Genomic DNA, 56,849 nt, shown 5'->3' on the forward strand with positions numbered 1-56,849 from the left:
CGACTACGCGGTCACCTTCGACTGGTACGACGCCAGCGCGAACACCGCCGGCACCATCGGGATCGTGTCCGGCGCGGTGCTGCTGCTGATCCTGGCAGTCGCGTACTACCACGGCGGGTACGTCGCCGGCCGGCTTGCACGGTCCGCTGGTGCCTTGCACGGGCTTGGCGTCTGGCTGGTCGGTGTTGTCGTCACCGCGATCGCCGCCGCGCTAGCAGCGCTAGCGGGCACGCAGTACGACGTACTGGACCGAATGAAACTGCCGTCGCTGCCGATCGCGGACCAGACACTCACGACCGGCGGCCTGATCGCGGTGGTCGCCGCGGTCCTGATCACGCTGGTCGCGGCAGTGATGGGCGGTATGGCCGGCCGACGGTACCACCGCAGCATCGGCTCCAGCGACGGCTGAACCCGCCCTCGCGAACTGTGCTAGAACAGGCAGTAACCAAAGGGGCCCTCGTGGACCAGTTAACGCTCGGCGTCATCGGTCGTTCCCGCAAGGAGAACGAGCACCGGCTGCCGATCCATCCGCACCACTTCGAGCGAATCGACGAGGATCTGCGCCAGCAGATCTTCCTCGAGACCGGGTACGGCGAGCGGTTCGGGATCTCGGACGAGGACCTGGCGAAATCGGTGGCCGGCGTGGTCGGCCGGGACGAACTGATCGCGGTCGCCGATGTGGTGGTGCTGCCCAAGCCGCAGGCCGAGGATCTCGCCGCGCTCCGGGTCGGGCAGACGCTCTGGGGCTGGCCGCACTGCGTCCAGGACGACGAGATCACCCAGCTCGCGATCGACCGCAGGCTCACGCTGATCGCGTTCGAGGCGATGAACCACTGGACCGCCGACGGCCGCTTCAGCCTGCACGTGTTCCACAAGAACAACGAGCTCGCCGGGTACTGCTCCGTCCTGCAGGCGCTCGAGCTGATCGGCTCCACCGGCGACTACGGGCGCCGGCTGCGTGCGGTGGTGATCGGGTTCGGCGCGACCGCCCGCGGTGCCGTCACCGCGCTGAACGCGCACGGGGTGCACGACGTCGACGTACTGACCGGGCGTGATGTGGCCGCTGTCGCCTCACCGATCCACTCGGCGCGGATGGTCCAGTACGACCAGGACGAAGTCGAGCCAGGTGCCGCGCTCGATCCGCGCCGCAGTCACGCGTTGACCGACGAGGGCCGGGTGCCGCTGGCCGGATTCCTGGCTGAGCACGACATCATCGTGAACTGTGTGCTGCAGGACCCGGACGCGCCGCTGACGTTCCTGATCGAGGAGGATCTCGCGCATTTCGCGCCGGGCAGCCTGATCGTCGACGTCTCCTGCGACCTGGGCATGGGGTTCAGCTGGGCGCGGCCGACCGGGTTCGACGACCCAACGTTCGTGGTCGGGGACAACATCACGTACTACGGCGTCGACCACAGCCCGTCGTACCTGTGGAACTCGGCGACCTGGGAGATCAGCGAGGCACTGCTGCCGTTCATCCGCCCGGTGCTCGAAGGTCCCGCCGCGTGGCATGCCGACGCCACCATCAGCCGGGCGATCGAGATCGAGGCGGGCACCATCCGCAATCCCGGCATCCTCTCGTTCCAGCACCGCTCCCCCGTCCATCCCTACCCGCATCTCTGACCCCACGCTGCGGATCCCGGGAAGACACTGACCGGGTCCGGCGTTGCTCTTGGTGTGCTGGACGTAGCAGTGATCGGAGCGGGGCAGGCGGGGCTGTCGGCTGCGTACCACCTGGTGCGGATGGGTTTCACGCCGTACGACGAGGTCGTCGTACTGGATCGCAACGCGGACCCTGGTGGCGCGTGGCAGCACCGGTGGGACTCGTTGACGATGCACGACGTCCACGGGATCGCGAACCTGCCCGGCGTACCGGTGCCCTCCAGCGCGGGTGCGGAACGAGCCAACGAGTTCGTCCCGGCGTACTTCGCGGACTACGAGAAGCGGTTCGACCTGCCGGTACTGCGGCCTGTTGCAGTGGAGAGCGTCCGCTCGGTGGACGACGGGTTCGAACTGGACACGTCCAGCGGCCTGTACCGCGCGGCCTCGCTTGTGAACGCTACCGGGACATGGGACCGGCCGTTCATCCCGTGGTACCCGGGGATCGAGACGTTCCAGGGGCGGCAGCTGCACACTGCCGACTACCGTGGCGCTGCTGAGCTCGCCGGGCAGCAGGTCCTGGTTGTCGGTGGTGGCGCGTCCGCTGTACAGCTGCTCGCGGAGATCTCTGAGGTTGCGAGCACGACCTGGGTGACGCGGCGGCCGCCGGAGTGGCGTACCGATGAGGACTTCACCCCCGAGTACGGACGTCAGGTCGTGGCACGTGTTGAAGAGCGCGTCCGCGCCGGTCTGCCGCCTCGCAGCGTGGTCAGCGTCACCGGCCTGCACCTGCGGCCACAGGAGCAAGCCGCGTGGGCACGTGGTGTCTACACCCGTCTACCGATGTTCTCGCGCATCACAGCGGACGGTGTCGAGTGGGGCGACGGGAGCAGCCTGCACGTCGACACCATCCTCTGGGCGACCGGCTTCCGCGCCGACCTCGCGCATCTGGCTCCACTGCATCTCCGCGAGCCGTCCGGCGGCATCCGCATGAACGGCACCGCCTCCGTCGCCGACCCCCGCATCCACCTCGTCGGCTACGGCCCCTCAGCCAGCACCATAGGCGCCAACCGAGCCGGCTTCACCGCCGCCCGCGCCCTCCGAGACCTCCTCGGACCGCTGGCCGCCTAGGCGGTCCCTGAGCGAATCACTCGGTTGCGCGATTGCGCGTCGGTTCGGGCAGCGCGACTGTCGAACAGTCGTCCGAACCGTCGTACGACCCGATCGAGGAGGAGCCGGTATGTCGACCAAACCAAGCATCGTTTTCGCCCACGGACTCTGGGCGGACGGCTCGTGCTTCAGCAAGGTGATCGGCCCACTGCAGGCGGAAGGGTACGAGTGCCTCGCATCGCAGCACGGTCTCGATTCCCTGGCCGGTGACGTCGCCGCGGTCCGCCGGACCGTCGCCCGGGCCGCCAATCCGGTGGTGCTGGTCGGCCACTCGTACGGCGGCACGCTGATCACGCATGCCGGCGTCGACGACCGGGTCCGCGGCCTCGTCTACATCGCGGCGCTCGGGGTCGACGAGACCGAGACCTCGCAGAGCGCGCAGGAGAAGTTCGCGACGACCGAGGTCTTCCAGCACATCGAGATCGCCGACGGCCGCATCTGGTTGCTGGAGAGCGGGATCTCGTGCTTCGCCGGCGATCTGCCCGCGGAGGAGCAGCAGCTCGTCTGGGCAACCGCGATGCCACCGGTCGCCGACCTCTTCACGCAGAAGGTCGACGGCATCGCCTGGCAGACGAAACCCAGCTGGTACATCGTCGCCAATCACGACAAGACCGTGAATCCGGACCTGGAGCGCTTCGTCGCCGACCGGATGGGCGCGCACACGTTCGACGTCGACTCGAGCCATGTCCCGATGCTGTCGGAACCGAAGTTCACCCTCGACATCATCCGGCAGGCGGCAGACGCTGTCTGAACCGCCGTCACTGGTCAGGGGTACGTCGCCGCTCCGCCAGGCGGGCGAGTTCGACCCGGGAACGGACCGCCACCTTCTCGAAGATGTGGCGAAGGTGGGTGTTGACGGTGTGATGGGAGATGAACAACTGCTCCGAGATCTGCCGGTTGGTGCGGCCGTCGGCGACCAGGACGGCGACCTGGTGCTCGGTCGGCGTCAGCGCCTCCCAGCCTTCCCGGGGCTCGGTTGCGGACACGATCCGCCTGCGGAGGCCCAACTCCCGCAGGCGGCCGCGGATCCGGACGGCATCACGGTCCGCGCCGATGCCGACGGTGATCTCCAGGGCCTCGTCGAGCGCCGCCACGCCCTCGGCGGTCGCGCCGTCCGCGATCTGGAACCGGCCCAGGTCCTCGAGCGCGGAGGCAAGCGCCAGGGGTCGTTGCGCGGCGCGCAACAAGTGAACCGCCGCAGCGACCTCGGCCGCCGAGCGCTCGACCAGACCCCGCAGGTGATGAGCGCAGGCAGCCAGCGAGTTCACCTGCGGGTTCAGCCGATGACGCTCCTCCGCCACAGCCTGGGCCCGCGCAACGAGCTCGGTGTCTCCGACCGCGAGGCCGATCCGGACCAGCTCTGCGTCGTACGCGATGTCGTGCGGGAACAGCGGAAAGATGAACCCGTCCCCGGGCTTCTGCAACCAGGAACGCGCCTCGTCGGCGCGTCCGCGCGCCATCGCGTGTGAGGCGAGTCCCCAGGCGGCGTGCCGGCGCAGAGCGGGCGCGGTGGACGAGAGCATGCGTTCGCACATGCCTACGGCGTCCCGGGCACCCCATTCGTCCGCGGTATGGATCCTCAGCTGTGTCAGCGTGGAGAGATTGGCGGCGTCGATCAGGCCTCCGACGGTGGTCGCGTCGCCAACGACGATCCGCCCTTCCAACGCGGCCGCCGCGTCGGGCAGCCTGCCGGCCTGCAGATGAACCAGGCCCTTCCAGGATTCGAAGATGTACAGCGCCCAGTTCTGCCGGTCGCGACGCGCCGCCCGGATACCGTCGTCCGCGACCGCACGAGCCTCGTCGAAGCGATCGAGCGCGGCGAGCGGCCAGCCGCGGTAGTAATGCGCCAGCCGATCTCGCACGTCCTCGCTCGTGCCGTCCTCGAAGGCGGCGTCCAGCCGCGACAACGAATCCGTGAAGCGGAACTGCTGGTACTCCAATCCGGCCATGGCGAGCTCGACGGCGAACTTCGCCTCCTTGCTCGCGCTCGCCCGGACGGCGCTCTGGGTCCCCACCGCCAGCTCGACGGCCTCGGCCTTTCGTCCGCCGACGACCAGATTGTGCAGCTCCATGGAACGCAGCCAGGCGCGCAGGTCCTCGGACAAGCGCGGGAGTGCCAAGGCCTGCCGGCTGTTCTCGACGCGGACGTCAGGTGACAACACGAACATGCTGGCGATGCTCTGCCGGACCTGGGCCTCCTGTTCCGGCGGCATCGCCCGCCGCAGCACGGTATCGGCGTACTGCTTGGCCTCGTCGCCCATCCCCGCGGCGAACAGCGAGATCGCGCGCCGGGCGACCAGCGGGCCGCGCTGCGAATGCCGGTCCGGCATCAGCGTCAGGGCTCGTTCGGCCAGCTCGGCCGCAGCCGCCGGATCGGTGGTTCCGAGTGCCTCGGCCGCCTCGGCAAGGGTCGCGATGGCCACGTCGTCGCCGAACATCGCGCTGGCGGCCAACTGGGTCGCGGCCTCGACCGGCAGCGCACCCCGGCGGAGCAGCACATCCGCGCCACGCCGATCGAGGGCCCTTCGTACGGCGAGTGGGACGCTGGACCGCACCGCGTCCCGGACCAGGTCGTGAACGAACGAAAGCCGGTCGTCGCTCTCAGCGAGGATGTCGGCCTCCATCAGGAGGCGGATCGGCGTCAGCAGGTCCGGCACGGACATCCCTGCCAACGCCGCGAGGTCGGCCACGGTGAACCGCCTGCCCAGGGATGCCGCCGTCGTTGCCACCCGCTCGGCCGGCTCGGACAACCGGAGCAACCGCAGCCGCATGTCGTCGCTGGTACGGCTCGGCAACCGGTCCTCGGTCAGGATCGCCCGCCCGGCGACCACCGACACGATGCCCTCGGCCGCCAGCCCGCGAACGAAGTCGACGAGCAGGAACGGGTTCCCGTTGATCGTTTCGGTCTGCTTCATCAGCTGCTCGTCCGGCTCGGCGGTCAGCACATCGGCGACGAGCTCGGCCACCGCATCGCAGTCCAGCGGTCCGAGCTGCAGATGGCCTGCGCCCGCGTCGACCAGCGATGCGATCGCCGTTCGGATCGCAGCGGAACCCTGGCCGGGTCGGAGCGTGAGCACCCAGGCGATGGGCGCCGCCGCCAGCCGCGGTGGCAGGAAGCGCAGCGCTGCGGCCGTCCCGGAGTCGGCCCAATGGAGATCGTCCAGCACGATCAGCAGCGGCCCCGCATCCGACGCCACCGCCAGCAACGACTCGATCTCCTGCAGGAGCCAGAACCGCTGTTCCGGGGCGGCATGCAGGCTGCTCAGGGCCGACCGGTCCAGCAGTGCCGGGTCGTGGTCGAACAACGCCTCCATCAAGGGCGCGAGCTCGACCACCAGCTCCCCCGGGTCAGCCATCCCGCGGCCCATCCGGAAGGACAGATCGGCTGCTCGGGCCCACACCGCCTGAAGCATGCGCGTCTTACCCAGGCCCGGTCCGCCTTCGATCACCGTCACCGAACCTCGGCCGGACTGCGCATCAGCCAGCACGCGTTCCAGCGCCGTCAACTGCTCGTCGCGGCCACGCACCGGCAGGGACGGGACAGCGGTCATCGTCAGCGTTTCCTTCCGCTCTGCTGCCACTACAGAATCACCAAGCCAGGGCCCCGAACAAGCCCGGCGGCGCCCGGTGCTGCCGCGAGTACTCTCAGGAGGACACCTGTGGAGGTATCGATGAGTGAAGAGCCGTTCGACACGGCGGAGGAGTCTCACAAGGACCGTCGCGAGCACGGCGGTATGCCGTTGCACCCGGACGAGGACGAGCTCGCTCGCCGTACGGAGCAGGAACGGGTCGAGGCCGGGGTGGACGACTACGACCCCGACGACGTCCCGCCGGCCACCGACGTACCGGCGACGGACGACCCGATCGACACCGAGGCGTACCGCGAGGAGCAGGCGGAGATCAAGCGCGAGACGGAGGAGAGCGAGCTCTACCCGTTGACGGATCGCCACCCGTTCCCGCCGTCGCACTACGACAAGTCCTGATCAGCGCATGATCAGGGTCAGCAGGTCGGGGCCGAGGGTGGTCAGGGCGTCGTTGTCGAGGCGGTAGGCGACGAAGCGGCCCTGGCGTTCGGCGGTGACGAGGCCGGCTCTCGTCAGCGCTCGGAGGTGGCGGGTGACCTGGGTCGGGTGCAGGCCCCAGAGGGCAGCGATCTCGCCTGCGGTGCGTGGCTCGCTCGCCACGGCGCGGCAGACCTGCAGGCGGTCTGGGGACGCCAGCGCGTCCAGGCGGGCACGGATCTGCTGCGCGGTCGGTACGGCGGCCGCGCGGCCCGTGGCCGGGTAGATGATCGTGATGGGCTCACCCGGGACCTCACCCACGAACAGGTGCGGTGCGATGTAGTTGCTCGGGACAAGTAACAACGAGCGGGTGCTGATGTCGATGCGCTTGCTTTGCACCTTCTGTACGACGACACTGTCCGCGTCCCGCAGGTCGATCGCGCTGTCCAGCGAGCGCAGCATCGTCCCGACACCGTCCCGGACGGCCAGGTCTCGGTCGTGCCGTCCACGGGCAGCGAGCGAGTCCCGTGACTCCTCCCAGAGCGCACCGAACCACTCATGCCAGCAGGCATCCAGTACGTCGAGGAAACGGCGTACGGGCTCAGCAGGTGCGGTCAGGAGCGCCTCGACCAGTGCAGCGACGGAGCGGCCGCGGCTGCGAGCCCAGTGCTGTACGGCGTCGGTGTCGACGGAGCGGCTGCTCAGTGGGCGACCGCGCAACGGCCGGACCAGCTCAGCCGCCACCTCCTCGGGCGGACGCGAGCGGAGTGCAGCCAGCTCGTCGGACCAGGTGGGCAGGCCAGTGGCGGCGCTGGTGGCGAAGAAGCGAGCGCGTACGGCGCGCACAGTCCAGCTCCACTGCACCAGCTCTTCACGAAGCTCGGCGGACACCGGTAGCGCAGCGGCCCAGTCGACGCGGTCGTGATGGGCAGGCTCGGCCAGCACATGAAGTGCACAGCCGAGCTCGATCAGCGGCGAGGCGACGTGACGAATCCGCTCAGGCTCGAGCCGGCCAACGCCTGCTAGAACAGTCGGCACTCAGTCCTTCAGCTTGAACTGGAGGTCGGTGTCCCAGTCGTTCATGTCCGGGACCTCGCGCGGGTCGGAGCGGTAGATCTCCAGGCGGGCGGTCCAGTGCACGCCGTCGGCGTCCCACTCGAGTCCTTGCTCCTCGGCCCAGGCGAGCAGGTCGCGGGTGGCTCCCAGCAGGCCGTCGGGGTGACCGTGGTGAGAGGCGGTCGCGTAGCGTCCGGCCGGCAGTACGCCGGTGACTATCTCGCCCTCACCGGAGTGCAGGTCGTCCACCGGGAACCCGATCTCGAGCACCAGCCCGTTCTCCATGTCGACCACGTCGTACTTGAAGAACGGCGCGTCGTTCGGCGCGATCTCCTTGGCGGCGAGCCAGCCGATCACCTCGCCCATCCGGTCCGCGAACGCACCGATCCCGTCCATCGCGACCTTGCCCCGCAGAGCGACGTACGGCCGCTCCCCAATCTCGACGATCTCCGGCATGACCACAGCCCTCCCGAAACTCGATGTTGGCCACAACCTACCGGACGGCCCCGCGCCCGGCGTCTACTAAGAGCAGGGGGTCAACATGGTGAAACTCAAGGTCCTGGTCGCGGCTCTCGTGCTCGTGCTCGCCGGAGTGTTCGCCGGAGTGTTCGCCGGACTGCCCGCCGCCGGGGAGCCGACGACGCCGATCACCTACAACGCCGGTACGACGGCGACGCGGTTCACCGGATTCGCCTTCGACGCCTGTACGGCGCCGACGCTCGCCCAGATGACCGCGTGGAAGGCCTCGCCGTACAAGGCGATCGGGATCTACTTCGGTGGCGTCAACCGGACCTGTGCCCAGCCACAGCTGACCCCAGCGTGGGTCAATGCCGTCACTGCGATGGGCTACCGGCTCGTCCCGATCTACCTGGGTCTGCAGGCCCCCTGTGGCACCCGGACGTACAAGATGTCGACGACCGCGTCGAACCGCGAGGCGGTGCGGGACGCGGATGACGCGGTCGCGAAGGCCAAGGCACTGGGCCTCCTTCCAGGCAGTGCGCTCTACAACGACATGGAGAACTACGACAACACCAATGCCGTCTGCCGTTCCGCCGTACTGCACTACCTGTCCGCCTGGACGAAGGAGCTGCACCTGCAGCGCTACCTGTCCGGTGTGTACGCCAACCTGGGCTCAGGTGCGCCCGATCTCACTGCGGCGTACAACTCCCCGTCGTACGCGCGGCCGGACGCACTGTGGATCGCACGCTGGGACGGCAGCAGCCTGCTGACCAGGTGGGCTGGTATCCCCGACACGTTCTGGGCGGTCGGCCAGCGCGGCAAGCAGTACCAGGGCGATCACACGGAGACGTACGGCGGAGTGACGCTGAACATCGACAACGATCGCTTCGACGCACCGGTGGCGAGCGTTGCCTACAGGTACACCGTCCGTACGACGGTCCACTCGTACAGCGGTCCGTCGACCGCGTACCCGGTCCGCTCGACCATCGCGGCGAACACCTCGCTCCGCATCGTCTGCCAGACGTTCGGGCCGAAGATCGGTACCACCACGGTGTGGGACAAGCTCATCGACGGCACCTACGTGACCGACTACTACGTGCGGACCCCGAACAAGCCCGGGTACAGCGCACCGCTGCCCGGCTGCAGCTTCCCGTTCCAGACCATGATCGACAACCTCACCCGGCGGCACGGCCCGGGTACGGCGTACACGACATACCCGAGCACTCTGCCGATCGGCTCGCTGGCGTGGGTCACCTGCCAGGCACCTGGTTCGAAGGTCGGTACTACAGCAGTCTGGGACCGGCTGAGCGACGGGAGCTGGGTCACCGACTACTACGTCGCCACTGCGAGCAAAACGACGTACACCGCACCGATCCGGCGCTGCTGACGACTACTTGGACCAGGGTGGCTGGACCGTCGTGCCGTCGGCCATGTAGCCGGTGAAGCCGGCTGTGATGACGACGACGAGCTCCGCCTTGCTCTCACCAAGGTTGGTCAGCGAGATCGGCTCACCCGCAGGGACCACGACGGAGTCGCCGGGGCCGAGCTTGTCGCCGTCCGGGCCGAACTGCACCGAACCGCTGAGCACCGTGAAGATCTCGTCGCGGTCGAGCGTGTGCGGCGCGTCGCCGCCGTGCCCCACGTCGACGGTGAGCCGCCACGCGCACAGCCCGGCCGACCCGAGGCTCGGCGACGCGAACACCGTGAACTCGACGCCCGGCAGCTGGAACTTCGGCGCTTCCACTGCAGGAATCACGTGCATTGCGTTCCCCTATCATTTAGTCAATCTGACTTGACCAAGTCAGCTTGACTATCATGACCGGTATGACACGTTCGGGCAAGCCTGATCTCGGAATCCTCCTACTGCTCGCGGAGCAGGAGTTCGTCCGCGAACTCCGCGAGTACGTCGCCGCCCAGGGGTACGACGACCAGGGCCGGTCGGACGGCTTCGTGTTCCGGACGCTGCACGACGGCCCGACCACGATCACCGGTCTCGCCGAGCGGCTGGATGTCACCAAGCAAGGCGCCAGCCAGATCGTCGACGACATGGAGCGCCGGGGGTACGTCGAACGCCGCGCCGACCCGTCCGACGCGCGCGCCCGCCTCCTGCACCTGACCGAGCGCGGCAAGTCAGCCCTCGCCGCCGCCCGGCGATTCCACCAGACCTACGAGCGCAGGCTCCGCAAACGCCTGGGTGACGACGCGGTCGACACCTTGCGCGACGCCCTCACCGACATGGCCGGCGAGAGTCAGGTCAGCACGCCCCACTTCCGCGCGCTGATGTTCTAGGTTGCGTCCGAAGATCCGAGGGTGATCGCCCACAGATCTTCGGACGCAAGGAATCAGCTGAAGTACTGCGGGAAGAGGTCGTGGGTGGGCCAGGTCTTCACGCCGTTGGCGGCGGTCCACATGGCTGCGTCGATGTCGCCGTACGACTTGCCGCTCGCGTCGTCGCGGCGGTTGAAGAGCGCCGCCCAGCTCAGCCCGCCGGAGGTGCGGACGAGCAGCGTGTACGTGCCGGGCATGCTGCCGGTGTGCCACGTGTTGCGACCGGTGCCGCCGGTGACCGGGCGGACCTGCCAGCCGAGACCGTAGTACCAGCCGTCGGCGTTCACGCCCGTGGACGGCTTCGCCCACACGCGACCGAGTGACGTGCTGTTCAGCACGCTCGACGGCGCGTCGAACATCTTCGCCCAGCGCACCAGGTCCGGCGCGCTCGCGATCCAGCCGCCGTTCGCGTCCTGGATCCGCATGCTGAACGAGCCGTACGGCGCGGGCACGGTCTTGCCGGTCATGTCGAGCACGGTCGGACCGGAGTACTGCGACTCGTACGACGTCTCGCCGCTGTGCTTCGCGATCGAGTAGCCGAGCGCCATCCGCTTGATCTTCAACGGAGCCAGCAGCTTCTGCTTCACGTAGTTCTCGTAGCTCAGGCCGCTGACCTTCTCGATCACCCGGCCGGCGAGCGTGTACCCGAAGTTGGAGTACGCGTACTTCGTGCCCGGGGCGAAGTCGAGCTTCTGACCTGCGACGTACTTGATCACGTCGGCCTGGTGCAGTTCCATCGGCACACCGAGCGTCCGGGAGATCGTGGCGTCCTTCCACTCCGGGTCACCGGAGACGTCCCGGTCCCAGCCGCCGAGATGCTGGAGCACCTTCCACAGCGTGATCTGCGACCAGCGCGGGTCCCGCGTCAGCCCGGTGGCGGGCGTGATGTCGATGATGTTCGCGACGGGGGTGGACAGGCTGAGCTTGCCGTCCTGCGCGAGCTTCACGATCGCGGCCGCGGTGAGCGACTTGGACAGGCTCGCGATCCGGAACAGCGAGGTGGGCTGCACGGTCAGCGCGGTCGACGTACTGTAGCCGCGGGCAAGCACCAGGCGACCCTTGTACGTGACGGCGAGCTGCCCGGCCGTGACGCCACGAGCCTGCATGAACGCCTTCATCTGGCTGTCGAAACCAGCCAGCGCCGACACCGCGGTCCCGGTCGTCTTCCAGGTCGAGGCGGCATCAGCAGGCCGCCCGATCAGATAGCCGGCCCCGGTACCCACCGCAGCGGTGGCCCCAGTAGCAACAGCCAACTTCCCGAGATTCCGGCGCGACAACTCCACGAACGTCTTCTCCTTCGAGGCAGGGGTTTACGACTTGTACTGCGCAGAAGGAAGTCTTTCACCCAGAGAGGTCTACTCGACCGTGGAGGCGTAGGAGATTACGCCGCGGCGGATTTGGTCGACGACGGAGCGGGCTGTTTTGCGGAGCGGGGTGTCGCCGGCGGCGTCGGCGATCTGTTCGGTGAGGTCGATGAGTTGTTTGACCCAGCGGACGAAGTCGCCGGCTGCCAGGTCGGACTCGTACAGGACCTCGGCCAACGACGCGCCGGACGCCCAGCGGAACGCGGGCCAGCAGAAGTTCAGGTCCATCGACCGCAGGAAGTCGACCCGCATGTCCCGCTCCAGCGCGGACAGGTCCCGCCAGATCGACCCCATCCGCTCGATCGCTGCCTGTACGTCGCCACGCGGCAACCGCGGTGACGTCGGCTCGTCCTTCGAGCGCGACTCGTACACCAGCGCAGCCAGGCACGCAGCCAGTTCCGGCACCGTCAGGTCGTCGAAGACTCCTTGCCGCAGGCACTCAGCCGCGACGAGGTCGAGCTCCGTATAAATCCGCGCCAGCCGATCGCCGGCCTCGGTCGTCTTGTCGCCGTCGAGGTAATGCAACGCGTCCAGCACCTGGCAGACCCGGTCGAACTGGCGGGCGATCGTGTTCGTCCGCTGCTCGATCTTCCGCTGCACATCACGGTTCTCCCGGTCGAGCCGGAAGTATCGCTCCGCCCAGCGCGCGTGGTCCTCACGATCCGAGCAGCCGTGACACGGATGCGCACGCAACTGCGCCCGCATCTCCTGCAGCTCCGGATCGTCCGCGTGGCTGACGACATCCTTGCCGCGGGATCGCGACGGCGGTCCGTCCTCGCCGAGCAGGTCGGTCCGCGTCCGCAGTACCTGGGCCAGCTCGCGGCGCTGCTGCGGGTTGCGCGGGTTGAACTTCCGCGGGATCCGCAACGTGCCGATCGCCTCGACCGGCGCCGGGAAGTCGACCATCGACAGCTTCCGCACCTGCCGGTCCAGCGTCAGCACGGTCGGCCGCGGCCCTTCCCGCTCCGACCGCATCCCCGGGTCGAGCACCAGCGCCCAGCCCGCGCTCCGGCCGGCCGGGATCCGGATGATGTCGCCGGTCTTCAGCTTCTCGATCGACTCCTGCGCCTCGACCCGGCGGTCGAGCTTGCGCCGTTTCGAGCCGGACGCCTCGCGGTCACCGATCCGCCGGCGCAACGCGGCGTACTCGAGGAAGTCGCCGAGGTGGCACTCGATCGACTCCTTGTACCCCTCGAGCGCCTCGGTGTTGCGCTGCACCTGCCGCGCCAGCCCGACCACGGCCTGGTCGGACTGGAACTGCGCGAACGACAGCTCGAGCATGTCCCGCGCCCGCATCCGCCCGACCTGACGCACCAGGTTGACGGCCATGTTGTACGACGGGGAGAACGACGACCGCAGCGGATACGTACGGGTCGACGCCAGACCCGCGACCTCCCGCGGGTCGAACCCGGGCTGCCAGAGCACGACCGCATGCCCCTCGACGTCGATCCCGCGCCGCCCGGCGCGCCCGGTGAGCTGCGTGTACTCCCCCGGCGTGATGTCGACGTGCGCCTCACCGTTCCACTTCGACAACTTCTCGAGTACAACGGTGCGCGCCGGCATGTTGATGCCCAGGGCAAGCGTCTCGGTGGCGAACACGACCTTGATCAGGCCGCGCGCGAACAGTTCCTCGACGACCTCCTTGAACGCCGCCAGCATGCCCGCGTGGTGCGCGGCGATGCCCCGGCTGAGCGCCTCGGCGAAGTCGTGGTACCCGAGTACGCCGAGGTCCTCGTCCGGGAGGTCCGCCGTACGCTCGGCCACCACCCGCTTGATCTCGTCGCGCTCCGACGGCTTGGTCAGCCGCAGACCGGACCGCAGGCACTGCACGACCGCGTCCTCGCAGCCCTTGCGGGAGAAGATGAAGAAGATCGCCGGCAGCAGCGCGCCGGCGTCCAGCTCCTCCACCACGTCCGAGCGGTACGGCGTGAAGTGGGACCGGGCCGGCCGCCCCTTCGGCAGATCGCGACGCCGCCGTGGTTTGCGCGAGTCGTCACGGAAGATCCGATTGTCGTCCCGCGCGATCCGGACCAGCTGCGGGTTCACCAGATCCCTGAGGTCGGCCTTGACCTCCTTCGCGGGATTACCGGATTTGGACGCCTTCGCGGGAGCGCCGACCCTCGCGGTCGGCGCTTCACCGGCAAACAGGTCGTGCAGCCGCTTACCCACCATGACGTGCTGGAACAGCGGCACCGGCCGCTTCTCCTCCAGCACGACGACGGTGTTGCCGCGGACGGTCTCCAGCCAGTCGCCGAACTCCTCCGCGTTGCTCACGGTCGCCGACAGCGAGACCACCGACACCGAGTCCGGCAGGTGGATCAGCACCTCTTCCCAGACCGCGCCACGGGCCCTGTCGGCCAGGTAGTGCACCTCATCCATCACGACGTACGACAGGCCGAGCAGCGTCTGCGATCCGGCGTACAGCATGTTCCGCAGCACCTCGGTCGTCATGACGACGATCGGGGCTTCGGAGTTCACCGAGTTGTCACCGGTGAGCAGGCCGACCTTGTCCGCGCCGTACCTGCTCACCAGGTCGCTGTACTTCTGGTTGCTCAGGGCCTTGATCGGGGTGGTGTAGAAGCACTTCTGACCGCGCTCCAGGGCCAGGTGTACGGCGAACTCGCCGACCAGCGTCTTACCCGAGCCGGTGGGCGCCGCGACCAGCACCTGGTGACCGTCCTCGAGGGCGGCGCAGGCGCGCAGCTGGAACTCGTCCAGCGCGAAGTCGTAGAGCGCCCGGAAGTCCTTCACCGCGGGATGCTCCTGGTCCGAGCGGAACGAGGCATATCTCTCGGACGGAGTACTCATGCCATCAATCTATGCGACGCCACCTACAGATTTGTCGCGGAGCCGGTTCTTGATGAAGGTTGCGGCGTGCTCGAGCGCTTCGTCGGCCTCGGGCATGAGGCCGGCAAAGTACTGGTACACGTGCGGCGCACCGGCGACCACGTCGAGGCTGACGTCCACCTCCTGCTCGGCGGCCCGCGCCACGAGACGAAGTGCGTCGTCGAGCAGGACCTCCGCCGAACCGACCTGGACGAGCAGCGGCGACAGGCCCTTCAGGTCCGCGAACACCGGGCTGGCCAGCTCGTTGTGCGGGTCAGCGCCGCCCAGGTAGAGCTCAGCGGACTCAGCCATGTTGGCGCGGCTGAACAGTGGGTCGAAGTCGCTCCGAGCGTCGATGCTCGGCCCGGTCAGCGCCAGGTCGGTCCACGGCGAGAACAGCACCGTCCCGGCAGGCTGCGGCAGCCCTTCCGCACGGGCCGCGATCAGCACCGCCAGCGCGAGCCCACCACCGGCCGAGTCACCGGCAATCACGACGTTCTGACCTGCCAGCTCCCGGTACGCCGCCAACGCGTCGTGGACCCCTGCCGGGAACGGATGCTCGGGCGCCAGCCGGTACTCGAGCGAGACCGCCGGGACGCCACTGCGCCGCGACAACGGCGCGGCCAGGTTCGCACCGGTCCGGGCCGAACCGACGATGTACGCGCCACCGTGCAGGTAGAGGATCACCCCGTCCTGATCCGCACCCTCGACGCGCACATCGAGCGCCGGTACGCCGCCCAGCGTGCGCTCGACGAGCGTGACGTCGTCGCCGAGCGGGCGGTTCGCGAACAGCTCGTCGAAGCCGGCCCGCTGCTGCTCCGGCGTCTGGCCGAGCTTGCCCTTCTGCATCATGCCGCGTGCTGCTTCGCGTTCTTCAGCGCTCATCGCCGTCTCCTGATGATAGATTCCGAGGAATATAGTTCTCTGCAACTACATTCCGGGGAATCTAATTCCGTGACTGATCTCACAGCATTGTTCACAGACCTGGTCCGGTTGGAAACACGGCTCTACAACGTGCTCGACGCCCGGTTGAAGGCTGAGCATGAGCTGCCGCTCGGTCAGTTCGAGTTCCTGCGGTTCATCGCGGCACACGGGACGACGCGGGTCTACGACCTCGCGCGGGAGACGGCGATCACGGTCGGCGCCACCAGCAAGGCCGTCGACCGGCTCGAGTCCGCCGGGCGCGTCCGACGGACGGCGAACCCCTCGGACCGGCGCTCGTCGCTGGTCGAGCTGACCCCCGCGGGCGCCGAGATCCTCGCCACCGCAACCCCGACCGTCGAGGCCGAACTGCAGACCTGGGTCGGCGCCGTCCTCCCCGCGACGGTCCTCGACCAACTCGCCACCAACGTCTCAATGCTCCGCCAGCGCGCCGAACTCGATCCCCGCACGGACCGCCACCACTCATCAACCTCAGGCAACTGACGGGGCTGCCGCTCAACCACGGGCGCCGACCGGCCTCCTGCGCAGGTTGGTGAGTGCCACAGGTCCGCCCCGGACATGACGTAGCCGGGCTCTCGTCCCCTGGTGGTGCGACGAGAGCCCGGCTGCGTGCTTCGGGAGGGTGGCTAGCCGATGTGGTACGGGTCGCCGTACACCTTCCAGTCCAGCGGGGTGTCCAGGTTGAAGTTGCCCTTCTTGAGCCAGACCCGCTGCGCGGTGTCGACCCGGCTGGTGTCGCTGTGCGCCTCCTCCTGCTTCATCGCCCAGACCCGCGCATCCAGGAACGCGTTGAGGTACGTCGTCTCGCTGCCGCCCTGCGCCGGCGGCTTCGCCTTCGTGAGCGCACGCTTGCGGATGCCGCCGAAGCTGGTCGCGTCGTCACCGTCGCCGTGCATGACGATCGCGTCGTAGTAGCAGAACTGCCCGAGAGTGCGCAGCCCGTCGGACTTGCCACGGCTCACCGCCGGGTTGAAGTACACCCGGTCGCGCTCGTCGTTCTGGCACTGCTGGAACGCCGAGTCCTTGGCCGCGGTCTTCCAGTCCCTGGTGTAGTTCGGGTCGAGACCCGCGTGCGAGTCGCTGCCGTCCACCTTGCGCAGAGCCGGCAGGTACTTCTGCAGCACGTTGTTCGGCTTCCGGTCGGCGTACAGCTCGACCAGCTCGAGCATGTCGTGGGTACCCGAGCAGAACCCGATGATGCCCGCGGTGTACCCGCGACCGTCGTCGATGTCCTCGATGTACTTGTACTGCGCCTTCCAGTCCAGCGACGAGTTCTCCGCGCTGCAGACGATCTGCATCGCGATCTCCTTCTTCGCAGGATCGTCGAGGCCGGTCGCCTGCACCGCGGCGTCGGCGTGCGGCGCGTAGCGGGACACGGCGAATCCGGTGGTCGGCACGGCGGCGAGCGACAGGCCGAGCAGCAGCGTGGTCCGGCGGGTGGGGCGGTACTCCATGTGGTCCTCCGAGGGGCGTCCGAGGAATGAACTGTTAGGAAGCTTTCCTATCAGACGGAGGACGGAAATGAGAATACCTCGGACGTTAATGTTTTCGTCTCAGGCGAAGACGGTCAGGGCGCCCGGCGCGATACCGATGTCCACGGGCAGCAGGCCGAGCGGCTCACCGTCGGCGTACGCCGTGATTCCCGGCGACTCGATCCGGACCGAGCTGCCGCGGAGCGTCCGCACCGCCGGATGGCCGATGTGCGTGCCCTTCGAGAGCTTCGGGAACATCTGCAGCAGCGTCAACCGGGACACCGGCTGGATGATCGTGACGTCCAGCTGCCCGTCGTCGAGCTCGGCGCCCGCGCAGATCTGCAGGCCCCCACCGTACGTCGGGCCGGTGCCGACCGCGACCAGCATGGCCTTGGTCTCGATCACCTCGTCGTCGACCGTGACGACGTACTCGAGCGGCTTGAAGGTGCGCAGCTCGGCGAACGTCGCGACCGTGTAGCGCGCGTTGCCCTTCGGCCAGCTCATCGCATTGGCGCGCTTGTTGACGAGCGAGTCGAAACCGCCCGCCACGACAGTGGTGATGAACTCGTCCTTGGCCACCGCGAGGTCGATCGTCCGGGTCCGGCCCGCCACCACGAGGTCGGCCGCCGCGGCCGGATCCTTCAGCGGTACGCCGAGACCGCGGGCGAAGTCGTTGCCGGTACCGGCCGGGATCACGCCGAACGGCATCCCGGAGTTCGCCAGCACCTGGGCGCCGAGGTGGATCGTGCCGTCGCCACCGATCAGCGCGACCGCGTCCGCCCCCGAGGCGACCACCTCGGCGGCGATCTTCCCGACGTCCTCCGCGCAGGTGGTGGTGTGCACGTCGACGGTCAGACCGGCGGCCGCGAGCCGCTCCCGAACCGCCGGCGCGATCCGCGCACCCAGTCCCCGACCGCTGGTGGGGTTGACCACCAGCGCGATCCGCCGACTCACTTAGTCCGCCAGGAGTTCTGCGTTGCGGCGGGCGCGGCGTTTGTCGTTGATCCGGGCGATGATCTCGGCGACGAAGAACAGCAGGCACATCGGGATCGCCAGCAGGCACATCGTGAACGGGTCGCCGGACGGCGTCGCCACCGCGGCGAACACGAAGATCACCAGGATGATGTACGGCCGGAACTTCCCGAGCGCGGCCGACGGCACCACACCGACCATGTTCAGCAGTACGACGACCAGCGGGATCAGGAACGCGATACCGAAGACCAGCATGGTCCGGATCACGAAGTCGAGGTACTTGCTGATCTCGACCAGGTTCTGGATCGAGTCCGGGGTGAAGCCGAGCAGGATGTTGATGCCCTTCGGCAGCGTCCAGTACGCCACCGCGAGACCGGCCGCGAACAGCGGCGCCGCGATCGCGGCGAACAGGTAGGTCCACTTCTTCTCGTTGCGGTGCAGCCCAGGCGCGATGAACGCCCACAGCTGGAACAGCCAGACCGGACCGGACACGACCAGGCCGATCATCGCCGACACCTTGATCCGGAACGTGAGCGGGTCACCGACGCCCTGCAGCGTGAGCTGCGGCTTCAGGTTGCGCGCCTCGGCGTACGGCTTGACCGCGGTCTCGAACGGCTGGGTGAGGAAGTGGAACGCCTGGTTGTAGAAGAACCAGGCCGCGATCGTGCACACCACGATCGCGAGCACACTGATGAGCAGCCGGTTCCGGAGCTCGACGATGTGCTCGCGAAGCGTCATCCGACCCTCTGGGTCCTTCGGGTGGCGGTCCTGCTTCTCCTTCCGCCGCCCGAACTTCACCATCGACACAGGTGGAGGATTCGGCTCAGTTGGCCGTGTGCGTCGGCGGCAGGCCGTCGCCCGGCGCCTGGCCGTTCACCTGGTTCGGCTGTGCCTGCTGGGCCTGCGTCTGCTGCACAGCCTGCTGCGCCGGGGCCTGCGAGGCGTCGTCGGTCAGCTCCGGGTCCTTCTTCTTCGGGCCGACCTCTTCCTCCCAGATCTTCTTCGACTTGCCGAGCTGCTTCACCAGTGCCGGCAGCTTGGCCGATCCGAACAGCAGCACGACGATCGCGAGGATGACGAGCCACTCGGCGCCTTGGGGCATACCGATGAGCGGTGCTGCCATGTCGATCTCCCTTTCACCATCAAACACTGCCAACAGCAACTCGGGACTCGGGCCTGAGTTCGTGGCCGAATACTACGCCGGAGCGTGCACGTCCTCACGGGTCTGTCCAGACCCGGCCTCGGACTGTGCGGCATCCAGCTTGGACTGGGCGGCGACCAACTCACGCGTCAGTGCCTTGACCTGGCCCCACAGTTTCTTCGCGAGCAGGGCGAGGACCAGAAGCCACACCGCCACCACCGCGAGGAACAGCAGGAACCAGTACATACCCAGGAGCCTAGCCGGTTCCGGCCCACCGCCCACGCCCCGCGGTGGGTCTCGGCGGACAACGGTGTCGGAACGTGATGGTAAAACCGAGTGTCCCGCAGGGTCGTACGGCGGGGCTCGGCAGCTGGTTTCACGGTGGGTCAGAGCGGGTGCACGGACGGTTCGGGGCGAGGCTAGGGGTCGTGGATGGTGCGGATCGGGATCGAGGATCGGCGGAGGCGGCTCGGGCGGCGGCATCGCCTCGGAGTGGGCTGCCAGGCGGCCGATCCGGTCGAGGCGGCCGCGGCGATGGTGGCGCTGCACGCGACCGATCCGGCCACGGTTCATCTGAGCGTCGCCGCTCGGGTGCCGGGGAGTGATGTCGCGGGCACGGAGCGTGCGCTGTACGACGATCGTTCGCTGATCCGGATGCTGGGCATGCGGCGCACGGTGTTCGTCGTACCGACACCGTTCGCGCCCGTGATCCAGGCGGCGTGCACGGACGACATCGCCGTGAAGCAGCGGAAGTTGCTCGTCAAGCATCTGGCCGAGGCCGGGATCGCGGACGGCGCGGAGGCCTGCGGGCAGTGGCTGGCTGCCGTCGAGGAGTCGACGGCGACCGCGCTGGCGCTGCGAGGGTCCGCGACGGCGCAGGAGCTGTCTGCTGACGAGCCGCGGTTGCGGACGCGACTCGAGATGTCGGTCGGGAAGGCGTACGCCGCCCAGCCGTACGTGACGAGCCGCGTGTTGTTCCAGCTCGCCGCTGAGGGACGGATCGTGCGGGGGCGCCCGCTGGGGACCTGGTTGAGCGGGCAGCACCAGTGGTCACCTGCTGCGGACTGGCTGCCCGGTGGGCTCGGCGACAAGCCGACTGCGGACGAGGCGCGGGTGACGCTCGCGCGGGCCTGGCTGGCGTCGTTCGGACCAGGTACGACGGTTGATCTGCAGTGGTGGGCCGGGTGGACTCTGGGCCAGACGCGGAAGGCGCTGGCAGCTGTCGAGGCGGTCGAGGTGGAGCTGGACGGTCAGGTCGGGTGGGTGCTCCCCGGCGACGAGGACCCGGAGGTCCCGATCGACCCGTGGGTGGCGTTCCTGCCCGGTCTCGACCCGACGCCTATGGGCTGGAAAGAGCGCGACTGGTTCCTGGGTCCGCACAAGTCGAAGCTCTTCGACAACACCGGCAACATCGGCCCCAGCATCTGGTCCGACGGCCGGATCATCGGCGCGTGGGGCCAACCCGAGTCCGGCGAGGTCAGCTACCAACTCCTGGAAGACGTAGGCGCGGACACCGCTGCTCTCGTGGACGCCGAGGCCGCGCGCTGGACCAGCTGGCTGGCAGGCGTCCGGGTCACGCCCCGCTTCCGCTCCCCGCTGGAGAAGCAGCTCAGCCAGAGTTAGACGTCGTACGCCGAGAGTGCGTCGCGGGCTGTTGCGGCGATCTGCGTGGTCAGGTCTGGCGGGTCCAGGACTGTGGCGGCTCCGCCGAGGCGGAGGACCAGGCGCTGGAGCCAGGCGGTGTCGGCGACGCGGAGTTTGACGATGAGGGAGCCCTCAGGGCCTTCTTCGACGGACTCGTTCGGGTAGTACTCGGCGACCCAACGGGCCGGCGGCGCGAGCCTCAGGGTCGCCAGCAGGTCGTACTCCGACGGCTGGAACATGCCGTTGGACAGGTCCCGCGGCGTGGCCTCCGGCGGCGGCTCGCTCGGGAGGTCGAGGAGCTTGACCGCGGCGATCCGGTCCAGGCGGAAGAGCCGGACGTCCTCGGCCAGGCGGCACCAGGCTTCGAGGTACGTACGCCCGTCCGACACGACGAGCCGCATCGGGTCCACGTCGCGCTCGGTCGTCTCGTCGCGCGAAGGTACGTCGTACGTCAGGTGCAACCGGCGCTTCGTGGCCAGCCCGCGGTTGACGACCTCCGCGATCTCCGGTGCCGCCGGCTCGACGTGTACGTGCGCGGCCGCACCCTCGCTCGCCGCCGCGGCCTCGCCGGCAGCCCGCTCCAGCTTCGCGATCGCGCGGTCGACGGCGTCCCGATCCGGACCGCCCGTCACCTCGCGCAGCGTCCGCAGCGCGGTCAGCAGCGCCAGTGCCTCCGCCGCGGCCAGCCGCAACGGGCGCGCGAGGTAGTCCGCGTTGTTGATGTGGATGACGCCGTCGCCCTCGGCCGCCTCGATGTCGATCTCGATCAGATCGCCCATCTGCGCGCCCGGCAGCCCGCAGAACCACAGCACCTTCAGGTCCGCGATGATCTGCTTGGGCCGTACGCCGAACTCCTTGGCGACATCGTCGACGCGGGCACCGTCGTTCTCCCGCAAGTACGGCACCAGCGCCAGCAACCGCTGCACCTGGTCACGTGCATTACTCATGCGCCGGCCACCGTCCGCAGTCGCCAGAGCACCCCGTCCAGCACGTCGCCTGGTCCCTCGACGACCGCATCAGGTCCGTACGACGCGATCTCCTCGGCCAGCACCGACGAGTCGGCGTACGGGACGTGCAGCAGGTCCCAGCCCACCTCGTACGGCTCGATGGCGTTCGCACGGCGCCGCAGGCTCACACACGAACCGGTCCGCGCCCGCACCTTCGCCTCCGACGTCGGCCGCGGCGGGGCCAGCTCGGTCACCAGCGACCGCAGGTCCGTCCCCTCCGGCACCGTGAACGCGGCCGGCTCCCCCACTGTCTTCACGTCCCCGCCGATCCGCGACATCCGGAACATCCGGGTCGCCTCGCGATCGCGGTCGCGCCCGACGACGTACCAGCGGCCGTGCCAGGAGACGATCCCCCACGGCTCGAGCGTCCGCTTCATCGGCTCGGACGCGCCGCTGCGCAGGTGCTCGAACCGCACCGCCTGCCGCGCCACCACAGCGGCCCACAGCGGGTCGAAGGCCGGCTCGGACGCGCCGACGTGCGGCTCGATCGCGCTGAGCGCCGACTGGTCGGTCTGGATCCCGGCCGCCTTCAGCTTCAGCACCGCCGACGTGGTCGCCTCGGACAGGCCGGCGTGCTGCCAGACCCGGGCGGCAACGCCGAGCACGGCGGCCTCGTCCGGCTCCAGGTGTACTTCGGGCAGCTCGAAGACGTCGCGGCGGATCCGGTAGCCGACGTCGTCGGAGAAGAACTTGTCGATCGTGCCCATCTCGATCGGGATGCCGAGGTCGCGCAGCTCATCCTTGTCGCGCTCGAACATCTTCTCGAAGGCGTCGTCGGTCTGGCCCGCGTACCCCTCGACGACCTCGCGGATCCGCTCCTTGGTCACATAGGTGCGCGCGACCAGGAGGCAGATGACCACGTTGAGCAGTCGCTCACTCTTCCGCGCCGACACCCGACCACCTTACGGCCTCCGGGCGTCCAAAACCTGCCTTTCCGCACCAGAACTTCGAACACCTGCTCGACCCAGTAGGGTCGGGCTGTGATTCGGTGGCGGGACGGTGTGGTGGCGCAGGTCGGGCGGAGCTGGGCCGGTGCGCTGGAACTGACAGTGATGGTCGGCGAGCAGCCTGTGCGCGCGCTGGCCTACCCGGACCTGGTCGGTACGCCGGTGGCGGGCGACCGCGTGCTGCTCAACGTGGGCGCGCTGGACCGCGGTCTCGGCACAGGTGGGTACGCGCTCGTGGTCGCCGTACCGGACCGGCTGCCGGAGGACCCGCCGGAGCGCGGACACCTGGTGAAGGCGCGGTACACCCCGCTGCAGACGATGGTGCTGGGCGCGGACGAGCAGGACTCCCCCGACCACGACGTACTGCGGGACGCAGACGACCTCTTCGGTACGCCGGTAGTCGTCGCGGACCTGCACTCCGCGCTCCCGGCCGTGCTGGCAGGCGTGTACAAGGCACGGCCGACCACACGGGTCGTCTACGTGATGACAGACGGCGGTGCGCTGCCGCTGGCGTTCTCGCGGAGTGTCGCGACCCTGCGCGACGCCGGTTGGCTCAGCGGCACCGTGACGGTCGGCCAGGCGTACGGCGGTGACCGCGAGGCCGTGACTGTCCACACCGGGTTGCTGACCGCAGTACAGGTCCTCTCGGCCGAGCTGGTCGTCATCACGCAGGGCCCGGGCAACCTGGGTACAGGTACTCGCTGGGGGTTCTCCGGCGTGCAGTCAGGTGAGGCGGTCAACGCGATCGGCACACTGGGCGGCCGTGCCGTCGCCTCACTCCGCATCTCGGAGGCGGACCCGCGGCCACGCCACCGCGGCATCTCGCACCACAGCCTCACCGCGTACGGCCGCGTAGCGCTCCAGCCGGCCGATGTCGTCGTACCGGATCTGTCCGGCGATTTCGGCGACGCCGTACGGGATGCTGCCGAGCCGTTGAAGGCACGGCACCGTGTGGTGCGTGTGGGCGTCGACGGGCTGTACGACGCGCTGCAGGCGGCCCCCGTCAAGTTGTCGACCATGGGCCGCTCCCTGGACGAGGACCGCGCCTACTTCGAGGCTGCTGCCGCCGCGGGGCGGCACGCGGCCGGACTGGTGGATGTGCCGTGATCATCACCCCAGCGAGCTTCCCGACGCCGGACTTGATCAAGAAGACCAACAACCCGGCCCAGTGGGATCAGCTGAACAGATTCGCCACGTTCCAGGCCGCGGCCGCCAACAGGTCGCTCGCGTGGCTCAACCAGCGGCTCGACACCGCGACGACGCCGTTCGCGCGGAATGCCGCCTTCATCGAGCTCTACCGGAACCTGGCCGAGTGGCGGTTCCAGCTCGCGCATCAGGCAGGCGGCCGGAGCTCGAACTCGGAGCTGGAGCAGTACCACAGCCCGATCGGCGAACGGTCGATGGTGGACAGCTTCGGCCCGGGGCTCCGCAGTGAGGGCGGCGGCCGGATCAGCGTCGAGACGGGCACCATCGTGCGCGGCAACCAGACTCCGGCGAGCAAGCTGTCGGCGCGGCTCGGAGGCATCATCCACGCCCGCTTCGAGGCGGAGGCGCCGAACGCCGAAGTACTGCAGAACAAGGTCACGGTCCCCAGCGGTCAGGTCATCAACGGGAACCAGCTGCTCCGCGGCGGGACCGCGGCGAGTGCTCGCGGAATCCCCCGGGCGATCGAGGGGTTCTACGTGACCGCGACCGGGGAGGAGAAGGACCGGCACGTGTTGCAGGCGGAGGCCTTCGGCCTGCTCGCGGACCTCGAGGGGCGGCGGGCGGCCGGCGAGACCGATCTGTTCGCGGACCGGAACGCCCGGCTGGCGTTCGTACAGGCGGAGTACTTCCTCTACCAGGGTCCGGAGTACCAGCGCGGCGGCGATGCGACCATCCGGACCCTGCTGGTGACCGCGCACGCCCGGGTCTTCGACGAGGCGCTCCGGCTGCCGCAGGACATCGACGTGATGGCGTACGCCGCGAACCAGGAAGAGTTCTACAAGCACGTCGGCCGGACCCAGTCGATCGTGAGCGGCGGTACGACGCCGGCGCCCGCCGTACAGGAGACCGCGGCCGTCCGGCCGACCGACCGCACGCCGGGGCTGGAACGCTGAGCGGTGGATCCAGGTCCACCTGGAGTGTGGTCGCAGCACTCCTGATCCAGACGCGTTTCGCGGCGACAGTGGTGGTATGAACAGCACCAAGCACCGCGATCTCACGATTCACGACGTCGCTAGGCCCCAGCCGCCGCTGGCCGTCCGGGGAGCGACAGCCCTGTGGTTCACCGCCGTCGGTGCCGGTGTCGCCGAGTCCGTACTCGGAGTTGCCGGCGCGATCGCCGACGGCTCCTCCGTCTTCGGCCTGCTCGTCCAGGTCGCCTTCCGCGCCATCGTGTACGGCGGCCTGTTCGTCGTCATCGACCGCTACTTCCGCCCCGGTGTGCGCTGGTCCCGCTGGCTACTCACCGGCCTGCTCGGCACCGTCGGCATCGCCTCCCTGGTGCTCGGCCCGGTCGGCTGGTTCTTCCGCGACGGAGACTTCGGCGCGCTCGACTGGTCGGCGTCCTTCATCGCCTTCGGCGTGATCCGCTGCGTTCACGTCACCGCAGTGATCATGGCTATCGCCCTCAGCTTCCACGCGGACTCCAACCGCTGGTTCAGCGGCCGCGCGGTCCGGCGTACCCGCTGAAATGTCGAAGGACCGGCCTCCCGAGGTGGGAGCCGGTCCTTCGGCGTTTCGGGCTGCGACTACTGGCCGGTCTGCTTCGCGGCCGGGAAGGCGTTCAGGACGTCGATGACGGCGAACGCGTAGACCGCCTTGCCGGCCTGGTCCTTCGAGGCCGGGAGCTCGACCAGCACGCGGCTGCCGACCGTGATCCCGACGAAGCCGTCGAGGGGACCGGCCTGGGCACCGCCGACCGTCGGGAGCTGGTCGGTCGGCGCGGCAGGCTGCGCCGGGCTCTGCGCCGTGGCGGGCTGGGCGTCCCAGGTGCTGGCCTGCTTCTTGCCGCTGTAGTCGTAAATGACGAAGCGGCCGACCAGCTGGTCGCCCTTCGCGATCGGCTTGCCCTTGCCCTGTGCGAACACGACCGGCTTGCCCGGCTTGGCCGGCGGCTTGGTGCCGGCCGGGACCGTGATCGTCGGCGCCGCGTTCAGCGGTCCGGAGACCTTGATCTTGGTCGGCGTCGACGGGGTGACCGGGTCGGCGTCGAGCGGGGTGTCGTTGCCGGCCGCGCCGACCAGGTCGACCACGAAGATCAGGGTGTCGTCGCCCTTGATTCCGGCTTCCTGCTTGCCTTCGGTCTTGTAGCCCTTGTCGGACGGGACCGAGAGCAGCACGCGGCTGCCGATCTTCTTGCCGACCAGGCCCTCGTCCCAGCCGCCGATGACGCTGCCGGTCCCGATCGGGAACGACGACGGCGCGCCGCGGTCGTAGGAGTTGTCGAAGACCTTGCCGTCGCGCCAGATCTGGCCGAGGTAGTTCGCGGTGAGCAGCTCGCCCTTCTTCACCTCGGGACCGTCGCCCTCCTTGAGAACCTCGGTCACCAGCTGCTTCTCCGGGTCACCTTCGCGGTGGGTGATGGTCGGCTTCTGCCCGAAGTCCGAGGTCACCTTGATACCGCCGGCCCCGAACCCGTTGTCGCCACACGCCACCAGGGACGCCCCCAGCGCCGCGACTACGACGAAACTCAACAACTTGCGCACGAAACCAGCACCTCGAACCATCCCGGCGCGGGTGTGCGCCGATTGCTTGAGGGTGTCTGGAACGCCCTCGTGGTCAACAACGCGGCCAACCCTAGCTTGCGTACTCAACTGGGCAAGCGGCCGCGTGCGTCACCGTTGCGTCACACCACGTACAGTCACAGCGCTCAGAAACCGACGGCGTTGTGCGGGGCGCGATCAGGTCGCAACAGTGCGTCCAGACGCGACACCGCACCGGGTGTGTGCTCTACGACGCGACCGGCGTACGACAGCTCACTGGCGCGGACTCCACCGAGGTAGAGCGAGCCCAGCTCGTTCGCACTCAGGCTGAGGTCCGCCTCCTCGCTGACAGCAGTGCAGGCGGCTCCGTCCGGTGCTGCGTCCAGCCGCCAACGCCCGCCGCCGTACAGGTCGTCCGACACGTCCAGCACGAGTGAATCCGATGCTGCGTAGGTGCGAGCCTCGAGAGCACGCCGTACGTCGAGAACGCGCAGCCAGAGGTTGTCGCGCGTCCGGGTCAGCTTGAGCGCTCGGGGGTTGGTCAGCATCCACCGCAGCGGCTCGTCGACCGGTCGCCGCGCAGCCACGACGTGCTTCGTGAGGTCGAAGTCCAGCAGCAACCCCCACAACGCACGGTACGCAGCTGACGTCAGCGCCTCGAACGCTTCCACCTGCAGTACGCCGGCCCGCGCCGGGTCCGGTGACCACGGCAACCGGAAGATCGCGGCACCGTCCACCACGCCGGTCGCGTCGCGATGCACCAGGTGATGCGCCGGCCCCGACCCGTCCGGTGGCAGCCTGTCGCCCGCGAGTCCGTCCCACTTGCCTGGCAGCGGGCTGATCTCCCCCACACGTTCTTTTCGGACCTGCTCGTGCAGCACCGGCCAGGCCTTCGCTGCCTCCGCACCGTCCACCAGGTCGAGTGAGCCCGGATCCGTGAACTCGGAGCGGAAGGCGACATCGGTACGCCGTACCTCCCACCGGTGCTGGAACGTCGCAGGCGAGAACCCGTACCGCCCGTAGATCGTCGCCTCGCTCGCACTCAGCCCCGCCAGGAACTCACCGCGCTCGCGGCAGTCGTCCAGCATCGCCGACATGATCTTCCGCAGCAGCCCACGCCGCCGGTACGTCGGCAGCACAGCGGTCGACGTCACGCCGCCAAGGGCTACGTGCTGTCCGCCCGGGACGGTGACCTGCACCGACACGATCGCCGACCCACCTGCGATCTTGCCGTCCACGAACGCGGCCTGCGGGCGGAACCAGTCCGCCAGGAGCTCCTCGGCGTACTGCTCGAGCTCCGCCGCGGTCTTCGGGACCTGTGGTGGCCAGGCCGCGCTGCCGGCGTACCAGGCCGACGGCTCTGGCTCCTCCTGCGGAAAGCCGTTCACGTACGGCAGGACGCGCAGGTACTCGTTCGTTTCGGCCTGGGTCACCGGCCGGATCTCGATCGCCATGCGCCCTTTGTAAGCAACGCATGATGACCAAGCACTCTATTTAGTGACCACCTACATGCTCGCGATGAGCTTCTCCACGCGTTCGTCGTGGACACCCCACCCCAGCTTTTCTTTCCTCTACATGCTCGCGATGAGCTTTTCGACGCGTTCGTCGTGGACACCCCACCGCAGCTTTTCTTTCCTCTACATGCTGGCGATGAGCTTTTCGACGCGTTCGTCGTGGGACTTGAAGGGGTCTTTGCAGAGGACCGTCCGCTGGGCCTGGTCGTTGAGCTTCAGGTGTACCCAGTCGACGGTGAAGTCGCGGCGCCGCTCCTGGGCCCGCTTGATGAACTCGCCGCGCAGCCGCGCCCGCGTGGTCTGCGGCGGCACCGACTTGGCCTCGAACACCCGCAGGTCGTCGACAACGCGAGTGACCGCGCCGCGCCGCTCGAGCAGGTAGTAGAGCCCGCGCGGCCGGTGGATGTCGTGGTACGCCAGGTCGAGCTGCGCGACCCGCGGGCTCGCCAGACCGAGGTTGTTCTGCGACCGGTACCGCTCGATCAGCCGGTACTTGATCACCCAGTCGATCTCGCGCTCGATCCCGGACAGGTCACCGGACTCGATCGCCTTCAGCGTCCGCTCCCACAGCGACAGCGCCCGCTCCACGGCCGGCGTCCCCAGCTCGCGGCGGTCGACGAAGTCGCGCGCCTTGGTCAGGTACTCCATCTGGATGTCCAGCGCCGAAGCCTCGCGGCCGTTCGCCAGCCGCACCTCGCGGCGACCGGTCATGTCGTGGCTGATCTCGCGGATCGCCCGGATCGGGTTGTCCAGGGTCAGGTCGCGCATCACGATGCCGGCTTCGATCATCCGGAGCACCAGGTCGGTGCTGGCCACCTTGAGCAGCATCGTGGTCTCGGACATGTTCGAGTCGCCGACGATCACGTGCAGCCGGCGGAACCGCTCGGCGTCCGCGTGCGGCTCGTCGCGGGTGTTGATGATCGGCCGGGACCGGGTGGTCGCGCTGGAGACCCCTTCCCAGATGTGCTCGGCGCGCTGCGACACGGAGTACACCGCGCCGCGCGGCGTCTGCAGCACCTTGCCGGCGCCGCAGATCAGCTGCCGGGTGACCAGGAACGGGATCAGTACGTCGGCCAGCTTGGCGAAGTCGCCGTGCCGGCTGACCAGGTAGTTCTCGTGGCAGCCGTAGCTGTTGCCGGCCGAGTCGGTGTTGTTCTTGAACAGGTAGACGTCGCCGAAGATGCCTTCGTCGTGCAGCCGCTTCTGCGCGTCGACCAGCAGTCCCTCGAGGATCCGCTCACCGGCCTTGTCGTGCGCGATCAGGTCGGTGACCGAGTCGCACTCGCCGGTCGCGTACTCCGGGTGGGAGCCCACGTCGAGATAGAGCCGGGCCCCGTTGCGGAGGAAGACGTTGCTGCTCCGCCCCCAGGACACGACCCGCCGAAAGAGGTACCGCGCCACCTCGTCCGGGGTCAGTCGCCGCTGCCCGCGGAACGTACAGGTGACGCCGTACTCGTTCTCCAGACCGAAGATTCGCCGGTTCACATCACCCACACTACGGCGCACCTCCGACAACCGGGTGCTGTCTCAGGCGCGCCGTCGTACGGCGTTATCCCTTTGATGCCCGCAACAATGAGCCGTCCGCCCGCATCGTGACCACTGACGAAGGGATTCAGATGATCAGATACGGGCGATTCCTCGCCGCGGGGGTCCTGCTCGCAGCCGGGTTCGCGGCTGCACCTGCGAGTGCGGCACCGGCCGCCTCCGCCGCTACCTCCGCTACCTGCTCGCTGCGGCTGGGCTCGGTCACCCCGGGTGGTGACCACACCTCGCAGACCATCACCGCGGCCCCCTCTGCCAGTGTCCGGCTGCTCGGCCCGATGAACCTGTATCCGGACGGTCAGGCACACCTGCCCACCTCGGTGCGCACCGAACTGGTGGTGCCGGCCGGCGAGCAGCGCACCGGCCTGCTAGCTCTTGGGCCGCGCATGTACGGCACCAGTTACATCACCGACGGCACCGGAGTCTCCGTCGTACCGGGCAGCGTCAAGCAGACACTGGTCGGTGGCGGCTGGGACGAGCTGCACAAGTACGTCGAGCTCAGCCGGTACTCCGCGACGGGCTTCAGCCGCTCCAACGTGTACTCGCTGATCAACCAGTTCACCGACGGCCTGATCGCTCGCTGGACGGTCACCCCGAGCGGGTGGAAGTTCTACACCACCTTCGGCGGCTTCGGTTCGGTCAAAACGATGACGCTGATCGGTCAGGGCCGTGCGTACGACACGTTCCTGGCGACGACGAACGGGGGCGCGCTCTACACCGTCCAGGTGCCCACGGGCTCCGGCAAGCCGGTGGTGACGAAGATCCGCACCTCGACCTGGCAGGGCTTCGAAACACTCATCGCCGAGAAGTGCGGCAAAAACGGCACCCTGCTGCTCGGCATCGACAAGGACACCGGTACCGGCTACCTGTACGCCGTCAGCCACGCCAACGGCGCCGCCACGGTCATCAAGGGCCTCGGCAAGGTCCCGACCACCTTCCCGAGCCAGGACTCGTACTTCCGCTACTACACGGCCGGCACTCAACTGACCGGTGCCTGACCACCACTGGCATCTCCACCCGGAGCTGGAACTCCGGGTGGAGATGCCAGTGACTCAGCTGACCTGCAGGTTGCAGCGTGCCAACGTCGTCGACATGAGACGACGAACCTTCCTCACCGCCACCGCCGCCTCCGCTCTGACGGCTGCCCTACCGCTCTCAGCGTCCGCGGCGACCGAGCTGACACTCCGCCTGCCCGCTCCCACCGGCCGCCTGCCAGTCGGTACGACGACCCGCGCACTGGTCGACCGGGACCGCTCCGACCCGTGGAACGGCGCACCCACCCGTGAGATCGCGCTGACGATCTTCTACCCTGCCGCCGTCGTACGTGGGTACCAACGCGCGCCACAGCTCGCACCGGCCGCAGCAGACGTCTTCAAGGGACTTGACGCCGGTGTCCTCCATCCGGAGCTGCCGACCAGTGGAGTGAACTGGGCCGCCACGCTGACCCATTCGTACGTCGATGCACCGGCCCTGCCCGGGCCGCGACCCACGCTGCTCTACAGCCCAGGTGGTGCAGACCCCCGCACCATCGGCACCTCCGCAGCGGAGGAGCTGGCCAGTCACGGGTACGTCGTACTCACGCTTGACCACCCGGGCGAGGCGAGTGAGGTGGTGTTCCCGGACGGACGGCTACGGGTCATCGAGATCGGACCGGACGTGCAGACGGACCCAGTGCGGTCGCGCCTGATGATGGACACGCGTTTCGCCGACCTGCGGTTCGTGTTCGACCACCTGTCGGATCTGCACGAGTCGATCGACCTGCGTCGTGTCGGTGTCTACGGACACTCAGCTGGTGGTGCCACCGCGGCTGTGTCGCTGGAGCACCCACAGGTCCGCGCGGCCGCCAATCTGGAGGGCTACCTGGACACGCTGGACGGTGAGCTCTATCCGATCGCCCAGCACGGCACCCGCAAGCCGCTGCTGCTCGGTGGGACGGACGGGTTCCGCGACGAGCGTTTCGACCGCACGTGGTCGGCCGTGCTCTCACACGGCGGTCCGGTACGGCAGGTGCAGTTGCCCGACGCGAACCACTGGATCTGGACGGACTACGCCGCGTTCGCGCCGCAACTGCAGTCCGCCGACCTGATGACGGCTACCGCGCGGGCCAAGCTGGTCGGTGCGTCGCGCTGCGGCGTACCCGCCGTACGACGACTGGTTCGAGAGTTCTTCGACCGGTCCCTAACCTTTTCGGGATAGTCGGCATCGAGGTGGATGACACGACTCCTCCGAAGGGGGCTGTATGACCAGGTGGCGGATCGCCGCGGGCGCGCTGGGCGCGGCGATGACGGCAGCAGCGCTCGTGCCTGTACCGGTTCAGGCCGCGGCCGGACAGGCGAGTGCCGCCCGTGCGATGACACTGGGCACAGTGACCGTGCAGGGCGATCACAAGTTCCAGCGGATCACCGCGACCACACCAGTGACGGCGTCAAAGCCGACGGTCGGGCCGAAGGCGCTGTTCCCGGTGGACCGGGTGCGGCTCGCGACCTCTGTCGGTTGGGAGCCGGATCCGCCGGTGGCCATGCTGGACCGGGGGTACGTGGTGATGGGGACGGACCTGTACCGGTTCAGCTACGCCACCATCGACGGTCAGCTCGACCCTGACTCGGTCCAGAAGTCGAAGGTGGGCGGCGGCTGGATCCACCAGACGTATCTGGAGCAGTCGACGTACTACGGGACCAAGACGCGTACCAACACCTACGCGTTGCAGGGCGACGTCGTGACGCGCTGGACCGTGGAGGGGTCCGCCTGGCGCGCCAAAGCGACGTACACCGGGTTCTCGGCGGTCAAGACGATGACACTGATCAGTCAGACCCGCAGCTACGACACGTTCCTCGCCAACACCCGCGGCGGGGCGCTGTACACAATCCGCATCCCGCTCACCGGCAAGCCCGTGGTGAAGAAGGTGCGTGCGTCGACGTGGCAGGGTTTCGAGACGCTCATCGCAGAGAAGTGCGGTTCGCAGAGCACACTGCTGCTGGCCATCGACACGGACACGCGGCGCGGCTACCTGTACGCCGTCAGCCACGCCAACGGGACCGCCACCGTCATCAAGGGCCTGGGCACGGTGGGCGACCAACTCGCCGCCCCCGAGGACAAGACGTACTTCCGCTCCTACCCCGGCAGCTCCGAAGCCGACTGGCTCCTGTACGGCGAGTAGTGGCCACTCCTCACACGAGGGGATATCCCTCCGCGTTGTGGCTTCTCCCCTGGTATGCGAGGGGATAAGCCACCACACGGGTGGATATCCCCTCGTGTGGTCAGAGGTCTACGAGGTCCAGGAGCTGGCCTAGTTCGGGTGGGTCGAGTTCGCGGAGCTGACCGGTGTGGAGGTTGCCGCGGCGGACCGGGCCGATCGCGGTACGAGTCAACCGCTTCACCGGGTGACCGACCGCGTCGAACATCCGGCGGACGATCCGGTTGCGGCCCTCGTGGAGCGACATCTCCACGAGGGTGCGGCCGGGCACCGTGGAGACGATCTTCACCGTGTCCGCGCGGGCCGGGCCGTCGTCGAGCTCGATACCGTCCAGGAGCGCATGCAGTACAACCGGTTTGACGTTGCCCTCGACCTCGGCGACGTACGTCTTGGAGACCTCGTACGACGGATGCGCCAGGCGATGCGCGAACTCGCCGTGGTTCGTGAGCAGCAACAGCCCCTCGGTGTCCGTGTCGAGCCGGCCGATGTGGAACAGCCGCTCGGGCCGGTCCTCGACGAAGTCCGCGATGCACGGGCGCCCTTGCGGGTCGGACATCGTGGTCACGACGCCGCGGGGCTTGTTCAGGACCAGGTACACGTTCGCACTCACCGGCGGAATCCGCGCGCCGTCGACCCGGATGACCGCCGTCTCAGGATCCACCCGGACCCCGAACTCCGTCACCACCCGCCCGTCGACCTCGACCCGCCCCTCCTCGATCAGAATCTCCGAACTCCGCCGAGAAGCCACCCCCGCCCGAGCCAAAACCTTCTGCAACCGAACCCCACCCTCATCCCCCATCCCGCACCCCCACACCATCAGCATCCACATGTACATCCACCGCGTCCACGCCCACCACTTCCACGCCCTCCACGTCCACGTCCTCCGCGAAGGTGTCGTTCGTCGCAGGTGCTGCGGCGTCGTCCGACTCCTCAGCCTCACCGAACCGCACGTCCTCGGCGTACACCCCAGCGGACCTCTCGTCTGCCTCCGCGGACGTGATGTCGGGCGCGGGTGCTGCGGCGTCGTGCGACACCTCAGCCTCACCGGCCGCCGCATCCTCGGCGTACACCCCAGCGGACGCCTCGTCTGCCTCCGCGGAGGTGATGTCGGGCGCGGGTGCTGCTGCGTCGCCTGACTCCTCAGCCTCACCGGCCTGCGTGTCCTCGGCGTACACCCCAGCGGACGCCTCGTCCGCCTCGGTGGAGGTGGTGTCGGGTGTGGGTGTTGCGGTGTCGCTCGGACTCTCGGCCTCGCCGGCCTCCGCGGCTGGTGACGGTTGCTCGTCGGTGGTCGGCGCGGGTGGGAGGGTTTGGGCGGCTAGTTCTTCTTCGATGTCGTCCATGTCGGGGAGGTACGGGGCGAGTTCGGGGAGGTCGTCGAGGGACTGCATTCCCATGCGTTCGAGGAAGTACGTCGTCGTGCGGTACAGGGTCGCCTGCGACTCCGTGTCCGAGCCGGCCTCCTCGACCAGACCGCGGGCGACGAGCGTACGCATCACGCCGTCGACGTTCACCCCACGGATCGCGGAGACCCGCGCCCGGCTGACCGGTTGCTTGTACGCGACCACGGCGAGCGTCTCGAGCGCGGCCTGCGTGAGGCGCGCCTGCTGACCGTCTAGGACGAAGCGTTCGACGTACGGCGCGGCCTCGACGCGGGTGTAGTACCGCCAGCCGCCGCCGATCTCACGCAGGTCGAACCCACGCCCTTGCTCGGTGTACTCCGCCGCCAGCTCCTCCAGCGCCGCACCCACATCACCCGTCGGCCGACCGACTGCACGCGCCATCGTCAGCACCGGCAACGGCTCGTCCGTCACCATCAGAATCGCCTCGAGCGCCCGCCGCATCGTCTCGTCGTCAACAACAACCTCGTCCCCCACGGGCACCGAAGTCTGCCCCGGAGGCAAATGCTCCTCATCCTCCACGCCCGCCCCGTCACCACCCGCCCCAGCAGCCAACTCCCCCGCGTCGTCAGCACCCGCGTCGGCGGACAGCTCGCCCGCCTCGCCAGCGCCCGCTCCGTCAGACAGCTCCTCCGCCTCGTCAGCACGCGCCTCGTCGGTCGCCGCGGGCGACTCCCCCACCACGTCGGCCGCACCCGCCTCGCCAGCGCCCGCGTCTGCGGACAGCTCGCCCGCTCCGTCAGCGCCCGCTCCGTTGGCGCGCGTGTCGTCGGTTGCCTTGGCCGACTCCTCCGTCGCGTCCGTCGCGTCGGTCGCGTCGGTCGCGTCGGTCGCGTCGGTCGCGTCGGTCGGGTCGGGTTGGGGAGAGCTACTTGCCGAATCGGGGGCAAAAACCTCCCCAACCTCCTCGACGGCGGTGGCGTCGGGGGTGGTGGACGGCAGGTCCTCGGGGGACTTGGGGGCTTCCGGGGTGGAGGGGTGGGTGGGGTTGGTCACTGGTTTGCCGTCTCGGATTCGTCTGGGGCGGGTTGGTGGATGTCGGATTCATCGGTAAGGATCTCGCCGGGTTCGAGGAAGTGCGTCTCGTCTTCGACGACCGGGGCCTCACCCGTCTCGTCGGCGGGTTTCGGTTCCTCGTCGAACTCGTCGCTGACGGCGATCTCGCCTTCATCGGTGCCGGTCCACCGAATCGTGAGCTCACCGAGCGGCGTGACCTGGTCGAACGTGACAGCCGCCTCGCGGAACAGCTCCAGCAACGCCAGGAACCGGCAAACTGTGGTGACGGTGTCAGGCGAATCAGCCACCAGCGACCGGAACGTGGTACTCCGCTGCCGCCGCAGCCTGTCGATGATCACCTCCGCCTGCTCCCGCACAGTGACAGCCGGCGCGTGCAGGTGTGCGAGCGAAACCCCAGGCTGTACGTCGTCCTTGGGCGCCATTGCCTTCGCAGCCAGCGCCGCCAACCCCGCCGGATCGAGCCCCAGCAACACCTCGGGCAGGAGCTCCGCGAACCGCGGCTCCACCCCCACAGCCCGCGGGAACCGGCGCGACTCGACCGCCATCCGCTCCTGCACCAGGGCCGCGATCTGCTTGAACGCCCGGTACTGCAACAACCGAGCGAACAACAGGTCCCGCGCCTCGAGCAGGGCGAGGTCCTCGTCGTCCTCGACCTCACCCTTCGGCAGCAACCGCGCCGCCTTCAAATCCAAGAGCGTCGCCGCGATCAGCAGGAACTCCGAGGTCTGGTCGAGGTCCCACTCCGACCCCAGCGCCTTGATGTGCGCGATGAAGTCGTCGGTGATCACCGACAGCGCGATCTCGGTGATGTCCAGCTTGTGCTTCGAGATCAGCTGCAGGAGCAGGTCGAACGGACCCTCGAAGTTCACCAGGTGAACGCTGAACCCCTTGCCCTCGGCAACAGCCGGGGCTTCGTCGGGTCCGAGATCCAGAGGTAACGAGTCCGAGGACACCGTCACTCCGTACCCTTGAGCTCCGCGGCCCGGTCGTCGGACGCGCGCAGCCGGCGGACCAGGACCGAGTCCGGACCGTGGTCGACGAAGTCGGCGAGCAGGACGTCGATCGCCTCGCGGACGATCCGGCCCCGGTCGGCCGTCAGGCTGTGCTCCGCGCGGAGCGCGAGTCTGGTCTGTTCCAGGCCGAGCAGCTCTTCCTCCGTCACGTACACGGTGATCTTCGTGTCGTGGCGGATCCGACCACTCGACTTCCGGTCGTCGACGACCGCGGTCCGGGACCGCACAGAAGTGGACGGTCCGTCGGTGGTGGTGCGCTTCTCGGGTCTGGTCTGCTTCGGTGCCGCACCCCCGAAGAGTTCACTGGCACCTGGCAGGCTCACCCGGCGGGACAACGCGCCAGCACCTCCTTGGCAAGGTCGCGGTACTGCGTAGCCGCTTGGGACGAGGGCGCGTACGTCGTGATCGGTTCGCCGACGACCGTGGTCTCGGGGAACTTGACGGTACGCCGGATGACGGTGTGGAAGACGCGTTCGTCGAAGGCCTGGACCACCCGGTCGAGGACCTCCCGGGCGTGCGTCGTGCGCCCGTCGAACATGGTGCCGAGGATCCCGACGATCTCCAGCTTCGGGTTCAGCCGGTCCTGTACTTTCGCGATCGTGTCGGTGAGCATCGCCAGGCCGCGGAGCGCGAAGAACTCGCACTCGAGCGGTACGACGATGCCGTTCGACGCGGTCAGCGCGTTCACGGTGAGCAGACCGAGCGACGGGGCGCAGTCGATCAGGATCACGTCGTACAGCGGGATGATCGGGTCCAGCACCCGCTGCAGCGTGTACTCGCGGGCGACCTCCTGGACCAGCTGGACCTCGGCCGCGGACAGGTCGATGTTGGCCGGCAGCAGGTCGAGGTTCTCCACGCGAGTCGCCTGGATCACCTCGTCCGGGGTGATGTCGCGCTGCATCAGCAGGTTGTACACCGACAGCTCGAGGTCGTGCGGCTGTACGCCGAGGCCGATCGAGGCGGACCCCTGCGGGTCGAAGTCGATCAGCAGCACCTTGCGACCGGTCTCGGCGATCGCCGCGCCGAGGTTGATCGTGGTGGTGGTCTTGCCGACGCCACCCTTCTGGTTGCACATCGCGATCACCTGCGCCGGACCGGTCTTGGTCGGTGGCAGCGGCACCGGCAGGTCCGGCAGCGGCCGGCCGGTCGGCCCGATCTTGTGACGCGGACCGTTCGGGTCGTTCACGGGTGCAAGGTCCTCCGCGGTGAGCTTGGCCGTCGGCTTCGGCATCTCCGCATAGTTGTCGGGCAGGCCCCGCGGCGCCGTGGGCGCCGGCCGCGGCGGGCTGCTGGGTGGAGTCGTCGGTGGCATGCTGATCGGCTGGGCCGGCTCCGGTACCGGAAGGTGGCCCATCACGTGTTCGGTGCCCGGGAATGTCGACTCGTTCATGACTCGTCAAACCTTTCAACCGATACGGGCGATCCCAGCGACTGTAAGCGTGCATTCAAGCACTCTCAACCAGCCACTCCGCACCGGGGTGGGGCTGTTTGTCGACAAAGCTCCGAACTCGGCCGATCACCCTCCCCGGATCACCGGCCGTGACGAGATGATCGCACACCGTCCATGCATCCGGCTCACCGGGGGTAGCGCTCAGGAGGACAGCGCCCGCGGGTGCGAGGTGGCGTAGACCTCGCGGAGCTTGTCGACCGTCACCAGCGTGTAGACCTGCGTCGTAGTGACGGATGCGTGTCCCAGCAACTCCTGGACCACGCGTACGTCGGCGCCGCCGTCGAGCAGATGTGTCGCGTACGAGTGCCGCAGCGTGTGGGGGGAGATCTCCTTCGAGATCCCGGCCCGCTGGGCAGCGCGACGCAGTACCGTCCAAGCGCTCTGCCGGGACAGGCGGCCGCCGCGGGCGTTCAGGAAGAGCGCAGGGGTGCCGCGACCGCGTGACACCAGCTCAGGGCGCCCACGGACCAGGTACGCCGACAGCGCGTCGCGGGCGTACGTGCCGACAGGCACGACCCGCTCCTTGCTGCCCTTACCGCGCAGCAGCACCGCACCGGCGTCCAGGTCGATGTCGTCGACGTCCAGCCCGACCGCCTCCGAGATACGCGCCCCCGTGCCGTACAGAAACTCCAGCAACGCCGCATCCCGCGTTGCCAGCACAGCAGGCTCCGCCTCGGCTCCTGCGGCGGCTGAGAGGATCCTGGTCACCTCGTCGACCGACAGAGCCTTCGGCAGTCGCTGCGGCGGCACAGGTGGTTTCACTGCCGCCGCAGGGTCCACTGCGCTCAGTCCCTCGCGCACACAGAACTTGTGGAAGCCCCGGACCGCCACCACGGTCCGGCCCGCACTGGACGCGGTCAGCGGCGGGTGGTCGGCGTCGCCTTCACGCAGCCGCATCAAGAAGCCGCTGACCACAGCCTCCGTGATCCGGGCGAGGCTGTCGATCTCCGAGGCCGCGAGGTAGCCGCCGTACCGGCGCAGGTCCCGCCGGTACGACGCCAACGTGTTGGCGGCCAGGCCGCGCTCGACCGTGAGGTGGTCGAGGTACGCGCTGACCGCCCGTGCGATGTCGCTCAGACCAGCACCTCGTCGAGCTTCAGCTGCGACAGGTCATGCGCGTCGGCGACCGGACCGTACGTGACGTGCCCGTCGAACGTGTTCAGGCCGAGCGCCAGGCTGTGGTCCTGCTTCAGCGCCTCCCGCCACCCGAGGTTCGCCAGCTCGATCGCGTACGGCAGCGTCACATTGGTGAGCGCGTACGTCGACGTGTTCGGCACTGCACCGGGCATGTTGGCGACGCAGTAGAACAGCGAGTTGTGCACCTTGTAGACCGGGTCCGCATGCGTGGTCGGACGTGAGTCCTCGAAGCAGCCGCCCTGGTCGATCGCGATGTCGACCAGCACGCTGCCCGGCTTCATCCGGCTGACCATGTCGTTGGTGACCAGCTTCGGCGCCTTCGCACCGACCACCAGCACCGCACCGATGACCAGGTCGGCCTCGAGCACTGCCTTCTCGATCTCGAAGGCGTTCGACGCGATCGTCAGCAGGTGGCCCTGGTAGATCTGGTCGGCCTGCCGCAGCCGTGCGATGTTGCGGTCGAACAGCTGCACCTGTGCCTGCATACCGAGTGCGATCGCGGCCGCGTTCATGCCGGAGACACCGGCGCCGAGGATGACCACACGGGCCGGGTGTACGCCGGACACGCCGCCGAGCAGCACGCCACGGCCGCCGCCCTGCGCCATCAGGTGGTACGCACCGGACTGCGGCGCCAGCCGGCCGGCGACCTCGCTCATCGGCGCCAGCAACGGCAGAGTGCCGTCCGGCAGCTGGACTGTCTCGTAGGCGATTCCGGTGATGCCGGATCGCAGCAGCGCGTCGGTGGTCTCCTGGCTGGCGGCGAGGTGCAGGTACGTGAACAGCACCTGGTCCTTGCGCATCCGGTGGTACTCCTCCGCCACCGGCTCCTTCACCTTGAGCACCAGCTCCGCGTCGGCCCAGACGTCGTCCGCCTCTGGCACGATGCGCGCCCCGGCTGCGACGAACTCGTCGTCCGGGATCAGCGAACCGGCGCCCGCCCCCTGCTCGATCAGAACCTCGTGCCCGCTGCGCACGAACTCGTGCACACCGGACGGCGTGATCGCCACCCGATACTCGTGGTTCTTGACTTCTTTCGGTACTCCGACCTTCACAACTCGCCCTTCTTTCACGCTCCAGGTGTGCGGCCCACGTCGTTGTGTCCGCGGCCCGGCGGTTGAGGGGTATGCCGCTAGGTCGCTGCCGAGTGTAAGCCCGCGGGGTTCATACCAGCCGATCGGATGGTCTGATCGTCACGCGACACACTGCGAGTACTCCGGCATTAATCCAATGGAAGCATTCCGGCAAAATATCCCGTCCATTCATGCACCTCTCAACTACTTGGACGGCGCCGGATCGCCCGGCGTACGGCGGCGTACGGCGAATGCGGACGGGAAGTTCTCGACTACCTTCCGCGTCCGACGTACGGCTGACGTGGCAACGATCATTGACGGGCATTCGTAGCCGTCAGGGATGCTGTGGAATGGCACCCGCCCGCCCCGGGTTGCACGTTGAGGGACGTCCGACGACAGGAGTAGGCAGTGGCGATGGAACTGGGACGCTACGGAATCTGGCACGGCGGCCAGCACTACGGCCCGGAGCTCGCGGCGGGACTGGAGCAGGCGGGGTACGGCGCCCTGTGGCTGGGCAGCTCACCCGAGGGCGATCTGCGCGACGCCGAGGTGTTGCTGGCCGCAACGAGTTCGGTTGCCGTCGGCACCAGCATCGTCAACATGTGGAAGTCCCCGGCGGCCGACGTCGCGGCGTCGTACCACCGGTTGGAGGACGAGCATCCCGGGCGGTTCCTGCTCGGCGTCGGGATCGGGCACCGGGAGGCCACCGGCGAGTACAAGTCGCCGTACCAGACGATCGTCGGGTACCTCGACGAACTGGACGACGCGAAGGTGCCGGCCGATCGGCGCGCACTGGCCGCGCTCGGGCCGAAGGTGCTGCAACTGTCCGGCGCGCGGACGGCCGGAGCGCTCCCCTACCTGACCACTCCGGAACACACCCGGGAAGCGCGGCGCACCCTCGGCGGCGGAGTGCTGCTCGCTCCGGAGCAGATGGTCGTTCTCGAAACCGATCCCGAGATCGCGCGCGCGACGGCCCGCGACCGGTTGGCGCCGTACCTGCAGCTGAGCAACTACACGACGAACTTCAAGCGCCTCGGTTTCACCGACGACGACTTCGCGGACGGCGGCAGCGACCGGCTCGTCGACGCGATGGTCCTGCACGGCTCCGCGGTCGAGGTCGCAGCGGGCCTGAAGGCCCACCTGGACGCGGGCGCCGACCACGTCGCGATCCAGCAACTGGGCCACGAGGGGATCGACCTGCTACCGGGTTACGAGGCGCTGGCAACCGTTCTCCAGTAGGTGCTGAAACAGCCTCTTGATTCCCGGCCAGAACGGGGGACTATCAGCAGTAGATGCACCACATCGGGGTGGTGCATGTTGGAGGTGTTCTCATGACTGAGCGACACGAGTTGCGTTGGGGAGGCATCGCCGGGCTGGCCTTCGTCGTCCTGGCGGTGCTGGGCAGGTTCCTCCCGGGCAACCCTCCCACAGTGGACGAGTCCAACGGGACGATCTCGTCCTGGATCGCCGACAACCGCGGCTTGATCCTGACCAGCGCGCTGATGTGGGCCGCAGCGGGCGGGTTGGTGATCTGGTTCGCGTCCGCGTTCGCCGAGGCGATCCGCGAGCGCGACGAGCGCAGTGATGTGCACCTGGCGCTGCTTGCCGGGTCGGTGCTGGTAGGTGGAGCGATCTTCGTGAACGCGGCCATCACCGGTGCGACCGCCTTCGCCATCAACGGCCGGGACGCCGGGCTGACCATGGCGATGTACGAGCTCAGCGCGGTGATGACCACGATGATCGGCTTCGCCGCGGCGCTGCCGTTGGCCGCGGCCGGCCTGGGCGTGATGCGGACGCACCTGATGCCGAACTGGCTCGGCTATCTGGCCTTGCTGGCCGCAGTGGTGTCGTTCGCCGGTTCGTTCGGCATCTTCGCCTCCAACGGCGCGTTCGTTGCCGGCGGCTTCCTGATGACCGGCATCCCGTTGCTGCTCTCGGCCGTGTGGATCGCCTGCGCCGGCGGCTACATGGTCCGCGAACACCTCCCAGAGGTCACAGCAGGCGAAGGCATCGTTCCGCAGATGTAGAGGAGGGTCTAGCGCATCGTGAAGTCGGCGAAGTCGAAGCCCGGTGACACGATGCAGGACACCAGGACCGGCTCGTCGCCGGCGGGTCGGGCTGCTTGCCATGCGCCCGCAGGTATCACCACCTGCGGGTGCTGTCCGGCTCGCACGTCCGCTCCGAGGGTGACCGTCTGATCGTCGTACTCCAGCGTCAACGGCCCGCCCGAGTGCCACAGCCACAGCTCCGTCGACCGCACGCGGTGCGATCGCGACTCCTCCCCCGGCGCGAGCAGGAAGTAGATCGCGGTCGCGCTGGCCCGAGTTCCGTCGTACCCCTCGGGCTCGAACTCGACGGGCGAGCGCCACGTCTCCCGGTACCAGCCGCCCTCCGGGTGCGGTTCGAGATCCAGTAGTGCGGCCAACTCCGGCTTCTCCATGCCCCGATTCTCGGGCAGAGTGCGGTCCATGACCGAGCTGCCCTCCGAGTACCACCGCCGTCTGCCGTACGGCGAACGCATGTCAGCCGAACCGTTGCTCGGCTCCCCCTTCTTCCCGTTCGAGGGTGACCTGCAGGTGGTGCCGCTGGCCGATCCGGTGCTGCCCGAACCGGCACGACGCGGCGAGGACGGCGGTCAGCCGTGCCCGAAGTGTGCGGACCCGGACGGGTCCGCGATCTGGCGCGACGAGCAGTGGTCGCTGAAGGCGTTCGAGCCGACCGGTCTGCCGCTCGTGGCGATCCTCGAGCCGCGCGACCATTACCGTCTCGACAACCTGCCACCAGAGCTGACCGCCACTCTCGGCTCCGTGATCCAGCGCGTGGCGAAAGCGATCCAGAGCATCGACAGCGTCGGCCGGACGCACTTCAATCGGTGGGGCGACGGCAGCGAGCACTTCCATCTGTGGTTCCTCGCCCGTCCGCTCGGCATGATGCAACTGCGCGGCGCGATGATCGCCGCCTGGGACGACATGCTCCCGAAGATCCCCACCGCCGAGTTCACCGCAAACACCCGCCTGGTCGCCGCCACCCTGGCCGAGGACGGCGGCGAGGTTGTCATCCAGTAGCGATGGCGAACAGCCGTAGGTCGCGGTTCTTCGGAAGCGTGACGCGGGGTTCAGCGGCCGAAGCTGGTCCATCTGTGCGGGGTGCTGTCGGCCCTGCGTGCGCCGGCCTCCACCGGCCGCCCGGTCTGCTGCGCCGGCATGGAGTTCACGGTTTCCTTCACGATCCGCGCCGCGTCGTCGACGCGCTCGCAGGCCGCGGCCACGCGTTCCTGGACATCGGACATTCTGAGGTGCGGCTCCCCGGAGAGTTGCTGGAACTCCGTACGGACGTCGTTCGCCAGTCGCCCGCGCAGTTCTGCCAGTGCGTCACGGACCGGCTCGAAGTCGTCCCGCAAGACGGCTGCCAGTTTCGCGTCGACGACCGTCTCGAAGACCTGCTCTCGCGGCGCCTTGAGCAGGTCGCGGACCGCGTTGTCGGTCCACTCGCCGCACGCCCGCGCGTACTGATCGGCAAGAGACACAGCCGCGTCCTCGGCGACCGGCTGCCCGAGCTCGCGTGGCATGACGTCCCGAAGACGCGAGCCCAGCTCGGGGCTGAGCCGGTAGCAGATCCGGTCGCCGTTGATGGCCCAGTCCGCGTGCCGCAGCCCGTCGTTCAGGAACTGATCCGCCTCGGTGCCGGCATCGAGCCTCATCTCGACAGGTTTGCCCGGCTCGGTCTGACGGTCCTCGATGCGCTTGTCCAGCGCCGTGAAGGTGACCGCCCGAATCGCATGCCGGAGCTCGTCCACCTCTTCCATGGTCATCGAGCGACCCCGTTCCGCAGCCGTCTCGAAGGCACGGCCGACCGTGTCGTCGAACGCCATCGAACCGTCGGCCTGCACCTGCCCCACAGGGCCGGTCGATGCGTCGAACGACACGCCGGCCATGTTGTGGTGGACCGGGAGCTCGCCCCCGTCGATGACGTTCACCACGAGCTTGTCGAGCATTCTCTTCGCACCAGGCGATGGCTGCCACATCGCACTGACGCTAGCGAGCACACAGGCCACTCACCACGTGGAGCAAGTAACGATGTCCCAACGGGCCAGCGGTCCTCGCAGGTTGTGGCGGGGTTGGGGAGGGTTTTCTACCCGATCCGGGACAGGATCCTCCCCAACACGGTCGTATCAGATTCTGGGAGCGGCGTCAGTTGTCCTTCGCCGGCCAGGGGGCGTCGGCTGGGCGGAGGGTTTCGAATCCGGGGCCGTTGAGGGCGGTCCAGGCGGCCAGGGCGCCCATGATGAGGATGGGGTTCTGGAGGTGGCCGGCGAGGGCGGCACCTACTACGTCGATGAGGGGGGCCCAGAGGGTTTCCATGTCGGCCTCCTCGTGCACCCGCTCGAACGACTCTGGCGCCGGTGACAGGTCGCGGGCCAGGAAGATCCGGACCGCCTCATTCGTCAGGCCGGGTGAGGTGAACGCGTCGACCAGGATCCGCCAGTCGGCGGCCTTGGTGGCGGTCTCCTCCCACAGTTCGCGCTCGGCGCCCAGGCGGTACTGCTCCCCCTGGACGTCGAGCAGCCCGGCCGGCGCCTCGAGCAGCTTGTAGCCGACCGGGTGCCGGTACTGGCGTACGAGCAGCATCCGGTTGTTCTCGTCGAGGGCGACCACACCGACGGCTCCGGGGTGTACGACGACATCTCGGACGAACGCGTCACCGCTGGGCGGTTCGATGGTGTCCCGGCGTACCGAGATCACGCGGCCGGTCTCGTGCACGGTCTCGGAGGCGGAGACCGGCCAGCGCTCGGGCTGATCCGCCAGCCCCGCGCCGAACCGGAGCTCCGGGTAGTCGGTCATCGAGCCTTGACCGTCTCAGCCTTGACCTTCTCGGCGCCAACCTTCTTGGCGGCGGGCTTCGGGTCCTCGACCGGGAGGCGGGACTCACGCTGCCGCTCGATGGCGGCCGCGACCAGGCCGGAGAACAGCGGGTGCGGCTTGGTCGGCCGCGACCGCAGCTCCGGGTGCGCCTGCGTGGCCACGAAGTACGGGTGCACGGAGCGGTCCAGCTCGATGAACTCGACCAGCTCGTTGTCCGGCGACAGGCCGCTGAACACCAGGCCGGCCGTCTCGAGCTTGTCCCGGTATGCGTTGTTGACCTCGTAGCGGTGCCGGTGCCGTTCCTGCACCGACGGGGCGCCGTACAGCGAGCGGACGATCGAGCCGTCGGCCAGGTTCGCCGGGTACAGCCCGAGCCGCATCGTGCCGCCCAGGTCGCCGGAGCCGTCGACGATGTGCTTCTGCTCCTCCATCGTCGCGATCACCGGCTGCTCCGCGTCCGGGTCGAACTCGCTGGAGTTCGCGTCCACCAGACCGGCCAGGTCACGCGCCACCTCGATCACCATGCACTGCAGGCCGAGGCACAGCCCGAGGATCGGGACGCCCTGCTCGCGGGCGTACCGGATCGCGCCGATCTTGCCCTCGATCCCGCGCACCCCGAATCCGCCCGGGATGCAGATCGCGTCGACGTCACCGAGCAGCCGGGCCGCGGCTTCGGGCGTGGCGCATTCGTCGGAGGCGATCCAGCGCAGGTTCACGCGGGCGTCGTTGTCGAACCCGCCTGCGCGCAGCGCCTCGGCGACCGACAGGTACGCGTCCGGGAGGTCGATGTACTTGCCGACGAGCGCGACCGTGACCTCGTCCTTCGGGTGGTGCACGACCCGCAGCAGCTCGTCCCAGCGGGTCCAGTCGACGTCGCGGAACTGCAGGTTCAAGCGGCGTACGACGTACGCGTCCAGACCCTCGGCATGCACGACCTTCGGGATGTCGTAGATCGACGGCGCGTCGACCGCGGCCACCACGGCCTCGACGTCGACGTCGCACATCAGCGAGATCTTGCGCTTCACGCTGTCCGGGATCGGCCGGTCGGCGCGGCACACGATCGCGTCGGGCTGGATACCGATCGAGCGCAGCGCGGCGACCGAGTGCTGGGTCGGCTTGGTCTTCAGCTCACCGCTCGGCGCCATGTACGGCACCAGCGAGATGTGCAGGAAGAACACGTTGTCGCGGCCGACGTCGTGCCGGACCTGCCGGGCCGCCTCGAGGAACGGCAGCGACTCGATGTCGCCGACGGTGCCGCCGATCTCGTGCAGTACGACGTCCACATCCGGGCCCGCCATCGCGAGCATCCGTTCCTTGATCTCGTTGGTGATGTGCGGGATCACCTGGACGGTGTCGCCGAGGTACTCGCCGCGGCGCTCCTTGGCGATCACGCTCGAGTAGATCTGGCCGGTGGTGACGTTCGCGACCTGGGAGAGGTCCCGGTCGAGGAAACGCTCGTAGTGCCCGATGTCCAGGTCGGTCTCGGCGCCGTCGTTGGTGACGAACACCTCGCCGTGCTGGAACGGGTTCATGGTGCCGGGATCCACGTTGAGATACGGATCCAGCTTCTGCATCGTGACGCGGATGCCCCGAGCCGTCAGCAGACTGCCGAGGCTGGACGCCGTCAGTCCCTTGCCGAGACTGGATGCCACGCCACCGGTGACGAATACGTGCTTGGTCTGCTGCGAATTGGAAGCCCTGTCCACGGGTCTCCAGCCTACCGCTTGTCAACCACCGGTCGCGACGAGACCCGCGTAGATGTCGAGCAGATTCTTCGCCACCGCGTCCTCGTCCATCCATCTGGAGGCCAACTCCCGGCCCCGTGTCCGCATAGCGTTCGCGGTGTCGGGCTCTGCCAGAACGGCCCGTACTCCGTCCGCCAACCCGTCCGCGTCAGCGGGAAACGCCAGTACGGCGCTGTCCCCGACCAACTCGGGTACGCCGCCGACCGCGGTGGCCACGACCGGTACGCCGACCTGCATCGCCTCCTGCAGGACGAGCGCGCGCGCCTCCCAGTGCGATGTGAGCAGAAACACATCGGACGCACCCAGCAGATCGGCCACGTCGTTGCGGTGACCGAGCAACCGGACCGGGAGCTGCTCCGCGTCGATCCGCGCCTGCAGGTTGTCCCGCAGCGGCCCGTCGCCGACGACCACGAACACCGCGTGCGGAGTCGACTCGTGTACGCGAGCAGCAACGGACAGCAAGGTCGGGTAGTCCTTCTGCGGCGCCAGACGACCCACAGTGAGCACCATGGGCTGGTCGCCGATCCCCAGCTCCCGCCGTACGCCGGCACGCGACTTACGGATCCGTGGCAGCGCCGGAGCGGCCACAGGTGCCAGCTGCGCGTTGCGGGCGCCAAGGCTCTTGGCCAGCTCCACGAGGTCGGTGGACGCACCCAGCGTCAGGTCGGCGCCTCTGGCAACCAGCCGCTGCCCCATCCGCATCACGAGGCCCCGTGGACCTGGCGCGATGACCGCGTTGTGCCAGGTGACGACTAGCGGGCGCAGCCGGGACCTGTCCCGCAGCGCAGTCATGCCGGCGCGGTAGCCGTGCGCGTGGATGACGTCGCAGTCACGCAGCCCGGCCGCCTGGGAGACAACGGTCGCCGGGGCGAAGTCGAAGTGCTCGGCCGTCCCCGGTGGAGCGCACACCACGACCTCGTGCCCCGCACTCACGAACCGTGGCACCAGCGAGGCAACGTGCTGCCCGATGCCGCCCCGCGACTCCGCGAGCAGCAGCCCGATCCTCATGGTTTCTCCCGTCGTACCAGTGCGCGAGCGTCCGCGCGATCCAATGCAAGCACGACCACGGCGTACACGACGACGGCGGCCAGCCCGGAGAGGAGGGCGAACGCCACGGCCTTGCCCACTCCACCCTCCGCTGCGGGCAGTGCGACCGCCCAGCCGGCTGCACCGGCCAGCACAGCACCTGCCAGTGCAGTGAGATGAGCGCGTGGTACTCCTGCCAGTACAGCTGGTCCAGCCTCACGGCGCAGGACCAGGAGCAGTACGACGGCGCCTACGACCATGCCGACCGACATCGCGGCCGCCAGCGCCGGTACGGCGTCCCAGCGGGCCGTGAGCACCACACCGGCTACTGCAACGAGGATCCACGCCGCGGACGTCACCACAGCCACCTCACGTCCGGAGTGCCGGGCGTAGAGCACTCGGCCGACATGCATCAGTACGGCGAACCCGATGGCAGCTGGGGCGAATGCGACGAGTCCGTTGGCCAGTGAGGTCGCCTTGGCCTCCTGCACCGCGCCGTCGTCGTACGCGAAGATCCTGGCGACCGGTACCGCCGTACCGACCAGCAATGCGGCACCAGCGCCACCAGCGAGCATCACTGCGCGAGTGGACGCGGCGGCGTAGCGGTCGAAGCCCTCCCCTGCCTCGAAGGCTGCTGCCAGACGTGGGAAGACGGCTGTGGTGATCGGCACGGCCAGCACTGCGTACGGCAGGAGGTACACCGCGTTGGCCCACGTGTAGACAGCAATGCTCCCTGCTGCGCCACGGTGGTTGGCCAGGTACGTCGTGACGACGAAGGTGAGCTGTTGCGCGACCAGTACTGCTAGGCCGGCGAGTGCGAGCTTCCGCAGTACCGGACCGACTCCCGGATCCAGTCGGAGCGTCGGTCTGATCGGCAGGCGGAGCAGGAGCATCGGGACGAGCACTGTGAGGGCCAGCGCGAGGACGCCGGCCGTAGTGCCCCAGGCCAGTAGGTCGGTGGCTCCTTGCGAGGCCGAGTCCGCGTCAGGCGCCGTACCGGCGAACAGGAAGTAGGTCCCGACGACCACGAGGCTCGAGATCAGCGGCGCCCACGCACCGGCCGCGAAACGCTTGTGAGACTGGAGAACAGCGGTCGCGACCACTGCCACGGCGTACCCGAAGACCTGCGGCACGAAGATCGCCAGCATCCGGGTCGCGGTCGCCGTGGAGCTCGCGCAGTCGGCGCCGGGAGCGAGCATCGCGTCGGTGTACTGCCCCGCCAGAACCCAAGCCAGCAAGGCGACCGGCGCCAGCAGCACGAACGACCAGGACAGCAACGCCCCGATGATCCGGCCCTGCGCCGCCCGATCGCCGCGCGCGACCGGCCCGGCCAGCACCGGAATGACCGCGCCCGCCAGCGCCCCACCGGCGACCACTTCGAAGAGAATGTTGGGCAGCTGATTGGCCGTTGTGTAGGCCTCAGCCAAACAGCCCGCGCCGACAGTTTTCGAGAACACCAACCATCGGCCGAAGCCGACAACCCGCGCCAGAACGGTGACGGCCGCAACAATCAGGGCCGCGCGGGCGAGCCGGCTCACCTGGGTCGACGGCCCCACTGGTCGATCTTGTCGAGGACCGGGGTGTCGGCGATGACCTTGGTGAAGCTGACCTTCTCGCTGGCCAGGTTGAGGCCGACAACAGCCGCCAGCACGAGCGCCTTCAGCGGGCGCGGGAGCGACGCCGCAAGCGCCGTACCAGTGATGGCGCCGAGGCCGTTCGCGCCGCAGTCGCCCAGCATCGAGCGTTCGCCGAGGTCGGACGGGGCGGACGCCGCGGCAGCGCCGACGACGGCACCGGCCGGACCGTTCACGACGGCGAGCGGTGCGTTCAGCGCGGTCACGGCCTTGAGCGCGCGTCCCGGCCGCAGGTCGAGGAGGTTGGTGAGGTTCGCCGTACCGGCGATCAAGGCGCCGTCGGCAACGACCCCGGCGAAGGCCTTCACCCCGCGCGACTTCCGCGGCAGCAACGCGGCGGCCGCGAGACCGGCCACGCCGACACCAAGAATCTTCACCGCACCGCTCGTCACCTCGCCGTGCTTCAACGCGCTCAGGTGACCGCGGAAACCTTTGGCCTGCGTGGTCCCGCGCAGATCGTCGTACGCACCGACCGCACCCGACAGCGCGCCCGCCACCAGCGCGGCAGCCTTCACCTTGCCGCTGCCGCGGGACGCCGCGACGCCGGCCAGCGCACCGAGCACCGCCACCGGACCCTCGAGCAGCGTCACCGGCTCACCGCGGTGATTGGTCCGCTCGAACGGCTCCCGGGTCTCCTTGGGCAGCTTCTCCGCTGCGCGCTCGAGCCCGGCAGTAGCGGCCGCCGCGATGGCGGCGCTCAGAATTCCCACATCAGTTGCCCTTCGTCTGAACGGCCGACGGCGCGACGCCGTTCTTCGCGTTGATCGCGCCGTACTGCCCCACCTTGCCCTCCGCCTGCTCGACCAGCGAGAAGACGACGGTCGCCTGTCCGGCGGGGATGTCGGCCACGTCCACCGAAGAAACGATCTTGGTGGCCTCGGAGTCACTCCGCAAGGCCTTGAGGATTCCGCCGTCGGACGCGGTCACCGGCGTGCCCGCGACCACGACACCGGCGCTACCGGTGTCCAGGCCCTCGATGAAGTCGACACTGTCGTTATACGTCGAGTTGTCCGGGAGCGGCGTCGGCGGCTTCGCGGCGATCACCAGGACGAGGCTCGCCCGGTCCTTGATCTGCGACGGCTTCAGCGACAGCAGCTTCGCGCCGGTCATCCCGCTGATCACCTTGGTCGAGTCCGCGTCGCCGGTCTTGCCCTCTTCCTTGGCCGCGATCCCGCGCGCCAGCAGCAGCCCGGCTCGCTGGTAGGTCGTACTGTCCGTCGGGATCTGCATGTCCGCGGTGACGAGCTGGTTGACCAGCGACTCGACCAGCTGCCGCTGACCGGTGTCGAACAGCTTCGCGTCCAGCGCGACCTTCGTGGTGACGACGGCGCCGGCCTGCTCGACCTCGTTCTGCACGCTGTTGACCAGGTCGTTGTCGGCGTTCGGCATCGTGACGATCGCGAGCTTCCGGCCGGTGAGCTTGCCGCTGGTCATCCCGGCGGTGACCTTGGCGACGTAGTCGTCGCGGTACTTGTCGAGCGCCTTCACCTGCACCAGTTCGGCGCGGGCGTCGGCCAGCTGCTGACGGTCCTTCTCGGCCTGGCTCGCGACGAGTTCGCTGCCGGTGCCCTTCAACGGTCCGGCGCCGAGCACCACACCGGCACCCAGGGCGAAGAAGATCGCCACGATAGAGACGATGTGGTAGCGAAAGTCGATCACGTGAACAGCTCCCGGATCCAGTAGACGAAGTCGCCCCAGCGCGCCCGCAGGATCGACCAGACGACGTCGTCGGCCCCGATGGCGACCATCGCCATCCCGAGCGCGAACAGGCCGGCCACCATCAAGGCAACCACCTGGAACGTCGAGACCCGGCTGCGGTACAGCCGGGAGACGCCCTTGGCGTCGACCAGCTTGGCACCGACCCGCAACCGGGTGATGAACGTACTCGCCATGCCGGGGCGCCCCTTGTCGAGGAACTCCACCAGCGAGTTGTGGGTGCCGACCGCGACGATCAGCGAGGCCCCCTTGGAATCGGCCAGCAGCATCGCGATGTCCTCGCTGGTGCCGGCGGCCGGAAACTCGATCGATTCCACCCCGAGCCGCTCGAGCCGCTCGGCGCCGGGCGCGCGGCCGTCACGATACGCGTGCACGACCACCTCGGCGCCGCACTTCAGGGTCTCGTCCTTCACCGAGTCCATGTCGCCGAGGATCAGGTCCGGGACGAACCCGTTCTCGACCAGCGCGTCCGCACCGCCGTCGACACCGATCAGCACCGGCCGGTACTCGCGGATGTAGGACTTCAGCGCGACCAGGTCCTCGCGGTAGTCGTACCCGCGGACCACGATCAGGACGTGTTTGCCCTCCATCGGCGTGTGGATCGCCGGTACGCCGACACCGTCGAGCAGCAGGTCCTTCTCGCGGCGCAGGTACTCGAGCGTGTTCGCGGTGAACGCCTCGAGCTGGGTGGACAGCCCGGCGCGGGCGTCGTCCATCAGCTCCGCGACCGACTTGCTGTCCTGGGACAGGCCCTTCGCGACCGCCTCGTGACCGCGGTACAGCGTGCCGTCGTCGAGCCGGACCTGTTCGCCCTCGTGCAGGACCGAGAAGACCTCGCGGCCGACGCCGTCGACGAGCGGGATGCCGGCCTCGATGAGGATCTCCGGCCCGAGGTTCGGGTACCGCCCGCTGATCGAGTCGGCCACGTTCACCACCGCGGCGACCCGGCAGTCGACCAGGGCCTCGGCGCTCACCCGGTCCAGGTCCACGTGATCGATGACCGCGATCTCACCCGGCCGGAGCCGTTTGGTGAGATTCTTGGTACGTCGATCCAGCCGGACCACGCCGGTGATGCCGGGCAGTTCAGTGGGGCGTGCTCTCCGCAGGCTGGGCAGTTTCATCGCACCCTCATCCTGCCATGTCAAGAGCCCCTTCCCGGGCCATTTACCCGGCCCGGCCCTTGTTCACGCACCGAATTAACGGTGACTATGTGTGTTTCGGGGCGTCAAATCATCCTTTGGAACGACTCTTCCGGCGCGGCTTGTGCCGTTCGGCGGCCAGCGCGAGCAGTTCCTCCGCGTGCGCCTGCGCGGCGTCCGAGTTCTCCAGCCCGGCCATCATCCGGGACAGTTCCTTCAACCGCGCGTCGTCGTCCAGCGCCACCAGACCGCTCGTGGTCACCGACCCGTCGTCGCTCTTCAGTACGACGGCATGACGGTCCGCGAACGCGGCGACCTGCGGCAGGTGCGTCACCACGATCACCTGGGTCTTCTCCGCCAGCCGGGCCAGCCGCTTGCCGACCTCGACCGCGGCGCGGCCGCCGATCCCGGCGTCGATCTCGTCGAACACCAACGTGGGCACGGGGTGCGTGTCCGACAGGATCACCTCGAGCGCGAGCATCACCCGCGACAACTCACCACCGGATGCGGCCTTCTGCAGCGGGCGCGCCGGGCTCCCCGGGTTCGCCGCGAAACAGAACTCGACCTCGTCGATGCCGAACGGGCCGGCGGTCGTCTCGTGCACCTCGACCGACAGCTTCGCGTGCGGCATCGCCAGCCCGGTCAGCTCCTCGGACACCGCGACACCGAGCCGTGCGGCCGCCTCGATCCGGGCGTCCCGCATCTGCCGGCCGAGGTCCGCGAGTTTCGCGTCCAGCTCGGCCAGCTCGACCGTCAACTGCTCGACGCGCTCGTCGCTGCCGTCGAGCTCGGCCAGCCGGTTCGCCGACCGCTTCGTCCAGTCCAGCACCTCGTCGACGGTGCCCTGCTCGCCGCCGTACTTGCGCACCAGCCCGTGCAGCAAGGAACGTCGCTCACTCACCACAGCCAGCCGCGCCGGATCGGTGTCGATATCGGCGGCGTACGACGAGAGCTCGCCGGCCAGATCCGCTGCCAGGTAGCCCAGTTCGCCGGCTCGGTCCGCCAGCTCGGCCAGCTTCGCATCGTGGTCGCGCTCGGCGTCCAGCACCTGCTTCGCCAACGAGAGCAGTCCGAGTACGTCGTTCGGCCGGGTCGAGTCGAGGTCCTCCGACGCCAGCGCATCCGCCGCGTTCGTGGCCGCCGTACGCAGACCGTCCGCGTACGCGAGGCGATCCTCCTCGGCCGCGAGCTCGCTGTCCTCGCCGGGCAGCGGCTCCGCTTTCGCGATCTCGTTCAGACCGAACCGCAGCAGGTCCGCCTCGGCGAGGCGATCACGCTCACGGGTGGTCAGCTCGATCAGCTCGGCCTCGACCTCACGGTGCCGCTTGTACGCGGCGGCGTACTCCTGCAGCGGCACCAGAACCGCCTTGCCCGCAAAGGTGTCCAGCGTTTCGCGCTGCCGCGCCGGCTGCAACAGCCGCCACTGGTCCGCCTGACCGTGGATCGCGACGAGATCCCCGGAAACCTCGCCCAGCACGGAAACGGGGACGGACGCGCCGCCGAGGAAGGCGCGCGAACGGCCCTCCGACGACAGCTCGCGCGCGATCAGCAACTCGTCGTCGTCCAGCTCGCCGCCACGGTCCTCGGCCTGCTGCACGATCGCCCGCGGTACGTTGCTCGCGCGCCCTTCCACCCGCGCCCGGCGCGTCCCGTGCCGCACCAGACCGCTGTCCGCACGGCCGCCGAGGAGCATGTTCACCCCGGTCACGACCATCGTCTTGCCGGCACCGGTCTCACCCGTGACCGCGGTGAAACCCGGGTCGAGGTCCAACGTCGCGTCCTCGATCACGCCCAGCCCAGTGATGCGGATCTCCGAAAGCATTGTCAGTTCTCCTGTTGGCCGTTGCCGTTGCCGTTGCGTTTGCGTTCGGCGGCCCCACGCCAGCCGAGCACCGGGAGGTCGAACTTCGCCACCAGCCGATCGGTGAACGGCGCCTCGTGAGCCCGGGCCAGCCGGACCGGCGTCGAACCCCGCCGTACCTGGATCTCGGCGCCGGGCGGCACCTCGACCATCCGCCGGCCGTCGCACCACAGCACGCCGCGCCCGTGCCAGGACGGGACCAGCTCGATCGACAGCCGCGACGTCGGCGCCACCACGATCGGCCGGGAGAAGAGTGCGTGCGCGCTCAGCGGCACCATCAGGATCGCCTCGACCTCGGGCCAGACGATCGGTCCGCCCGCGGAGAAGGAGTACGCCGTACTCCCGGTCGGCGTCGCGACCACGACGCCGTCACAGCCGTACCGGGACAGCGGCCGGTCGTCCACCTCGACCAGGACCTCGAGCATCTTCTCCCGGGCCGCCTTCTCGACACTCGCCTCGTTCAGCGCCCAGGTCTCGAAGATCAGGTCGTCGTCCAGCCGTACGTCGACCGCCAGCGTCATCCGCTCCTCGACCGTGTAGCTGCGGTCCACCACCACCTGGACGATCCGCTCCAGGTCGTCGACCTCGGCCTCGGCCAGGAACCCGACGTGGCCCAGGTTCACCCCGAGCACCGGCGTACCGTGCGGGCGGGCGAGCTCCGCGCCGCGCAGGATCGAGCCGTCGCCGCCGAGCACCATGATCAGCTCGACGTCGTTCGCCGCCTTCTCCGGGTCGTCGACGATCTCCACCGGTTCGAGCTTGAGCTCCTCGGCCTCACCACCGAGCAGCCGGACCAGCACCCCGGCGTCGGTCAGCAGCCGGTGCGCCTCACGCGCGACCTCGACCGCCTGCTCCCGGCCGGTGTGCGTCACCAACAGCACGCGCCGCGGCTCGTGCTCAGCCACCCATGCCTCCACTCTCCTGCATTCCCGCCCCACCGCCCCGGTCGGTCATTGCGGTCCGCGCTCGACGGCGGTCAGCAGCATCGTCTCATCGAGGGCCGGTGCTTCCCGGCGTATCCACAGGAAGTATTCGACATTTCCTGACGGTCCAGGTAACGGGCTGGCCGCTACGCCTTCGATTCCCCAGCCCAGGGCGTGCGCCTTGGCGGCGACCGTCCGGACCGCTTCGGCGCGCAGTTCGGGGTCCCGGACCACGCCGCCCTTGCCCAGCCGCTCCTTGCCGACCTCGAACTGCGGCTTCACCATCAGCACCAGCTCGCCGTCCGGCTTCACCACCCCGAGCAGCGCCGGCAGCACCAGCGTGAGGCTTATGAAACTGAGGTCGCTGACCACGAGATCAACCGGCTCACCACCGATGTCCTCCAGCGTCAGCGTCCGGACGTTGGTCCGGTCCATCACGGTGACCCGCTCGTCGGTCTGCAACGCCCACACCAACTGGCCGTACCCGACATCGACGGCGATCACGTGCGCCGCCTCGTTGCGCAGCAGTACGTCGGTGAATCCGCCGGTGGACGCACCGGCGTCGAGCGTACGGCGGCCCTTGACCTGAACACCCGGGAACGCTTCGAGGGCGCCGATCAGCTTGTGCGCGCCGCGGCTCGCGTAGCCGGGGTCCTCGTGCTCGGACGTGTCGACGACGATCGGCGCATCCGCACCCACCCCGGTCGCGGGTTTGCCGGCAACGGCCCCGGAGACCTTCACCTTGCCGGCCGCGATCAGTTCGCTCGCGTGCTCACGGGAGCGCGCGAGCCCACGCCGTACCAGCTCGGCATCGAGCCGCGACCGCTTGACTCCCTTGGCCACTCGAGGTTTCCGCTAGCTCCGGTCGCCCTGCTCGGCGTCGGCCTCGACCAAGGCGGTCTGCAGCCGCTCGTGCAGGTCGGCGTACACCTCACCGTGCTCACTCACCGGCTTCTCCCGCAACTCGTCCAACCGAGCCATCGTCTCCTCGACCAACGGATGACCGCCCTCTTCCTCGCTGGACTGGCTCGCCGGGTCCTCGTACGCGGGGTCTTCGTACGCCGGGTCCTCGGCGGAGGCGGCCTCGAAGGAGTGCTCGTACTCCTGCCCCGGGGCGCGCGCGAACTCAGGACCGAACTCGACCGCAGCGGGATCCACGTGCTCGACCACCTCCTGCGCAACGTCCTGGGCCACGTCCTGGGCGCCCGGCTCGGTGTCGTAGTCGGGGTGCGCCTGCGTCTCCTCGGACTGGTACGGGTCGAAGCCAGGCTCGACGTCCGGGTCCATGTCCGGTGGGAGCTGCTCGCCGGGATGCTCGGTCATGTCAGGCCTTCTTCGCCGTCTTCTTCGCCGGAGCCTTCTTGGCCGCCTTCTTCGCGACAGCCTTGTTAGCCGCCGCCTTCTTGGCAGGCGCAGCCTTCTTCGCCGGCGCGGTCTTCTTGGCAGCCGCCTTCTTCGCGGGAGCCTTCTTCGCCGCCTTCTTGGCAGGCGCCGGAGCGTCCTCGACCGCAGTGGCTTCGATCACCTCGTCGACCGGACCCGGCTCAGCGACCCGCTCAGCCGCAGCCTCGTGCGCCTCGGCGAGCTCGGACTCGAGCGCCTTCACCCGCCGGGTCAGCGCCGCGACCTCCTCGGAGCGGACGAACCCGAGCCGCGCAACCGCGCCCTCGACCTCGTTCGACACGATCGCCTGCAGCAGCTGACGGTTGCTCTTGCTGGTGGCAACGATCTCGTCGGCCAGGTCACTCGCCCTGGTCGTCAGCGCGTCCGCCCCGGTCTGCTGCAGCAGCGCCTTCGCAGCGGCCTGGGCCTTCTGCTTGGTGACCTCGGTCAACCCGTTCGCCAGTTGTACGTAGCCGCGCAGTGCGTCCATCACCATGACTGCCTCCTCGCATCGTTCCCAGCAACGGTATCGCCTCCCCGCCCCAACACCACCCCGCCCACCCCGCAACCCCCATCCCCACACGAACGGATATCCCCCGGCGTTGTGGGTTCT

Annotated in this window: 57 protein-coding genes (1 of these 57 running past the window's edge); 18 read left to right on the forward strand and 39 right to left on the reverse strand. The window is 68.7% G+C overall.

Going from position 1 to position 56,849, the window contains the following annotated elements; genetic code table 11:
• The 4 genes from ACWF0M_RS23550 to ACWF0M_RS23565 all read left to right on the forward strand — a co-directional run.
• On the forward strand, positions 1-409 hold the 3' portion of the coding sequence (locus tag ACWF0M_RS23550) for a hypothetical protein (protein WP_452237840.1). The gene continues 200 nt to the left of window position 1, outside the view; the window shows 409 of its 609 coding nt (coding positions 201-609); its start codon lies beyond the left edge, outside the window; its stop codon occupies positions 407-409.
• 50 nt (positions 410-459) lie between these two features.
• Positions 460-1,620 (forward strand): N(5)-(carboxyethyl)ornithine synthase, encoded by a 1,161-nt coding sequence (locus tag ACWF0M_RS23555; RefSeq protein ID WP_452237841.1) that lies wholly within the window; start codon positions 460-462, stop codon positions 1,618-1,620.
• Positions 1,621-1,674: 54 nt separating this feature from the next.
• Positions 1,675-2,727 carry an FAD-dependent oxidoreductase gene (locus ACWF0M_RS23560; protein ID WP_452237842.1) on the forward strand — a complete coding sequence of 351 codons (1,053 nt, stop codon included), beginning with the start codon at positions 1,675-1,677 and terminating at the stop codon, positions 2,725-2,727.
• A gap of 109 nt (positions 2,728-2,836) precedes the next feature.
• The gene (locus tag ACWF0M_RS23565) at positions 2,837-3,517 is read left to right on the forward strand and encodes an alpha/beta fold hydrolase (RefSeq protein ID WP_452237843.1); all 681 of its coding nucleotides are present in this window, start codon (positions 2,837-2,839) and stop codon (positions 3,515-3,517) included.
• A gap of 7 nt (positions 3,518-3,524) precedes the next feature.
• Here ACWF0M_RS23565 and ACWF0M_RS23570 read toward each other — a convergent pair whose 3' ends face one another.
• Positions 3,525-6,317, reverse strand: coding sequence for a helix-turn-helix transcriptional regulator (locus tag ACWF0M_RS23570; RefSeq protein WP_452237844.1), 2,793 nt, complete (start codon positions 6,315-6,317; stop codon positions 3,525-3,527).
• A 120-nt stretch (positions 6,318-6,437) separates the two neighbouring features.
• On the opposite strand from ACWF0M_RS23570, the gene ACWF0M_RS23575 reads away from it, so the two are divergent.
• Entirely contained in the window at positions 6,438-6,749 is a 312-nt protein-coding gene (locus tag ACWF0M_RS23575; RefSeq protein ID WP_452237845.1) for a hypothetical protein, read from the forward strand.
• Here the strand turns inward: ACWF0M_RS23575 and ACWF0M_RS23580 are convergent, their stop codons facing one another.
• Positions 6,750-7,805, reverse strand: coding sequence for a DUF5937 family protein (locus tag ACWF0M_RS23580; RefSeq protein WP_452237846.1), 1,056 nt, complete (start codon positions 7,803-7,805; stop codon positions 6,750-6,752).
• Positions 7,806-8,279 carry a GyrI-like domain-containing protein gene (locus ACWF0M_RS23585; RefSeq protein WP_452237847.1) on the reverse strand — a complete coding sequence of 158 codons (474 nt, stop codon included), beginning with the start codon at positions 8,277-8,279 and terminating at the stop codon, positions 7,806-7,808.
• An 85-nt stretch (positions 8,280-8,364) separates the two neighbouring features.
• On the opposite strand from ACWF0M_RS23585, the gene ACWF0M_RS23590 reads away from it, so the two are divergent.
• Entirely contained in the window at positions 8,365-9,669 is a 1,305-nt protein-coding gene (locus tag ACWF0M_RS23590; protein ID WP_452237848.1) for a glycoside hydrolase domain-containing protein, read from the forward strand.
• Positions 9,670-9,672: 3 nt separating this feature from the next.
• Here the strand turns inward: ACWF0M_RS23590 and ACWF0M_RS23595 are convergent, their stop codons facing one another.
• Entirely contained in the window at positions 9,673-10,038 is a 366-nt protein-coding gene (locus ACWF0M_RS23595) for a cupin domain-containing protein (RefSeq protein ID WP_452237849.1), read from the reverse strand.
• A gap of 68 nt (positions 10,039-10,106) precedes the next feature.
• Here ACWF0M_RS23595 and ACWF0M_RS23600 point away from each other — a divergent pair, with 68 nt between their 5' ends.
• On the forward strand, positions 10,107-10,571 hold the full coding sequence (locus tag ACWF0M_RS23600) for a MarR family winged helix-turn-helix transcriptional regulator (RefSeq protein ID WP_452237850.1): 465 nt from the start codon (positions 10,107-10,109) through the stop codon (positions 10,569-10,571).
• Positions 10,572-10,624: 53 nt separating this feature from the next.
• Here ACWF0M_RS23600 and ACWF0M_RS23605 read toward each other — a convergent pair whose 3' ends face one another.
• From ACWF0M_RS23605 to ACWF0M_RS23615, 3 genes are all read right to left on the reverse strand, one after another.
• Entirely contained in the window at positions 10,625-11,893 is a 1,269-nt protein-coding gene (locus tag ACWF0M_RS23605) for a serine hydrolase domain-containing protein (RefSeq protein ID WP_452237851.1), read from the reverse strand.
• Positions 11,894-11,965: 72 nt separating this feature from the next.
• Positions 11,966-14,782 carry a DEAD/DEAH box helicase gene (locus ACWF0M_RS23610; protein ID WP_452237852.1) on the reverse strand — a complete coding sequence of 939 codons (2,817 nt, stop codon included), beginning with the start codon at positions 14,780-14,782 and terminating at the stop codon, positions 11,966-11,968.
• A 9-nt stretch (positions 14,783-14,791) separates the two neighbouring features.
• On the reverse strand, positions 14,792-15,685 hold the full coding sequence (locus ACWF0M_RS23615; RefSeq protein WP_452237853.1) for an alpha/beta hydrolase: 894 nt from the start codon (positions 15,683-15,685) through the stop codon (positions 14,792-14,794).
• A 69-nt stretch (positions 15,686-15,754) separates the two neighbouring features.
• On the opposite strand from ACWF0M_RS23615, the gene ACWF0M_RS23620 reads away from it, so the two are divergent.
• The gene (locus tag ACWF0M_RS23620; RefSeq protein WP_452237854.1) at positions 15,755-16,225 is read left to right on the forward strand and encodes a MarR family winged helix-turn-helix transcriptional regulator; all 471 of its coding nucleotides are present in this window, start codon (positions 15,755-15,757) and stop codon (positions 16,223-16,225) included.
• Between the two features lie 143 nt (positions 16,226-16,368).
• Here ACWF0M_RS23620 and ACWF0M_RS23625 read toward each other — a convergent pair whose 3' ends face one another.
• From ACWF0M_RS23625 to ACWF0M_RS23645, 5 genes are all read right to left on the reverse strand, one after another.
• Complete coding sequence (locus ACWF0M_RS23625) at positions 16,369-17,196, reverse strand: chitosanase (RefSeq protein ID WP_452237855.1); 828 nt, start codon at positions 17,194-17,196, stop codon at positions 16,369-16,371.
• Between the two features lie 99 nt (positions 17,197-17,295).
• On the reverse strand, positions 17,296-18,168 hold the full coding sequence (locus tag ACWF0M_RS23630) for a diacylglycerol/lipid kinase family protein (protein ID WP_452237856.1): 873 nt from the start codon (positions 18,166-18,168) through the stop codon (positions 17,296-17,298).
• Positions 18,169-18,987, reverse strand: coding sequence for a twin-arginine translocase subunit TatC (gene tatC / locus ACWF0M_RS23635; RefSeq protein ID WP_452237901.1), 819 nt, complete (start codon positions 18,985-18,987; stop codon positions 18,169-18,171).
• Positions 18,988-19,009: 22 nt separating this feature from the next.
• On the reverse strand, positions 19,010-19,309 hold the full coding sequence (locus ACWF0M_RS23640) for a twin-arginine translocase TatA/TatE family subunit (protein ID WP_452237857.1): 300 nt from the start codon (positions 19,307-19,309) through the stop codon (positions 19,010-19,012).
• A 72-nt stretch (positions 19,310-19,381) separates the two neighbouring features.
• The gene (locus ACWF0M_RS23645; RefSeq protein ID WP_452237858.1) at positions 19,382-19,573 is read right to left on the reverse strand and encodes a hypothetical protein; all 192 of its coding nucleotides are present in this window, start codon (positions 19,571-19,573) and stop codon (positions 19,382-19,384) included.
• 186 nt (positions 19,574-19,759) lie between these two features.
• Here ACWF0M_RS23645 and ACWF0M_RS23650 point away from each other — a divergent pair, with 186 nt between their 5' ends.
• Positions 19,760-20,950 carry a winged helix DNA-binding domain-containing protein gene (locus tag ACWF0M_RS23650; protein ID WP_452237859.1) on the forward strand — a complete coding sequence of 397 codons (1,191 nt, stop codon included), beginning with the start codon at positions 19,760-19,762 and terminating at the stop codon, positions 20,948-20,950.
• Here ACWF0M_RS23650 and ACWF0M_RS23655 read toward each other — a convergent pair.
• Together ACWF0M_RS23655 and ACWF0M_RS23660 are read right to left on the reverse strand one after the other, a co-directional pair.
• Positions 20,947-21,918, reverse strand: coding sequence for a helix-turn-helix transcriptional regulator (locus ACWF0M_RS23655; protein WP_452237860.1), 972 nt, complete (start codon positions 21,916-21,918; stop codon positions 20,947-20,949). The genes ACWF0M_RS23650 and ACWF0M_RS23655 overlap by 4 nt on opposite strands.
• Positions 21,915-22,871 (reverse strand): helix-turn-helix transcriptional regulator, encoded by a 957-nt coding sequence (locus tag ACWF0M_RS23660; RefSeq protein ID WP_452237861.1) that lies wholly within the window; start codon positions 22,869-22,871, stop codon positions 21,915-21,917. Before ACWF0M_RS23660 ends, ACWF0M_RS23655 begins: the two co-directional genes overlap by 4 nt.
• An 87-nt stretch (positions 22,872-22,958) precedes the next feature.
• Between ACWF0M_RS23660 and ACWF0M_RS23665 the strand changes: the two genes are divergently transcribed.
• The 3 genes from ACWF0M_RS23665 (at position 22,959) to ACWF0M_RS23675 (ending at position 25,598) form a co-directional block, all read left to right on the forward strand.
• Positions 22,959-24,032 carry a DUF3866 family protein gene (locus ACWF0M_RS23665; RefSeq protein WP_452237862.1) on the forward strand — a complete coding sequence of 358 codons (1,074 nt, stop codon included), beginning with the start codon at positions 22,959-22,961 and terminating at the stop codon, positions 24,030-24,032.
• On the forward strand, positions 24,029-25,024 hold the full coding sequence (locus ACWF0M_RS23670; protein ID WP_452237863.1) for a hypothetical protein: 996 nt from the start codon (positions 24,029-24,031) through the stop codon (positions 25,022-25,024). The genes ACWF0M_RS23665 and ACWF0M_RS23670 overlap by 4 nt, the downstream gene beginning before the upstream one ends.
• A gap of 76 nt (positions 25,025-25,100) precedes the next feature.
• Positions 25,101-25,598 (forward strand): hypothetical protein, encoded by a 498-nt coding sequence (locus ACWF0M_RS23675; RefSeq protein WP_452237864.1) that lies wholly within the window; start codon positions 25,101-25,103, stop codon positions 25,596-25,598.
• A gap of 59 nt (positions 25,599-25,657) precedes the next feature.
• On the opposite strand, the gene ACWF0M_RS23680 is transcribed toward ACWF0M_RS23675, so the two are convergent.
• The 3 genes from ACWF0M_RS23680 to pafA all read right to left on the reverse strand — a co-directional run bounded on the left by ACWF0M_RS23680 (position 25,658) and on the right by pafA (position 29,610).
• On the reverse strand, positions 25,658-26,614 hold the full coding sequence (locus ACWF0M_RS23680) for an FKBP-type peptidyl-prolyl cis-trans isomerase (RefSeq protein WP_452237865.1): 957 nt from the start codon (positions 26,612-26,614) through the stop codon (positions 25,658-25,660).
• Positions 26,615-26,778: 164 nt separating this feature from the next.
• Positions 26,779-28,065: a GNAT family N-acetyltransferase gene (locus ACWF0M_RS23685; protein ID WP_452237866.1), complete on the reverse strand. Its 1,287-nt coding sequence runs from the start codon at positions 28,063-28,065 to the stop codon at positions 26,779-26,781.
• Between the two features lie 183 nt (positions 28,066-28,248).
• Entirely contained in the window at positions 28,249-29,610 is a 1,362-nt protein-coding gene (gene pafA / locus ACWF0M_RS23690) for a Pup--protein ligase (protein WP_452237867.1), read from the reverse strand.
• A gap of 131 nt (positions 29,611-29,741) precedes the next feature.
• On the opposite strand from pafA, the gene ACWF0M_RS23695 reads away from it, so the two are divergent.
• The 3 genes from ACWF0M_RS23695 to ACWF0M_RS23705 all read left to right on the forward strand — a co-directional run bounded on the left by ACWF0M_RS23695 (position 29,742) and on the right by ACWF0M_RS23705 (position 32,824).
• On the forward strand, positions 29,742-30,665 hold the full coding sequence (locus tag ACWF0M_RS23695) for a hypothetical protein (protein WP_452237868.1): 924 nt from the start codon (positions 29,742-29,744) through the stop codon (positions 30,663-30,665).
• Positions 30,666-30,759: 94 nt separating this feature from the next.
• On the forward strand, positions 30,760-31,863 hold the full coding sequence (locus tag ACWF0M_RS23700; RefSeq protein ID WP_452237869.1) for an alpha/beta hydrolase: 1,104 nt from the start codon (positions 30,760-30,762) through the stop codon (positions 31,861-31,863).
• 43 nt (positions 31,864-31,906) lie between these two features.
• A complete protein-coding gene (locus ACWF0M_RS23705; protein WP_452237870.1) occupies positions 31,907-32,824 on the forward strand; it encodes a hypothetical protein in 918 nt (305 codons plus the stop codon).
• Between the two features lie 100 nt (positions 32,825-32,924).
• Here the strand turns inward: ACWF0M_RS23705 and ACWF0M_RS23710 are convergent, their stop codons facing one another.
• The 8 genes from ACWF0M_RS23710 to ACWF0M_RS23745 form a co-directional block, all read right to left on the reverse strand.
• On the reverse strand, positions 32,925-33,659 hold the full coding sequence (locus ACWF0M_RS23710) for a pseudouridine synthase (RefSeq protein ID WP_452237871.1): 735 nt from the start codon (positions 33,657-33,659) through the stop codon (positions 32,925-32,927).
• Positions 33,649-35,256, reverse strand: a complete 1,608-nt coding sequence (gene scpB / locus ACWF0M_RS23715) for an SMC-Scp complex subunit ScpB (RefSeq protein WP_452237872.1) — start codon at positions 35,254-35,256, stop codon at positions 33,649-33,651. Before scpB ends, ACWF0M_RS23710 begins: the two co-directional genes overlap by 11 nt.
• Positions 35,253-36,230: a segregation and condensation protein A gene (locus tag ACWF0M_RS23720; RefSeq protein WP_452237873.1), complete on the reverse strand. Its 978-nt coding sequence runs from the start codon at positions 36,228-36,230 to the stop codon at positions 35,253-35,255. Before ACWF0M_RS23720 ends, scpB begins: the two co-directional genes overlap by 4 nt.
• Positions 36,231-36,232: 2 nt before the next feature.
• Positions 36,233-36,625, reverse strand: a complete 393-nt coding sequence (locus tag ACWF0M_RS23725; RefSeq protein WP_452237874.1) for a hypothetical protein — start codon at positions 36,623-36,625, stop codon at positions 36,233-36,235.
• On the reverse strand, positions 36,610-37,680 hold the full coding sequence (locus tag ACWF0M_RS23730; RefSeq protein WP_452237875.1) for a ParA family protein: 1,071 nt from the start codon (positions 37,678-37,680) through the stop codon (positions 36,610-36,612). The genes ACWF0M_RS23725 and ACWF0M_RS23730 overlap by 16 nt, the downstream gene beginning before the upstream one ends.
• Positions 37,681-37,881: 201 nt before the next feature.
• Complete coding sequence (xerD, locus tag ACWF0M_RS23735; RefSeq protein ID WP_452237902.1) at positions 37,882-38,817, reverse strand: site-specific tyrosine recombinase XerD; 936 nt, start codon at positions 38,815-38,817, stop codon at positions 37,882-37,884.
• A complete protein-coding gene (gene ald, locus ACWF0M_RS23740; RefSeq protein ID WP_452237876.1) occupies positions 38,814-39,929 on the reverse strand; it encodes an alanine dehydrogenase in 1,116 nt (371 codons plus the stop codon). Before ald ends, xerD begins: the two co-directional genes overlap by 4 nt.
• 222 nt (positions 39,930-40,151) lie before the next feature.
• Positions 40,152-40,304: a hypothetical protein gene (locus ACWF0M_RS23745; RefSeq protein ID WP_452237877.1), complete on the reverse strand. Its 153-nt coding sequence runs from the start codon at positions 40,302-40,304 to the stop codon at positions 40,152-40,154.
• A gap of 57 nt (positions 40,305-40,361) precedes the next feature.
• Between ACWF0M_RS23745 and ACWF0M_RS23750 the strand changes: the two genes are divergently transcribed.
• Positions 40,362-41,186, forward strand: coding sequence for an LLM class F420-dependent oxidoreductase (locus tag ACWF0M_RS23750; RefSeq protein WP_452237878.1), 825 nt, complete (start codon positions 40,362-40,364; stop codon positions 41,184-41,186).
• 92 nt (positions 41,187-41,278) lie between these two features.
• Positions 41,279-41,974: a DUF4386 family protein gene (locus tag ACWF0M_RS23755; protein WP_452237879.1), complete on the forward strand. Its 696-nt coding sequence runs from the start codon at positions 41,279-41,281 to the stop codon at positions 41,972-41,974.
• Between the two features lie 8 nt (positions 41,975-41,982).
• Here the strand turns inward: ACWF0M_RS23755 and ACWF0M_RS23760 are convergent, their stop codons facing one another.
• The gene (locus ACWF0M_RS23760; protein ID WP_452237880.1) at positions 41,983-42,387 is read right to left on the reverse strand and encodes a cupin domain-containing protein; all 405 of its coding nucleotides are present in this window, start codon (positions 42,385-42,387) and stop codon (positions 41,983-41,985) included.
• Between the two features lie 28 nt (positions 42,388-42,415).
• Between ACWF0M_RS23760 and ACWF0M_RS23765 the strand changes: the two genes are divergently transcribed.
• A complete protein-coding gene (locus ACWF0M_RS23765; protein WP_452237881.1) occupies positions 42,416-43,012 on the forward strand; it encodes a hypothetical protein in 597 nt (198 codons plus the stop codon).
• 50 nt (positions 43,013-43,062) lie between these two features.
• Here the strand turns inward: ACWF0M_RS23765 and ACWF0M_RS23770 are convergent, their stop codons facing one another.
• The 13 genes from ACWF0M_RS23770 to ACWF0M_RS23830 form a co-directional block, all read right to left on the reverse strand.
• On the reverse strand, positions 43,063-43,971 hold the full coding sequence (locus tag ACWF0M_RS23770) for a hypothetical protein (protein ID WP_452237882.1): 909 nt from the start codon (positions 43,969-43,971) through the stop codon (positions 43,063-43,065).
• A 166-nt stretch (positions 43,972-44,137) separates the two neighbouring features.
• On the reverse strand, positions 44,138-44,788 hold the full coding sequence (locus ACWF0M_RS23775; RefSeq protein WP_452237883.1) for an NUDIX domain-containing protein: 651 nt from the start codon (positions 44,786-44,788) through the stop codon (positions 44,138-44,140).
• Positions 44,785-46,515 (reverse strand): CTP synthase, encoded by a 1,731-nt coding sequence (locus tag ACWF0M_RS23780; protein WP_452237884.1) that lies wholly within the window; start codon positions 46,513-46,515, stop codon positions 44,785-44,787. Before ACWF0M_RS23780 ends, ACWF0M_RS23775 begins: the two co-directional genes overlap by 4 nt.
• A gap of 21 nt (positions 46,516-46,536) precedes the next feature.
• Positions 46,537-47,562, reverse strand: a complete 1,026-nt coding sequence (locus ACWF0M_RS23785) for a glycosyltransferase family 4 protein (RefSeq protein WP_452237885.1) — start codon at positions 47,560-47,562, stop codon at positions 46,537-46,539.
• Positions 47,559-49,136 carry a murein biosynthesis integral membrane protein MurJ gene (gene murJ, locus ACWF0M_RS23790; protein WP_452237886.1) on the reverse strand — a complete coding sequence of 526 codons (1,578 nt, stop codon included), beginning with the start codon at positions 49,134-49,136 and terminating at the stop codon, positions 47,559-47,561. The genes ACWF0M_RS23785 and murJ overlap by 4 nt, the downstream gene beginning before the upstream one ends.
• Positions 49,115-49,924 (reverse strand): hypothetical protein, encoded by an 810-nt coding sequence (locus tag ACWF0M_RS23795; protein ID WP_452237887.1) that lies wholly within the window; start codon positions 49,922-49,924, stop codon positions 49,115-49,117. Before ACWF0M_RS23795 ends, murJ begins: the two co-directional genes overlap by 22 nt.
• 1 nt (position 49,925) lies before the next feature.
• Entirely contained in the window at positions 49,926-50,873 is a 948-nt protein-coding gene (locus ACWF0M_RS23800) for a copper transporter (protein ID WP_452237888.1), read from the reverse strand.
• The gene (gene steA, locus ACWF0M_RS23805; RefSeq protein ID WP_452237889.1) at positions 50,870-52,051 is read right to left on the reverse strand and encodes a putative cytokinetic ring protein SteA; all 1,182 of its coding nucleotides are present in this window, start codon (positions 52,049-52,051) and stop codon (positions 50,870-50,872) included. Before steA ends, ACWF0M_RS23800 begins: the two co-directional genes overlap by 4 nt.
• Before the next feature lie 109 nt (positions 52,052-52,160).
• Positions 52,161-53,891 carry a DNA repair protein RecN gene (recN, locus tag ACWF0M_RS23810; protein WP_452237890.1) on the reverse strand — a complete coding sequence of 577 codons (1,731 nt, stop codon included), beginning with the start codon at positions 53,889-53,891 and terminating at the stop codon, positions 52,161-52,163.
• 2 nt (positions 53,892-53,893) lie between these two features.
• Positions 53,894-54,835: an NAD kinase gene (locus tag ACWF0M_RS23815; protein WP_452237891.1), complete on the reverse strand. Its 942-nt coding sequence runs from the start codon at positions 54,833-54,835 to the stop codon at positions 53,894-53,896.
• A gap of 45 nt (positions 54,836-54,880) precedes the next feature.
• Positions 54,881-55,696 (reverse strand): TlyA family RNA methyltransferase, encoded by an 816-nt coding sequence (locus tag ACWF0M_RS23820; RefSeq protein WP_452237892.1) that lies wholly within the window; start codon positions 55,694-55,696, stop codon positions 54,881-54,883.
• Positions 55,697-55,708: 12 nt separating this feature from the next.
• On the reverse strand, positions 55,709-56,176 hold the full coding sequence (locus ACWF0M_RS23825; RefSeq protein ID WP_452237893.1) for a hypothetical protein: 468 nt from the start codon (positions 56,174-56,176) through the stop codon (positions 55,709-55,711).
• A 1-nt stretch (position 56,177) separates the two neighbouring features.
• Complete coding sequence (locus ACWF0M_RS23830) at positions 56,178-56,732, reverse strand: phasin family protein (RefSeq protein ID WP_452237894.1); 555 nt, start codon at positions 56,730-56,732, stop codon at positions 56,178-56,180.
• Positions 56,733-56,849 lie beyond the last annotated feature (117 nt).

This window comes from Kribbella sp. NPDC055110, from assembly GCF_053607525.1.

Coding starts and splice junctions, on each gene's coding strand:
- ACWF0M_RS23565 (WP_452237843.1), top strand. CDS start 2,837: ATGTCGACCAAACCAAGCATCGTTTTCGCCCACGGACTCTGGGCGGAC.
- ACWF0M_RS23570 (WP_452237844.1), bottom strand. CDS start 6,317: ATGACCGCTGTCCCGTCCCTGCCGGTGCGTGGCCGCGACGAGCAGTTG.
- ACWF0M_RS23575 (WP_452237845.1), top strand. CDS start 6,438: ATGAGTGAAGAGCCGTTCGACACGGCGGAGGAGTCTCACAAGGACCGT.
- ACWF0M_RS23585 (WP_452237847.1), bottom strand. CDS start 8,279: ATGCCGGAGATCGTCGAGATTGGGGAGCGGCCGTACGTCGCTCTGCGG.
- ACWF0M_RS23590 (WP_452237848.1), top strand. CDS start 8,365: ATGGTGAAACTCAAGGTCCTGGTCGCGGCTCTCGTGCTCGTGCTCGCC.
- ACWF0M_RS23600 (WP_452237850.1), top strand. CDS start 10,107: ATGACACGTTCGGGCAAGCCTGATCTCGGAATCCTCCTACTGCTCGCG.
- ACWF0M_RS23610 (WP_452237852.1), bottom strand. CDS start 14,782: ATGAGTACTCCGTCCGAGAGATATGCCTCGTTCCGCTCGGACCAGGAG.
- ACWF0M_RS23615 (WP_452237853.1), bottom strand. CDS start 15,685: ATGAGCGCTGAAGAACGCGAAGCAGCACGCGGCATGATGCAGAAGGGC.
- ACWF0M_RS23625 (WP_452237855.1), bottom strand. CDS start 17,196: ATGGAGTACCGCCCCACCCGCCGGACCACGCTGCTGCTCGGCCTGTCG.
- tatC (WP_452237901.1), bottom strand. CDS start 18,987: ATGGTGAAGTTCGGGCGGCGGAAGGAGAAGCAGGACCGCCACCCGAAG.
- ACWF0M_RS23640 (WP_452237857.1), bottom strand. CDS start 19,309: ATGGCAGCACCGCTCATCGGTATGCCCCAAGGCGCCGAGTGGCTCGTC.
- ACWF0M_RS23645 (WP_452237858.1), bottom strand. CDS start 19,573: ATGTACTGGTTCCTGCTGTTCCTCGCGGTGGTGGCGGTGTGGCTTCTG.
- ACWF0M_RS23650 (WP_452237859.1), top strand. CDS start 19,760: ATGGTGCGGATCGGGATCGAGGATCGGCGGAGGCGGCTCGGGCGGCGG.
- ACWF0M_RS23655 (WP_452237860.1), bottom strand. CDS start 21,918: ATGAGTAATGCACGTGACCAGGTGCAGCGGTTGCTGGCGCTGGTGCCG.
- ACWF0M_RS23675 (WP_452237864.1), top strand. CDS start 25,101: ATGAACAGCACCAAGCACCGCGATCTCACGATTCACGACGTCGCTAGG.
- ACWF0M_RS23685 (WP_452237866.1), bottom strand. CDS start 28,065: ATGGCGATCGAGATCCGGCCGGTGACCCAGGCCGAAACGAACGAGTAC.
- ACWF0M_RS23695 (WP_452237868.1), top strand. CDS start 29,742: ATGATCAGATACGGGCGATTCCTCGCCGCGGGGGTCCTGCTCGCAGCC.
- ACWF0M_RS23700 (WP_452237869.1), top strand. CDS start 30,760: ATGAGACGACGAACCTTCCTCACCGCCACCGCCGCCTCCGCTCTGACG.
- ACWF0M_RS23705 (WP_452237870.1), top strand. CDS start 31,907: ATGACCAGGTGGCGGATCGCCGCGGGCGCGCTGGGCGCGGCGATGACG.
- ACWF0M_RS23710 (WP_452237871.1), bottom strand. CDS start 33,659: ATGGGGGATGAGGGTGGGGTTCGGTTGCAGAAGGTTTTGGCTCGGGCG.
- ACWF0M_RS23730 (WP_452237875.1), bottom strand. CDS start 37,680: ATGAACGAGTCGACATTCCCGGGCACCGAACACGTGATGGGCCACCTT.
- ACWF0M_RS23750 (WP_452237878.1), top strand. CDS start 40,362: ATGGAACTGGGACGCTACGGAATCTGGCACGGCGGCCAGCACTACGGC.
- ACWF0M_RS23755 (WP_452237879.1), top strand. CDS start 41,279: ATGACTGAGCGACACGAGTTGCGTTGGGGAGGCATCGCCGGGCTGGCC.
- ACWF0M_RS23760 (WP_452237880.1), bottom strand. CDS start 42,387: ATGGAGAAGCCGGAGTTGGCCGCACTACTGGATCTCGAACCGCACCCG.
- ACWF0M_RS23765 (WP_452237881.1), top strand. CDS start 42,416: ATGACCGAGCTGCCCTCCGAGTACCACCGCCGTCTGCCGTACGGCGAA.
- ACWF0M_RS23770 (WP_452237882.1), bottom strand. CDS start 43,971: ATGTGGCAGCCATCGCCTGGTGCGAAGAGAATGCTCGACAAGCTCGTG.
- ACWF0M_RS23775 (WP_452237883.1), bottom strand. CDS start 44,788: ATGACCGACTACCCGGAGCTCCGGTTCGGCGCGGGGCTGGCGGATCAG.
- ACWF0M_RS23785 (WP_452237885.1), bottom strand. CDS start 47,562: ATGAGGATCGGGCTGCTGCTCGCGGAGTCGCGGGGCGGCATCGGGCAG.
- steA (WP_452237889.1), bottom strand. CDS start 52,051: ATGAAACTGCCCAGCCTGCGGAGAGCACGCCCCACTGAACTGCCCGGC.
- recN (WP_452237890.1), bottom strand. CDS start 53,891: ATGCTTTCGGAGATCCGCATCACTGGGCTGGGCGTGATCGAGGACGCG.
- ACWF0M_RS23825 (WP_452237893.1), bottom strand. CDS start 56,176: ATGACCGAGCATCCCGGCGAGCAGCTCCCACCGGACATGGACCCGGAC.
- ACWF0M_RS23830 (WP_452237894.1), bottom strand. CDS start 56,732: ATGGTGATGGACGCACTGCGCGGCTACGTACAACTGGCGAACGGGTTG.